The sequence below is a fragment of the Oceanimonas marisflavi genome, assembly GCF_003049725.1.
Taxonomy (GTDB): Bacteria; Pseudomonadota; Gammaproteobacteria; order Enterobacterales; family Aeromonadaceae; genus Oceanimonas; species Oceanimonas marisflavi.
Genome location: NZ_QAGM01000001.1, coordinates 149000 through 205956, shown reverse-complemented (window position 1 = coordinate 205956; position 56957 = coordinate 149000). Strand labels below are relative to the sequence as shown.

Sequence of the window (56957 nt, the reverse complement as noted above, 5' to 3'; positions counted from 1 at the left end):
CTGACACCGGGGCCGGCCAGGTTCTCCACCCGCAGCACTTCCTTGCCGGCGTCCTGCACCAGGCGGGGATATTGTTCGTCGAGGCGGCGGCCCACCATCATTTCAATCAGGCGATCTTCATCGATATCGGCCACCGCTTCCTCGCCAATCCACTTGCCGTCGCGCAGCACGGTAATGCGATCGCAGATCTCAAAGATTTCCGCCAGCCGGTGAGAGATATAGACAATGCCGCAGCCGGCCTGGCGCAGCTCTTCAATCACCCGGAACAGGGCCCGGGTTTCGGTGTCGGTCAGGGCGTCGGTGGGCTCGTCCATGATGATCACATCGGCGTTGAACGACAGTGCCTTGGCGATTTCCACCATCTGCTGGGCGCCAATGCTGAGATCACCCACCCGGGTTTTGGGAGAATGCTTTATCTGCAGCCGGTCGAGCAGGGCCTGCGCATTGGCATAGAGGGTGCGCCAGTCGATGTTGCCCAAGGCACCGGTGGGCTCGCGGCCCAGAAAGATGTTTTCGGCAATGGTCAGATCCGGCAGCAGGTTCAGCTCCTGATGAATAATGCCAATACCGGCTTCCTGGGACTCGCGCGGCCCTTTGAAGTGACATGTTTCACCCCGGTAGTGAATGGTGCCGGCGTCGGCCTGATAAATGCCGGTGAGCACCTTCATCATGGTGGACTTGCCGGCCCCGTTTTCGCCCATCAGAGCCATCACCTGGCCCGCATAGACATTGAGCCCGGCCTGATCCAGCGCCTTCACGCCGGGAAACGCCTTGTCGATGCCGGAAAGAGACAATATCGGATTCATGTTATTCCTCAGAAGGGGACGCCGGCACACAAAATGAGATTAGCGTAAGGCGTGCACTCACCGGTGCGCACCACGGCCCGGCTGTGGCCGTTGCGCCGCTTGAACTCGGCATGGCTGATATAACTGACGGCAATGTCGCCGCCCTGAGCATGGGCCGCTGCGGCAATTTGATCCAGCAGGCGCTGGTGCAGATCCGGACTGACCGTTTTGATTTCTTCCGCCAGTACCACGGCTTCCAGCTGCAGCTCACTGAGCAGGGCGCCAAGCGTGCCTTCCAGGCCTGGCAGACCGGGGCTCACCGCCAGATCGATACGCTCGACCCCGGCAGGCACCGGCAGTCCGGCATCGCCAAGGGTGATCTCGTCGGTATGGCCCAGGCGTGCCACCAGAGTGGACAGATGGCTGTTCAGCAGAGTGTTTTTTTTCACGGTGGCGCCTTGTTGATGTTGGCTAAACAATCTTGTTTTACCGGTAAATGATGCTGTCGAAACGGTTACGCAAACGATTCGATGGCCGAATTTTAGGTAAAAACCAAAATAATGTTAGGCGAAAATCCCCTTTGCCTTAAAAACTGTGATCCGGGTCAGGTTTTTGGCGGGGCTGGCGCTCAGGGTGATGTTCGTTCGGCTCCTTGTTGCGCCGGCCATGACAAGACCACAGCCTCGTTGCCCCGAAAAAGTGTCCAGCAAGGCTGCCTCGAAGAAAGCGAATTGGTACACTGCGGGCCGCCGTTTTTGCACCGAACAGGTAATGATTGTGAACGCCAGCGCTTTGACCACCGAATTTGACTCCCTGCTTGCCCCCATTCACGACTTTCTGCACTGCGCCACCCCCGACGAGTGGATAGCCGAGGCCAGAAAGCCGGAACGGCTGACGGTGCTGCTGGTGGATCATGCCAACTGCGAAATGAAAGCGGCCATGAGCGCCCACAGCCTGGTGCGTCGCTACTGCCTGCCCAGGGACAAACGCAAGCTGCTGCCCAACCTCGACTTTTACAAGTCCCTCGACGCCCTGCCGGAAAAGGGCCAGGTACTGGGCAAGCAGACCCTGATGGGGGATAACCGCCGGGTATTTGATGAACTGGCCAAGAACGATCTGCTGGTAAAAATGGTGCGGCTTATTCAGGAAGAGCTGCACCATTTTGAACAGGTGCTGGAAATCATGCAGGCCCGCAATGTGCCCTACAGCACACTGTCGGCGTCCCGTTATGCCAGGGGCCTGCTGGCCCATGTGCGCACCCATGAGCCGGCGGCCATTGTCGATCGCTTAATCATTGGCGCCTATATTGAAGCCCGCTCCTGCGAGCGCTTTGCCCGGCTGTCGCCGTTTCTGGATGACGAGCTGAGCCGGTTTTATGTGTCGCTGCTGCGCTCGGAAGCCCGCCACTATCAGGACTATCTGACTTTGGCGCGGGACTACGCCGGCGAGAATATCGATGAGCGGGTGGCGTTTTTTGGCGAGCAGGAGGCGGCGCTTATTCAGACACCCGACGACCTGTTCCGCTTTCACAGCGGCGTGCCGGTTTGAGCGATATCGTCACTCCCGCGAAGGCGGGAGTCCATTCCACCAACGGCACCACTTGTTCATTTCGGCATTAATGCAGCAGGCCCGGCATCGTCTGCCACTGGATGTCCGCCTGCGCGGACATGACGGGTTGTTGGGGCGGGGCCCTCAGTTCTTCGGTGGCTGCCAGCGGAATTCATTGTTGTAGTTCTGCAGCAGGCGCTCGGCCTGCTCACTTTGGGGGTTGTTGAGCACCTTGTGAGCGGGGCCGGCTTCCACCACATGGCCTTCGTGCATCAGGATCACCTGATCACTGATATGCCGCACCACCCCCAGATCGTTGGCCACCAGTACGTAAGACAGTCCCAGGCGCTCCTGCAGGCTGAGCAGCAGGTTGATGATCTGGGAGCGCACCGAAATATCCAGGTTGGAGATGGCTTCGTCGGCGACGATGATGCTGGGGGAGAGGATCAGCGCCCGGGCCAGGGCCACCCGCTGTTTCTGGCCGGTGGAAATCATCTGCGGGTAGAAATGATAGTGTTCCGCCAGCAATCCCACCATGCGCAGGGTGTCCATCACCAGCGCCTCGCGCTGTTCGGCATCCAGGTCCGTATTCAGCAGCAGGGGCGCGTCCAGGATCTGGCCAATGCGGCTGCGCGGGTTGAGCGAGGTGCTGGGATCCTGAAAAATCATGCGGATCAGCTGACAGCGTTTTTTATAATCGTCTGTTTCGATTTTTTCCCCGTCAATGTAAATGCTGCCCTGGGTGGGGGGTAACACGCCTGCCAGTACCTTGGCCAGGCTGCTTTTGCCCGAGCCGGCATCCCCCATCAGCGCCAGGGTCTGGCCCCGCTCCAGGGTGAACGACAAGGGGTAAAACGCGGTTTTCACGGTTTTGCGAAACAGCCCGGTGTGGTTGATATATACCTTGCTGAGGTTGTCCACCTTGAGCAACGGCGCGCGGGTCATTTTTTCTTGTTCTCCGGCATATTGAGGGGAAAGTGGCAGTAATAGCTCTGCCCCTTGTATTTGGCCAGCGGTGGCGCCACCACACACTGGCGCTGAGCCTTGGGACAGCGCGGCCCCAGCCGGCAGCCGATGGGCAGGCTCTGCAGCGGCGGAATGGCCCCGGGAAGGGTGTTGAGCCGGGACTTGTGGGGCAGGCTGCCGTCGAGATCCGGCATCATGCGCAGCAGGGCGTCGGTATAGGGGTGGTGAGGCCGGGACAGGATCTGCTCCCGGGTGCCGGATTCCACCGCCTGTCCACAATACATGACGGTAATGTTGTGGGTGAGACCGGCAAAGCTGGTGATGTCGTTGCCAATCAGCAAAATGGTGGTGCCGGAAAGCTTGTTGACCCGTTCCAGCAGCCGGAATATCTGGGCCTGGTTGGTGGCCTCCATGGCATTGGTGGGCTCATCGGCGACCAGCAGTTTGGGCTGGTTGGCAATGGCCATGGCGATCATCACCTTCTGGCATTCGCCGTCGGAGAGCTGAAAAGGGTAGGCATTCATCACCATTTTGTGGTCGCGAATGCCCACCCGGTGCAGCAGACCGATGGCCTGCTTGCGCCGCCACATCCAGCGCTGCCACCACTTGCCCTGAAAGCTGCGGGACGGAATGGCTTCCACCAGCTGGGCGCCGATCTTTTCCGACGGATCCAGGCTGGTGGAGGGCTCCTGAAAGACCATGGCCATGTCCCGGCCCATCAGCAGTCGCCGCTCTTTGGGCGACAGGCTCTGCAGATCGACGTTGTCCAGATACATGCGATCGGCGGTTACCCGCCAGGTATCCCGGGCAATGCCCACTATGGTCTGGGCCACCAGGCTCTTGCCCGAGCCCGACTCGCCCACCAGACCACGGATTTCTCCCTCGGCCAGGGTCAGGCTGAATTTGTCCACCGCCTTGACCATGCCCTGGGGGGTGTCGATTTCAATGGTGAGATTGCGAATGTCCAGCAGCGGCATCAGTCCATTACCTCGTTAATGGCCTGGCGCAGGCCTTCCCCCACCATGTTCACCACCAGCACGCTGAACAGAATGGCCAGCCCCGGCAGGGTCACGGTCCAGGGGGCCAGAAACACCAGATCCATGGCATCCGACAACATGGCGCCCCATTCCGGCCGGGGCGGCTGGGCGCCAAGGCCGAGAAAGCCCACGGCGGTAATGTCGAGCATGGCCGCCGACAGGGCCCGGGTGGTCTGGCTGACCAGGGTATCGCTCAGGTTGGGCACAATGCCAAAACGCAGAATGCGCCAGGCGTTGGCGCCGTCCAGGCGAATGGCGGTGATGTATTCCTTCTGCATTTCTTCCGACACCGCGTTGTAGGTGGCGCGAATGTACTGGGGAATAAGGGCCAGGGTGATGGCGATCAGGGTATTGAACAGACCCGGCCCCAGAATGGCCACAAAAATAATGGCCAGCAGCAACGACGGAATCGACAGCAGGGTATCGAGCAGGTGATTGAGAATGCTGGCTCTCAGCCCCTTGCTCATGCCACCGAGAATGCCGATGACGCTGCCGACAAACAGGGCCACCAGCACAATCAGCACGGCATTGCCAAAGGTGAGCCTGGCGCCACTAATCAGCCGGGAAAGCATGTCCCGGCCCAGATCGTCGGTACCGAGAAAAAAGTCCACGTTGCCCTTGTCGGCCCAGGACGGCGGCAGCAGCAGGGCCTCGCTGAACTGCTCATAGGGCGCGTAAGGAGCCAGCCAGGGACCGAGCAGGGTCAGGGCACACAGAATGCCCAGGCCCCAGAGACCGATCATGGCCAGGGTGTTTTTGCGAAACAGCTGCCAGGCCCGCTCCTGAGGGGAGCGCACGTGCAGCTCGGGATAGATGTTAGCCCTGGCTGGCATAGATCACCTTCCTTCTGCTGGGGTAGATCAGGGTGGAGAGTATGTCCATGCCCACACTGGCGACAATGGTAAAGGTGGCAATGGCCAGGGTGCCCCCCTTGATGGCCGCATAGTCCTGCAACGAGATGCTGGTTACCAGCCAGCGGCCCAGGCCCGGCCAGTCGAACACGATCTCGGTCATCATGGCCGAGGTCAGCACGGTGCCAAACTGCAGTCCCAGGGTGGGAATGGCCATGGGAAAGGCGTTGCGCAGGCCGTGACGCAGCACCACATGGGTGTCGCTGAAGCCCTTGGTCAGGGCCGCCCGAATGTAGTTCTGCTTGAGCACCTCGAGCAGGGCGCTGCGGACCTGGCGGATCACTTCCGTCGTGGGCACGATGGACAGCACCAGGGACGGCAGCACCAGATGACGCAGGGCGTCGAGAAAGGCCTCCCAGCGGTACGGATGATCGGTGAGCAGGGTATCTATGGTCATGATGCCGGTGATCGGCGTTATCTCGTAAAGCAGGCTGAGCTGTCCCGACACCGGCAGCCAGCCCAGATGCAGGGAAAACAGCATCACCAGCAGCAGTCCCAGCCAGAACACGGGGACCGAATAACCCAGCAGGGTGCCGGTGAGGATCAGGGTGTCCTGCCAGCGGCCCTGACGCACCGCCGCCAGGGTGCCGACCGGCACACCCACCACCAGGGATATCACAAAGGCCGCCAGACACAGCTCCAGGGTGGCGGGAAAATACTGGCTCAGGGCGCCCAGCACCGGCAGTCCGGTGGCGCTGGAAATGCCAAAGTCGCCGGCCAGCAGGGCCTGAAGAAACAGCCAGTAGCCATGCCAGAAGTCACCGTCACCCTGTTGCAGCAGCCGGTATTCCAGACTGTAGGCAATCAGGGTCAGCAGCATCAGGGTGCTGATCAGCAGGTTGAAGCGTCGCAGCAGGTAAATCAGCATGGTTACTCCTTCCAGGCCCGGTGCAATACCACACCACCATAGGGCTGCAGCTTCAGATTATGCACCGTACGCCGGTGAGCCTGAAGCTTGAGGGTATGATTAAGCGGTATGAGCGGCATGTCCAGCTGCACGATTTCCTGAGCTCTGTGGTAGTAGCCGATGCGCTCGCTCAGGGTGGGGGCGGTGAGTGCGGCGGCCAGCTGCTGCTCAAACAGCGGATGGCACCAGCGGCTGGCGTTGGTGCCGGCGGCAATGGCCTGACAGCTCAGCAGATTGTGCAGTATGTTATCGGGATCCGGATTGTCGGCGGACCAGCCGGTCAGTACCGCATCCTGCTCGCCGGCCGCCAGCTCCCGGCGCAATATCTGCTCCTCCAGACTCTGCAGTCGCACGCGAATGCCGAGCTCTCCCAGCCGGCGCTGAATGAGCTGACCGGTTTTAAGCCCGTCCGGGTTAAACCCCCGGGCGCCGGCCGGTACCAGCAGGGTCATATCAAAGCCATTTTCCTGCCCCGCCTGCCTCAGCAACCAGCGGGCTCGCTCCATATCGGGCAGGGGCATCAGCAGGTTGGGATCATAGCCCCAGGACACAGGGGGCAGTACCGACTCGGCCTCGGAGCCGATACCAAAATAGACCGCCTGCAGAATATCGCTGCGCGACAGCGCCAGCGCCAGGGCCTTGCGTACCCGCACATCATGGAAGGGGGCTTTCTGGGTGTTGAGCGCCAGCACAGAGACATTCATGCCGGTAGCCTGATCCAGCATCAGCTCGGGATGCTGTTTGATCACCGTCATCTGGCTGGCGCCGGGGTGAGCCATGACATCGCACTCACCGGTCAGCAGCTTGGCCAGCCGTTTCGATGATTTGGGGGTAATGTCAAACACCAGCTGGGCCAGGCCCACGTCTCCGCGCCAGTAGCCGGGGTGACGGTGATAGCGAATAAAGTCGTCAATGCGGTACTGGGCCAGGTAAAAAGGTCCCGTGCCTACCGGCTTTTGATCGATCAGCTCAGGCGTGCCCGCCGCCAGCAACTGGCTGGCATATTCCGCCGACAGCACCACACCATAGTCGGTGGCCAGACTGGTTATAAAGGAGGCGTTGGGGCGGCTCAGCACGAATTCCACTTCCCGTGGCCCCAGGGCCCTGATCTCGGTCACCAGCTCACTCAGGCCAATGCTGTCGAAAAAGGGATAATAGCCGCCGCTGACATGGTGAAAGGGATGATTTTTATCAATGACTCTTTGATAACTGAACACCACGTCCTCGGCGTTCAGTGGCCGGGTGGGGGTAAACCAGGCGGTATGGTGAAACTGCACCCCGGGGCGCAGGGTAAAGCGATAGCGCAAACCGTCATGGCTTCTCGTCCAGCTCAGCGCCAGTGCCGGCTCCGGCTGCAGGGTGTCGGGGTTGATGTCCAGCAGGCGGTCATAAAGCTGGTGGGCGGTGGCGTCCAGGGTCTGGGTAGAGGCAGCCAGCTGCGGATTAAAGGTAAAGGGAGCTCCTTCCGCACAGTAAAGCAGGCTTTCTTTGGCCAGTTGTCGGTCGCTGTTGTCGCACCCTGCCAGCAGCAGGGCGAGCAGCCAGCATAGCCAGAAACGCATGTTCAGTCCTTTTTGTCCGTGGCCGCGCTCGCAGACGTTGCCACGGCATGTTTGCGCAGCAGGCCACGCAGCTGATGGTAACTCAGTCCCAGCAGCCCGGCCGCCTGGCGCTGATTATAACGGGCCCGGATCAGTGCCGTCTGCACCAGTGTCCGTTCCTGTGATGCCAGGTGGCTTTTCAGATCCAGCGGCCAGCTTGTTGCCTCAGGCCGGGCCGGCCTTGCCGCTGGCTGCCAGGGAGAGGCAAAGGGATCCAGGCACAGGCTTTCAAGGGGCTGATCGGGCTCGCGCTGGCGGCACAGGCTGCGCTCCACCGCGCTTTTCAGCTCGCGCACATTGCCCGGCCAGTCATGGGCCAGCAATTGCCGGCGCGCACCGGGTGCAAAGCCGGCAAACAGCGGCCGGCCCAGCTCGGCACACCATTTTACCGCGAAATGCTCCGCCAGGTGCAGCACGTCCTGCTCCCGGGCCCGCAGGGGCGGCAATGTAATCACATCAAAGGCCAGTCTATCAAGCAGATCGGCCCGGAATTCCCCTTTTTTGACCAGCCCGGGCAGGTCCTGATTGGTGGCGCACAGCAGACGTACATTTACCCGTACCGGCTGGCTGCCACCGACCCGTTCAAACTCACCGTATTCAATGACTCTGAGCAGCTTTTCCTGCACCCGCTGACTGGTGGTGGCCAGTTCGTCAAGAAACAGGGTGCCGCCGTCGGCCCGCTCAAAACGACCCGCATGGCGTTTTTGCGCCCCGGTAAAGGCGCCGGCTTCGTGGCCGAACAGCTCGCTTTCCAGCAGGGTTTCGGCCAGGGTCGCGCAGTTGATGGACACAAAGGGCTGCTGCCAGCGGGACGATAAATAGTGCAGCCGGTGGGCCACCAGCTCCTTGCCGGTACCGCGCTCACCCACCACCAGCACCGGCCGGTTCAGTGGCGCCAGACGGGAGACTTCATCCAGTACCCCGAGCAGGGCATTGGACTGGCCAATGAGATCGCTGTCCATAAAGACTACACTCTGGTTAATTTCGCCAAATAGTAGTGTTTTTTACCAGGCTCGGCCACTTTTCACCGCTTGTTGCCTGCCCGAAACTCAGGTCTGGCAAGGGGCCGAGGGGGCTGGCACGATAGTTGTATTGATCATGGCCAAAAACGCGGGCAATCCGTCCGTGGTTTTATCAAGGAGACGCCTCATGAGCATATTTTCAAGAATGGCCGACATCATCAACGCCAACCTCAATTCCCTGCTGGACAAGGCCGAGGATCCGGAAAAAATGGTGCGGCTGATCATTCAGGAAATGGAAGACGAGCTGGTGCGCGAGCGCTCCAATCTGGCCCGTTTTCTGGCCGAGAAAAAGGATCTGCTGCGCCAGATTGAACGTCATCATGAACGGGTGGACGAATGGCAGGGAAAGGCCGAGCTGGCGCTGACCAAGCAGCGGGAAGACCTGGCCCGGGCCGCGCTGCTGGAAAAGAAAAAGCAAAGCGAACTGCTGGCGGCACTGGAGCAGGAATGCACGGTCGTGGAAGAAAGCATGGACAAGCTGGCCGATGCCATTGCCAAGCTGGAAGCCAAACTGGGTGATGCCCGTGCCCGGCAGCAGGCCATGCAGCTGCGCCAGCAAAGCGCCCAGAGCCGTATCAAGGTGCAGGAGCGGGTGCGCCGCAGTGAAAACTCGTCGGCCATCGACAAGTTTGACCGCATGGAACGCAAAATTGACGAGCTGGAAGCCCGGGCCGATCTCTACAGCCAGAGCAAGGGGCTGGATCAGGAATTTGCCGAGCTGGAGGTGGATGACGCCATCAGCAAGGAGCTGGAACGGCTCAAGGCGAAAATGCACGATAACAAGGAGCAATAATGAGTGATCTGGCCTGGGCCCTGGTGGCCCCGTTAAACATTTTTCTGTTTCTGGTGGTGCCCATCTGGCTGGTACTGCACTATCGCAGCAAGCGCCGGCTGGATGAAGGGCTGGATGAACATGCCCGTACTCGCCTGGAGCAGGCCCTGCAGCAGTCCGAGCAGCTGGCGGAGCGGGTGGAAACCCTGGAGCGGCTGCTGGATCAGGAGGTACCGGAATGGCGTCAACGCTGATCAACCTTTACCGTGACAAGCGCAACGGCAAGCTGGGCGGCGTTTGCGCCGGCATTGCTCACCGACTGGAGCTGGAGCCCTGGCTGGTGCGGGTGCTGGCCATCACCGCTCTGCTGTTTGCCAGCTTCCTGACCCTGGTGCTCTATATTGCCGCCTGGCTGCTGCTGGACGACCTGCCTCGTGAACAGGCGGAAGCACCTTATCAGGAGCATATTAAAGCCGCCGGCTGGCGTTCGGGGCTGGCGCCTCACGAAGCGCTGGAGCGGCTCGAAACCCGGCTGACCCGGCTCAACATCAGGGTGGCGGCCATGGAGCGGCTGATCACTTCCGGCGAATTTCGTCTGCGGCGTCAATTCAACGATTTGCGCGAGGATAAATGAGCAATACAGCCATGCGCCAGTGGCGCAACAAGGCGGAGTCCTGGGTGCAGCGGGGGCTGGACAGACGGCTGCGGCTGGCGGTCACGGGACTGAGCCGCAGCGGCAAGACCGCCTTTATTACCAGTCTGGTCAACCAGCTGGAGCACGCCGGGCTCGATGCCCGGCTGCCGCACTGGCCGCCGGCGGCACAAGGGCGGCTGCTCGGCTGCCAGCGGGTGCCCGGGCGTCATCATCATGTGCCCGCCTTTGGTTACGAGGCGGCGCTGAATCAGCTCTCGGCCAGCCCGCCGGTGTGGCCCGAGCCCACCCGGGGCATCAGTGAAATTACCCTGGCCATTCGTTACTGTCCCAAAAACCGGCTCAAGCGCCGGCTGCAGGACACCGCCACCCTTTACCTTGAGCTGGTGGACTATCCCGGTGAATGGCTGCTCGACCTGCCGTTGCTGTCCATGAACTACGCCCAGTGGAGTGCCCAGCAGCGGGAGCTGCTGCAAACCCCGGCGCTGGCGAGCCTGGCGCAATCCTGGCTGCAGGCCGGCGGCGCCATCGCCCCCGACAGCCCCGCCAGCGATGCCGTGCTGGCGCCCCTGGCGGCGGCCTATACCCGGTGGCTGCATGATATCAAGCGCGAATGCGGCGCCTATCTGGTGCAGCCGGGGCGTTTTATTTTGCCCGGGGAATATCAGGGCGCGCCCATGCTGCAGTTTGTGCCCTGGGTGTGGGGGAATGTGCCGGCAGGGCTGAACGAACAGCACCATTACGGCATGATGGAAACTCGCTTTGAGCACTATAAAAAGCACCTGGTGGCGGGCTTTTACCGGGATCACTTCGCCGGTTTTGATCGCCAGATCGTGCTGGTGGACTGCCTCAGCGCCCTGAACCGCGGCCCCGACAGCTTTACGGATCTGAGCCGGGCGGTAAATGCCATTGTGCAGAGCTTTGACTACGGCAAGAGCGGCTGGTGGCGGCGGCTGTTTGCGCCCCGCATCGACAAGCTGCTGTTTGCCGCCACCAAGGCGGATCACCTCACGCCCGATCAGCACGGCCGGCTGACCCGGTTATTGTCTGGTCTGGTGCGCAGCGGTCACCGCCATGCCCGGCTGTCGGGCATCGATATCGAGACCCTGGCGCTGGCGTCCATCAAGGCCACCTCCAGCGGCGAGGCCAGCCACCAGGGTGAGGCCATTCCCGCCCTGCAGGGCCGGCGTCTCAACAGTGGCGAGCCGGTCACTCTGTATCCCGGAGAAATTCCGGAAACCCTGCCCGATGCCGGTTTCTGGCAGCGGCAGGGTTTTGATTTTACCGACTTTGCGCCCCCTGTCTGGCAGCCGGAGCAGCCGTTACCTCATCTGCGCCTGGATCGGGCGCTGGCCTTTTTACTGGGAGACAAACTCGCGTGACCCTGAAAACCAAAGTCATTCTCGACCAGCCTCTGAATACGCCGAAAGACGCGCGGTTGCGGCCCGGGCAAACCCTTGACGACGAGGACTTTCTGCAGGCGGAACATGCTCCCGACGGTCCGGCGGCCGCGCTGCGGCCCAAACGCCGGCACCGGCTGTGGTGGAGTGCGGTCAGCCTGATGGTGCTGTTGCTGCTGGTGCAGTCCGGGCTGTCGTTGTGGCAGACCTGGCAGGACAACCAGTGGTTGGGCGCGGCCTGGAGCCTGGCGCTGGCCTTGCTGGCGCTGGCCGCCGGCGGCAGCCTGTGGCGGGAACTCAGGCAGCTGCGCCGGCTGGAACGGGTATCCCGCCAGCGGGCCCGGGCCGAGCAGTTGCTGGCCGACGCCGGCCATGGCCAGGCACAGGGCTTTTGCGAGCAGCTGGCGCAACGCAGTGGCTTGAATAACAGCGACGCCTTTGCCCAGTGGCAGTCCGGGCTGACCGGCGACGAGCAGGACGGTGAAGTACTCAGCCTGTACAGCCGGCAGGTGCTGGCCACTCAGGACCGGCAGGCCCGGGCCAGAGTGCTGAAATGGTCCGGCGAGGCGGCCGTCATGGTGGCGGCCAGCCCCCTGGCGGCGGTAGACATGCTGCTGGTGCTGTGGCGCAACCTGAAAATGATGGAAGACATTACCCAGTGCTACGGCATTCGCCTCGGCGCCCTGAGCCGGCTGCGGCTGCTGAAAGGGGTGCTGCACCACATGCTCTATGTGGGGGTGTCGGAAGCGGCCATTGACGCCGGCATGGACCTGCTCGGGCTGGAGCTGGCCGGGCGCTTGTCGGCCCGGGCCGGACAGGGCGTTGGCGCCGGCCTGCTGACCGCCCGGCTGGGCCTGCAGACCATGGATCTGTGCCGGCCCATTCCCTGGCAGGGCGACGAGAAAAAACAGCTGGGCGGCATTCGTCGCGCACTGGTGGATAGAGTGGCGAAGCTGCTGAGCCGCAGTGATAAAAACGGGGAATAGGGATCGGGGATTAGGGAATTGTAGCTGCCACTTTAGTTGGCAGGGCCTGTGCAACAGGCCTTAAATACACCTGGCCTGCAGGTTTGCGCCAGCTAAAGCGGCGCCTACAGCACGGATACGCAATGAGTATCAGCGCGTAGGTTGGGATGAGTTTTACGAATCCCAACATTCCAGCCGTCGGCTCTGTTGTTGGGATTCGCTTCGCTCATCGCCAACCTACAGAAAATGCAGGGGAATTTAACTATTTTTCGAGGGAAGTTCAGAGAAATGGGGTGACCGACGGGGCTCGAACCCGCGACAACCGGAATCACAATCCGGGACTCTACCAACTGAGCTACGGTCACCACTAATGGCGCGCCCTGCAAAAGGGTTAACCTGTGGCTGATGTTAAAACATCAGAAATATCAGTCACTTGAATAGGTAGTGTGGCTGATACGGGGGCGTATTGTAAGCAGCTATGTAACCTTCTGCAAGCACTTTTGATCCCTAACATCTTGGGATGAAATATTACTGAGTGGTGGGAGAGCTGTCAGGCAGGAGGACTTACAGTGAACGAGTGGTCCCGATATAACATAGATATATCCACAAGATGTTGATTTATAAATACTTTGTTCTTATTTGTTTTGCTTGGGTTTTGCCTTGTGTAATCGAGCACAACAGCTAAGCAATGGGGTAGGGTAGGTAAGGGCATTAGAATGCCTCTACGGGCCGCTCAGGAAGCGTTATGGCTATGTTTCGGGTTGTTTGGGCTGGTATTGCAAGGGGGTTGTTACAAGCTCACTACCTTCTTACAGCTCTCATAGTGTTTGATGGTGATTACATGCTGTTTGCTGGCGCTGCTCATGGAGTAAACACAATACTTCACCTGCTCAACCACATACTCACCCCGTAACAGCATCGTAGTGGCATAGGCTGATGGGGCAGCCAGTACCCCACATAGCAACAACATTAGATAAACAGATTTCATGCTTCTGTCTCCTTCATCTGTTTGGCTACTTTAGCAACTGTAGCTCTTGAGCAGCCGAGTAGTTCAATAACCTTGTTATAGCTTTTCCCGTCTGACAGTAATTCTTTGACCTTGCCATGCAGCACCATATCAACGGGGCGGCCCTTGTAGCCTCCTTCAGCCTTCTTCTTGGCAATGCCCTGGGCCTGTCTTCTACGCCTATCCTCGTAGTCCTTACGGGCAATGGCAGCCAGCATGTCCAACATCATGCCGTTCAGGGCTTCCAGCATTCGGCTGGTGAATTCATCTCCTGACTTGATAAGCTGATGGCTTGTCGGCAAGTCCAGGGCAACCACACGGATGCCTTTGCTCTCAATCGTGGATCTTAACGCCTTCCAGTCATTGGCATTCAACCGGCTCAGGCGGTCTACCTGTTCCACCAGCAATACATCACCAGCTTGGGCAACATCCAGCAACCGGAACAGCTCTGGCCGCTTCAGGCTGGCACCAGATTCATTCTCTATAAACCATGCTGACACGGTTAAGCTTTGAGCTTGTACGAACTCAATCAACTGCTCTTTGGCCCGGCTGGCATTTTGCTCATTAGTCGATGCTCTCAGGTAGGCATACACACGGTTCATTTGAATTACCATAGTCTGTTTTAACTGGTTCAATAATAAAGGTCTGTTTTGGGTTTGTAAAGGTGTATTAGTGAACCAACAAACAAGAGAGATTTTTCAGTCTGATTTGTGTATACCCAATGTAAACCAGCGCCAGCAGGCGATAGCCATAGCCAGGCATGGAAGCCTGAAACAGAGGGGATACCACACACGATCTGAATTGATTAATAGTAATTTTTATATCTTAAAAAATATTGATATCAAGAGGGCGGTTTGTTAAACACAACCAGATATTTATCATCCCCTTATGTCTTTCAATCCCTTACTATCACTGTATTTCCCTCCATTAGCATGTCAGTATTGTTTATGTTTTTAATGTAAAGTGTTGATTTATATGGTTTATTATTAATGTATTTAAACCTTGTTTATTATATTGTTGTTGACACTTTCGGCTGTGCGTAGTTGTGACACTTTTTATGTATAAAGCTATTACATATTTAGTGTCATTTTTCAATGGTTCATATAGAGGCTAAGCATTACTCACTAAAACACAGTTCGTAATACTACCCTCTAACATCACTACTATCAGACTACCTACAACAAACAGACGTTGTAGCTACCCTTGATAGAGTGCTGTATGAATAATATGGAGTAAGAGAGCGAAACAAAGCAACTCACTACACGTTCATTGCTATTGTCCGCTCCCTAACAACAATTAACGAAACACATATCACCTTCCTCATTATCATTCGTTGGTGCAATGGTTTCTATTGTTGTGTTGGTAGGGCTAAAGCCCCTCTATAAAAGAACAGTGGCGCATAGCCGCCGGTGTCAGGCTTGCAGGTGGCTGGTTGGGATGTTCCTTTTTTTCATCCAGTCGATACAGTCAGATAAATCGGTTTTGATGCCTTTCTTATTACGGTTTGTTTTCCAGCACTTGAAAGCATTCGTATGGGGTGTAGGAATCCCAAGTTCTTTAGGTGTTAGCTTAATTATTCCAAACTTCAGGTTCTGATCACGTAAATGCTGTTCTCTCTGTTCTTTTACCTTTTTCCCATCAATAGCAAAGTCATATACTATCTCAGCACCCTTGAAATGACCGTTAGCAAGGTAGTTTGCTGCCCGCTCATCCGGTACGATAACAACATAAGTGGTATCTGAGTCTTCATGATTACGGATAATTCCCCGTGTGGCAGCCTGAAAGATAGGCTCAAGGTAGGTTTGAGTCATAACAGCACCTACAAACGCATCTTCATCAAGATTGTGGTGTTTCGCTACTTTTTTACACTCGGCTTTCTGAGAGTTATCAAGATTAGCTTGATAGATGCATACTACGGCTTCGTAGTCTACCAAGTCATTCCTTCCATGAGGGTTATAGGGTACGAACTTAGCTTCACCATAGTCCCACTTTTCATCTTGCTGTTTTTTATTAACCGTATAAATGAACTGGTCCTTTCTGTAATGTTTTAGAGCTAATTTAGTGTTCTCACGAATTTTTTGATAGACGGTGAACCCATCATGCTTGTAGTTTCCATTAGCACATACCCTCAATACATTCTCACCACCTACACACTGATTCTTGCTGTAGTCCATGCCAGTGAGCAGGGGGACTATCTTGATACGTTCAGGGTTGACGTAACTATGGTATGCAGGTGTTATGTCGTTGGTTGGTACAAATACAGCGCCCTTTGCTTTCATTAGCTCAGTAGTCGCCAGCCCTTCCACCTGAGCCGCCAGCATGTAAATACTGTCTGCATGTTGCAGATGCTCCACCCAATTGAACACCACAGACCAACGGAACTCATTGTCACCCATCCGTGTTACAGTGCTACCCAGCTCTAAAGCCGTTAACATGCTTTCCATCTTCTCTGACCGTGTACCTTGTGCTTTGATTGCTTCAATACCGTCATTCCCGTGGTCAGGATGAAGAGTGTACTTGCAGCCGTCTATGTTGCAGCAGTTCCCCAAAATATTGAGAATGTCGGTTGTATCCTTCACGGGGATAGAACCCAAGTTAATTGTGCTCGGTACTTCATCAATGATGACCGTGTACCCGTGCAAGAGGGTAGGATCAATCTTCATAAACCCTTGATGGCAACAAACAATAACGCTAACTTTATTTCTTAGGTTTTGCTCAATCTGAGCGCCCACACGACCACCGCCAGTAGAGTTAGATACAGCAATAGCTTTAGAGCGAGTAATGCTGGTGTAAGTTTGATCTGCCAATGCTTGGCTGATGTTCACAACAACGAACTTATCCTCGCTGTTGTTGATCATCTCGATTACTTCATGGGTTTTGCCTCCAGCGGGAATAGCGGTTACGGTTTTGATTTCAGTCATATTTATAGTTTTCTCCTTTGCTGCTGAAAGCCACATACGCAAAAAAGCAAAAGAGGGCCGCCACCGTAAAGTGGTTGCCTCTAATGCTGAACAGGATTATGCGCATTGTGGAGGGGAGCGGAAGTGCACCCTTATTTTCATTATTGCCCGATTTCCTTATTGGGTCAAGTGATTATTAAGTTAAAGTTCTGCTATTGAGTAGCTATGTGTTACCACACTGTCGCTGAAGTCTTCATTGATAGTGACTGTTGTACCACTATTGTCGATGGAGTAAGTTATCACCGGGTCACCATATTCAACATGCTGTGTTCTCCATCTTCCTGAGCTGTCAGGGTTGGCTGATGCCCAGATAATTTTGTTTTTATCAAGGTAGCATTTTATCTGCCACTTGGTGTTGTCACTTGGCCTGATGTAACTCACGAAGTGTATTTTTCCACGAGAGGTTACATTCATGATTGACGGGCTTCTTCCGAACATCGCTGCTGTAGCTGCTTTACAAACTTTTGTGTCTGTTAGTGTAAGCTTCTTCTCTTGTAGCTCATCTTGCTCTTTTTCAGATATGTAGTTCTTGATTTTGATGAAGTCTGGCATCGCTGTTTCAAATGAAGATTGTGTGTTTTTTAGCTGTGCCAGGATCATATCCTCAAGTTTATTGTATTCATCAAACTGGAAGCAGGCATCATTGCTGTCTGAAGCTATCATAAGCTTGCTTTTATCGGGTACTCCTTTCAGCTTGCTCTGGTAGAGATGAGCAGCATAACGGTTTTTGCCAGAGCTTACAGCTTGCTTGAAATCATCAAGATCTGCTTTCCATTGAGTCATGATGTTTTGGTCATGTTCTCTCAAAATGGGAGCTTCGTTTACACACTGTTCCTTTAATGCTTCCTGCATTTTTTCTTGATGGTTTACCAATGCAGTTTGAGCAGCTTTCTTGGCCTCTATGTCTGCCATTCTTTCTTTAAGAGATGCTTCCTGTTGGGCTCTTTCCCTTTCCATTTTTTGTTGTTGTGCTTGTTCTAACGCTATCTTTTTAAAAGTGCTGGCTTCTTTTAATAGGTAATCAACCTCAAGAGTCTGCCTCTTTAGAAGCGCTGCCTTGAACTCGCAGGCCACGGGAGGGAAGTTCTTTAAGCATAATTCAACCTCTTTTTTCAATGTGTCAAGGTTCTTTGTTCTGCTTGTGCAGGCCTGAGCCAGGCTGAAAGTATGGGTGGAAGGGCGGATGCCTTTACCTGGTGGGTAAAGGAAGTTAAATATTTCCTTTTCTGACTCTGAGTTGGCATTTTTTAAGTAAGAGCAATCATTGATTTCGTGAATTTCATTTGCATGAGATAAGTTTTGACTCATGGATAAAATGAGAGCGGTGGTTATCAATGGTGTGAGTCGCTGCATTTGCTATGAACCATGAAAGTAATGTTGAGTGGAAAGTGTGGCCTAATTTTTGATTAAGCCACAATGTCATTATGTATATAGATAATAAACTGGTTTGTAATATGAAATTAAAGAGATTTTTGTAAGTGTAATGTCCTTATCCATTAAGGAGTACGCTCACTTTACTCTTACAATCCAGTTTCCCCCTTTATTCTCTATTTCATAATGGTATCTTGAGTTTTCGCAGAATACATTAAACCCTTCGGATAATGCGAAAGGGGTGACGTGATCTACAAAGTCACACGAGTAACCATAAGCATTTATTAGATTGGCTGCGGTTCTTTTCAAGTTTTCCTCATTTTCTTTCTGCTTTCTGCTCTCTATTTTTTGTGCTTGGCTCGTCGGCGATTTGTTGGTGATAGGTATGATAGTTATCATGAGTGTAACGTAAATCCAAGCGAAAGACATGAATCTTGCTTTTGCTGAATATCCTTTTCTTAAAGTGAACCAAGAAAAAATCAATGGAAGAAATAGGATTCCGCTGCCGAGTAGGAAACCCACCGTTCTACCTTCATGTTCTTCATGTTCTTCATCTTGCGAATTAGGTGCTCCGCAGTGTGGGCAAAATTTAACAGAGTCGGAAATTTTATTGTCGCATTCAGTGCATTTTATAGTTGCCATTTTTTATCCCTTTGTGTTTTTAGTTTTTAACTTGCCATGTCTTCTGGTGTTGCATATGGAAAGCATATGGTAAGGCACCATGTTGATCGATAGCAGGTTATGAACAAAAAAGAAACCACATGAGTCTGAAATTTATACGACAGTCACGCCTTTTTTCTGCTCGTGTCGGTGCATCCGCGCCAGTACATGGTGCAGGTATTCCAGGCTTCTGCCTTTGCCGTAGTGGTGGATCATGCCTTCACGGCTCCAGCCCATCAGGCTGACGATTTCCATTTCCGTTGCTCCCGACTCTATCAGCCGGCTATTCAGGCTGTGGCGAAAGCTGTGGCTGGTGCCCTGTTCAACCACGCCAGACAGGAACTTGTTTACCGCTTGAGAGCAGCCGTCACCCTTGAACTTGCCGTCCTTGATATAACGGGGGAAGGCGTGTTTCTGCTCTGGTTGTGCTGCTGTTTTTACGATGCTGGCAAATTCCAGGCTGATGCCGGTAAGGGGGATTAACCGTTCGCTGTTGTCGTTCTTCAGGCCTCGTTGTTTATGGGGTTTGATTACAAGGTGAGGAATGGGGGCGTCCAGTTTAATGTCGTCCAGCAGCAGGCCGCCTATCTCGGCGTTTCTGCAACCGGTGTCGTAGAGCAGGCCCACAATCTGGGCGGTGACCAGTGCCGATTTTCTTCTGATGGTCTCCCGTACCTTCAGCAACTCGTCTGCCTCGAAGGTGTGACGTTTTTCAGCGTCTTTCTTGATGTTGTCGAAGGGAACGCCGGCAAAGGGGTTGCTAATGTTCAGATCGTGCAGTTGCAGCGTTAACCGGACTTGTCGGCTGATAAACCCAACGGCTTTTTTGATGGTGGCGGTTTTGAGCTGCTGCTCTGTCTTGAGGCGTTCAACTACTCTCAGCACGTCACGCTTTTTGATATGGGCAAGGATAGGGGGGAGATCTGCAAAGTATCCAAAGCAGCGGGTGATCTCGGTCGTTTTCTTTTTGTTGCCTTGATGTGCTTTCAGGGCATGGTGCTTGATGTCGTTCAGGGTAATGGTGTGCTGCTCTGGTGCTGGCGCGGGAACCAGCTCGGCAGGCGGAGGGCTTGCCGGTGGCATGGTAAGCACGGGGGAGGGGGTGACGTTATGCTTTAACTGTTCAAATTCCTTGTTGTGCTGCAAGGCCAGCGCTTGGGCTTTTTGGGATGCCTGGCTCAGGTCTTTGGTTTTGAGGGAGAACACCAGTTCACGCTTGCCGTTGTAGTGGCGGCGTAATTGAGCGGGGATGGCCCGGCGGTAGTAGAACAGGCCGGTGGTGCTGCGTTGTTGCAGGTAGGATACGGAGACGGTAAAAGCCCCGATTTTGAATGTAGCTTGTGGCATCGTATACCTCACGAATCAACCACAAGTTACACAGGGCTTGTAACCTTTTTTGTAACCACAGCTCTTGGTGTTGGGGAATCACAATCCGGGAAATAACAGCGTTTTCAAGCTGTTACCACTCTACCAACTGAGCTACGGTCACCACTAATGGCGCGCCCTGCAGGACTCGAACCTGCGACCATCCGCTTAGAAGGCGGATGCTCTATCCAGCTGAGCTAAGGGCGCTTGTTATCCGGCCTGGCGGTCGGCAACGGGGCGGCATAATACCGGCTTGAGACCACAGGGTCAACGGCTTTATCGCTCCGGGCTTTGCTTATCAAACCCCTGAAAAAATGCGACAATTGCCACAGGTTTATAAAGGTGAGAAATAACGCAGATGTCAGCTCAATTAATCGATGGAAAAGCGATTGCACAGGCGGTGCGCAACCAGGTGGCCGAACGGGTTTCGGCCCGTAAAAGCGCCGGAAAACGGGCTCCGGGCCTGGCGGTGATACTGGTGGGAGCCAACCCGGCCTCTCAGGTGTATGTGGGCAGCAAGCGCCGGGCCTGTGAAGAAGTGGGCTTTGTATCCAAGTCTCACGATTTGCCCGAGCACACCACGCAGCAGCAGTTGCTGGAGCTGATCGATGAGCTGAACCAGGATGCCACCATAGACGGCATTCTGGTGCAGTTGCCGCTGCCGGCCCACATCGATACCACCCTGGTGATTGAACGTATTCATCCTCACAAGGATGTCGACGGATTTCACCCCTACAACCTCGGTCGTCTGGCCCAGCGTATTCCGGCCCTGCGTCCTTGTACGCCCAAGGGCATCATGACCCTGATTGAGCGCAGCCATATCAAGACCCATGGCCTCAATGCCGTGGTGGTGGGCGCTTCAAACATAGTGGGCCGTCCCATGACCCTGGAGCTGCTGCTGGCTGGCTGCACCACCACCACCTGTCACCGCTTTACCGAAGACCTGCGGGGCAAGGTGGAAAACGCCGATTTGCTGGTGGTGGCGGTGGGCAAGCCCCATTTTATTCCCGGTGACTGGATCAAACCCGGCGCCGTGGTGATCGATGTGGGCATCAACCGCCTCGACGACGGCCGTCTGGTGGGCGATGTGGAATACGCCGTGGCCGCCGAGCGCGCCGCCTACATTACACCGGTGCCCGGCGGCGTGGGCCCGATGACAGTGGCCACGCTGATCGAAAACACCTTGATTGCCTGCGAGCGCTATCACGACAACTAAACCACACAGGGGAATGGCATGAAGTGGCTCGACAAGGATGTCCTGTACACCGTCATTTTCGGCACCGAAACGCCGGCGGGCCGGCGCTTTGACATTGCCCTGATCATCGCCATTCTGCTGTCCATGGTGGTGCTGCTGCTGGACTCCATCGGCAGCATTCGGGCCCAGTACGGTCCCTGGCTTTACGGTCTGGAGTGGGGCTTTACCCTGCTGTTTACGGTGGAGTTCGGCCTGCGCATCTGGTGCGCCCAGAGCCGGTCGGGCTATTTGCGCAGTTTTTACGGCATTATCGATCTGCTGGCGGTGCTGCCCACCTACCTGGCCATTTTTATGCCCGGCGCCAGCTTTCTGCTGATGGTGCGTCTGCTGCGGGTGCTCAGAGTGTTCCGCGTACTCAAGCTGATCCGCTATATGGACGAGGCCAACACCCTGATGCGCTCACTCTATCAGAGCCGGCGCAAGATACTGGTGTTCTTCAGCAGTCTGTTTATTCTGGTTACCCTGTTCGGCTCACTGCTCTATGTGGTGGAAGGGCCGGAAAACGGCTTTACCAGCATTCCCACTGGCATTTACTGGGCCATTGTCACCATCACCACGGTCGGCTTTGGTGATATCACACCGCAAACCTGGCTGGGCCGGGGCATCGCCGCCGTCACCATGCTGATGGGCTATGCCATTATCGCCGTGCCCACCGGTATCATCACCGCCGAGCTGGGCCGGGAAATGCGGCGGGAATATTCCCGCCGCCACTGCCCCCAGTGCGATCGCAGCGGCCACGAGCGGGATGCCAAATTCTGCAATCATTGCGGCGGCGAACTGGAGCCGCCGGATAATCAGTGAGGCGTGAGGCGTGAGGCGTGAGGCGTAAAAAAGGAGGGAGCATGGCTCCCCCCTTTTACGCTTGCCTTGTGGCGCTTACTGCTCGCTGTCTTCCAGTACTTCGTTGACCTTGCGCTCGGCCTCGGCGCTGATGTCATCCATGGTGTCACCCACGGCATCGGCGGCCTCTTCCGCGGCCTGCATGGTGTCATCCATCATGTCACCGGCGGCCTGCATGGTGTCTTCCACCATGTCCCCGGCAGTCTGTGTGGTCTCATCCATGGTTTCACCGGCGGCATCGGCCTGCTCGCTGGCGGCCTGGGCGGCTTCGTCCACGGTTTCATCAATGGACTCGCCCAGTTGCTCCATGGTGCCTTCTTCTTCCATGCCCAGGGCTTCCTGAGTCTCGTCCATGGTTTGCTCGGCCTGCTCCTGTACCTGCTCCACGGCGTTATCCACGTTCTCGCCGGCCTGCTCCGCCGGGCCCTTGTTGTCACAGGCTGCCAGGCCAAAGGTGGTGACGGAGGTAAACAACAGAATATTCAGCAGTGACTTGTTCATAGCTTCTCCCAGTTTTATCAAGCGGGGTTGCGGGATATTCCGCTTTTTGGTGACGACATACACAGTAATAGCCCAAATGGAGCATATGCAACAGCCATGACAATATTCTTTCAGATTGGTCGAATAAGATAAAATCCTTACTAATCAATAGTTAACCTGTTTTTTCGAAGCCGGCTGGCGCAGTAAAAGGACGTTGTGCCCGGTGTGGTATGACGAACCCTGACGGCATCGGGGTGATCAGAGTGCCTGCTCAGGGCTGACCCTGAGTGTTTTGCAGAATTTCGTCCAGCTTCTGCTCTGCTTCCCGGGAAGCCTGCTTCACCACCTGCTGGTGCTGTTTTTTCTGCTGTTCAATCACCCCGGGTTCGGGGCGGGCCTCGGGTGGCAGGGCCGGGGACGTCCCGGAGCTAAAGCCGGTTTCCACCACCTCATCTATATGATCTTCCACACCGGCGGCGGGACCCTGAGGCTCGCAGCCGGCGAGCAGGGTGAGTGAAAAGGCAAGGGCGATAAAGGTGGGTGTTTGCATATCAGGCTCCTGTTTATTGCACATCGGCCACTGTCTGTGGGCGTAAAAGCATCAAGGGCACCATATTGGTGCCCTTGATGCTGTTTTCAACCCTGAAGCTTATTTACGGCGCCAGCGGGTGCCTTCCGGACCGTCTTCCAGCACGATGCCCATGGCGGTGAGGCTGTCCCGGGCGGCGTCGGCGGCAGCCCAGTCCCTGGCCTTGCGCGCATCCAGACGGGCCTGGATCAGGCGCTCGATTTCGGCCACTTCGTCGTCGGCACCGGCGTCGCCGCGCAAAAAGGCTTCCGGATCCTGCTCCAGCAGTCCCAGCACCCCGGCCAGCTCCCGCAGGCGACCGCCCAGGCCGGCGGCCGCGGCGTCGTCCTTGCCCTTCTGGCGGTTGATTTCCCGGGCCAGGTCAAACAGCACCGAGTAGGCCTCGGGTGTGTTGAAGTCGTCGTCCATGGCGGCGTTGAAACGGGTCACGAAGTCGTCGCCGCCGGTGGCGGGCGCTTCGGGCAGATCCCGCAGCGCGGTGTAGAGCCGCTCCAGGGCGGTGCGCGCCTGTTTCAGGTTCTCGTCCGAATAGTTGAGCTGGCTGCGGTAGTGGCCCGACAGCAAAAAGTAGCGGATGGTCTCGCCGTCGTAATGGTCCAGCACGTCGCGAATGGTAAAGAAGTTGCCCAGGGACTTGGACATTTTCTCCTGATCCACCATCACCATGCCGGAGTGCATCCAGGTGTTCACATAGGGGCTGTGGTTGGCGCAGCAGCTCTGGGCGATTTCGTTCTCGTGGTGGGGGAACTGCAGATCCGAGCCGCCGCCGTGAATGTCGAAATGCTTGCCCAGGTGTTTGCCGTTCATGGCCGAGCATTCGATATGCCAGCCCGGGCGGCCCGGTCCCCAGGGCGATTCCCAGCTCGGCTCGCCGGGCTTGGACTGCTTCCACAGCACAAAGTCGAGGGGGTTGCGCTTGGCCTGCTCCACTTCCACCCGGGCGCCCGCCTGCAGCTGCTCCAGATTCTGGCCCGACAGCTTGCCGTAGTCGGCAAAGCTGTTTACCTCAAACAGCACGTCGCCATTGTCGGCCACATAGGCATGGCCGTCGGTGATCAGGGTTTCCACCATGGCAATGATTTCGGCAATATGGCCGGTGGCCTTGGGCTCGATATCGGGGCGGGCGATGTTGAGGGCGTCAAAGTCGCGATACATTTCGCCGGTCAGCCGCTCGGTCAGGGCCTGCCAGTCTTCGCCGTTTTCGGCAGCGCGCTTGATGATCTTGTCGTCAATGTCGGTGATGTTGCGTACAAAGGTCAGGTCATAACCGGCGTAGCGCAGGTAGCGGGTGACCACATCAAAGGCCACAAAGGTACGACCGTGGCCGATATGACAGAGATCATAGATGGTGACACCACACACATACATGCCGACCTTGCCGGGCACCAGGGGTTTGAATTCTTCTTTTTGACGGGTCAGGGAATTGTATATTTTCAGCATGTTTCAGTGTCTTGTGGTGGTGAGTGGTCATTGAGAATAGCGCTTATTGAACCGTTAAAGGCCACTCGGTGCAAGCCCGGGCTACATTCGGCGCAAAGACGATGATTTAATAAAAAGCGCGGCAACAGCCGAGTGCTACAAGCGAGGAACGGGCATGCGCATACTGGTGGTGGAAGACAACCCCGACATACTGGTCAACATTGTTGATTACCTCTCTCTCAAGGGGTGCACCGTCGATGCCCTGCACAATGGTGCGGCGGCGGAAGCGCTGCTGGCCCGGCAAGAATTCGATCTGCTGGTGCTGGATCTCGGTCTGCCGGGGCTCGACGGCCTGGAGCTGTGCCGGCGGCTGCGGACCGGGCTCAATCCGCTGCCGGTACTCATGCTCACCGCCCGGGATACCCTGGACGACAAGCTGGCCGGGTTTGAAGTGGGGGCCGACGACTACCTGGTCAAGCCCTTTGCCCTGTCGGAGTTGTGGTCGCGCATACAGGCGGTGCTCAAGCGCAGCCAGCAGCAGCTGGTGCGCCGGCTGACGGTGGCCGATCTCACCCTGGATCTGAACACGCTCAGGGTCAGCCGTCAGGGCCGGGACATCAACCTGAATCCCAAGTGCCTGAAATTACTGGAAGTACTGATGAAGCACTCCCCCAACCTGGTCAGCCGGGCAACCCTGGCCAGTCAGCTGTGGGCCGACGAGCCACCCGACAGCGACGGCCTCAAGTCCCATATTTACCTGTTGCGCAGCGCCATCGACAAGCCCTTTGACCGGTCTCTGCTGCACACAGTGCACGGCCGGGGATACCGGCTGGCGGCCGAAGATCATGCATCTGAGCATTAACGCCCGCCTGCAGTGGGTGCTTAACCTGCTGATCGTGACCCTGAGTCTGGTGGCGGCGGTGGCCATGGTGCTGCTGGTGTTCTGGTTTGAGCGCAGCCTGTTTTACAACCACCTGCAAAGTGATCTGCTCGATCAGGTGCGGGCCCATTCCAGCCAGACGCAATCGCTGGTGCTGTCCATGACCGACACCACCTATTACAAGCTGCCCGCCGAGCAGCAGGGGCTGCTGCCAGAAGCCTTTCGCGGCTACCCGGAAGGGGGCCACGAGGTGCTGCTGGCGGACGGTGCCTACAACCTGTTTGTGCATTACGAGCCCGGCTGGGAGCATGTGCTGGTGCAGGATCAGAGCGAGTTTGAACGCTACGAACTGCGGGTGTTCGGCGGGGCCGCCCTGGCGGTGCTGGGGGTGTGGATACTGGGGTTCTGGCTGTCGCGCCGGCTCAGCCGGCAGATTTTGCAGCCGGTGTCCCGGCTGGCGACGGAGGTGGCGCAGCTGCGCCACCAGCCCGATGCCCGGCTGCGGGGCCCTTATCCGAATGATGAGGTGGGCCTGCTGGCGCATACCTTTGAGGACTACGCCCGGCAGGTGCAGGCGTTGCTCACGCGGGAGCAGCAGTTTTCCGCCAACGCCAGCTACGAGCTGCGCACCCCCATGATGGTGATCCGCGGTGCCCTCGACATGCTGCGGGAAACCGGCAGCGGCACGGCGGCAGAACGCCGCCAGCTGGATCGTATGGAAGGGGCGCTGAACGACATGCAACAACAGGTGGAGCTGTTTTTGCAGTTGTCGCGCTCGCCCGAGTCGGCGGCCCGGCATGACAAGCCCGTTGCCCTGAGCCTGCTGGCGGCTCGCTGCATCGAGTCCTGGCAGGCCAGGGCACAGGCCCGGGGGCTGACCCTGGCGCTGAAGGAAGTCCCGGGAGAGGGCATTCGGGTGCCCGCCACCCTCACCGGGGCGGTGATCAATAACCTGCTGCGCAATGCCCTGGATCATACCCCTGAGGGCCACATCGAGCTGTGTCTGGGGCCGGACTGGCTGGAGGTGCGCGACAGCGGCGAGGGCATCGCGCCCGGCGTGCTGGCGCGGGTGTGGGAGCGGGGCATCAGTGGCGGCACCGGTTTTGGTCTGGGCCTGGCCATTGTGGAGCGAATATGTGAACACTAGGGCTGGCGCCTGAGCCTGGCACCCAACCGGCCAGGAGGGACCCGGGTACGTATCGGCTTTTGACCTTTTTTCGACCCCCTGTTCATTACCCTGCTCTGACTGGAACCGGGGTTGAAGGGGAATATCACCATGCTTAAGCAACGACTGGGCCCATTGTGGCCCTTTTTCTGTTTCTTTGTACTGAACCTGGGGTTGCTGAGTGGCAGCCGGATGGGGCTGGCGCTGTGGCAGGCAGGCAGAGTGACCGGGGCCGACGGCTGGGGGCCGGTGCTGCTGCAGGGGCTGCGGGTGGATGTGTCCACCCTGTGCTGGCTGTTTGGCGTGCCGGCGGTACTCACCCTGCTGCTGGCGGGCAAACAGGGTCCGGGCCGGGCCTGGCTGTGGCTGATGCGGGTATGGCTGACTGCGGGCACCGGTCTGCTGTTGTTGCTGGAGTTGGCCACCCCGGCCTTTATCAATACCTATGATCTGCGCCCCAACCGGCTGTTTATTGAATACCTGATCTACCCGAAGGAAGTGTTCGGCATGCTGTGGCAGGGCCACCTGCCGGCGGTGTTGCTGGCGGCCGTGCTGGTGCCGGCGGCGGTATGGGGGTTGTGGCGCTGGTCGGGCCGGCTGTGCCGTGAGCTGACCATGCCGGTCTGGTACTGGCGACCGGTGCTGGCGCTGCTGGTGCTGGCCCTGGGTCTGCTCGGCGGCCGCTCTACCCTGGGGCACAGGGGGCTGAACCCGGCACTGGTGGCCTTTTCCACCGATCCGCTGGTGAACGGACTGGCGCTCAACTCCGCCTATTCGGTGGGCTTTGCGCTCAAACAACTGGGCAAGGAAGAAAGTGCCGCCTCATTGTATGGCCGTATGGAGCAACAGGAATTGCTCGACACCCTGCATCAGGCTCAGGGACGGCCGGCGCAGGATTATGTCTCCGCCGCGCTGCCGAGTCTGACCCATAACACCGCCAGCTACCGGAGCAAGCCGAAAAACCTGGTGATTATTCTGGAAGAAAGTCTGGGCGCTCAGTTTGTGGGATCCCTGGGCGGCCTGCCGCTGACCCCGGAATTTGACCAGCTGGCGCGGCAGGGCTGGTTGTTTGAGCAGCTCTATGCCACCGGCACCCGTTCGGTGCGCGGCATAGAGGCGGTGATCAGCGGTTATACCCCCACGCCGTCCCGGGCCGTGGTCAAGCTCGACAAGAGCCAGACCGGTTTTTTCACCCTGGCGCAGCTGCTGCATGAGCGGGGCTACCACACTCAGTTTATCTATGGCGGCGAAAGTCATTTCGACAACATGGCCAGCTTTTTTCTGGGCAATGGCTTTGAGCACATAGTGGATCAGCGGGACTTTGAATCACCGGCCTTTGAGGGCTCCTGGGGCGTGAGTGACGAGGATCTGTTTGCCCGGGCGCATCAGGAATTTGAACGGCTGCACGACGACGGCAAACCCTTTTTCAGCCTGGTGTTCAGCTCCAGCAATCACGATCCCTTTGAATTTCCCGATGATCGTATCGAGCTGTATGAACAGCCCAGGGCCACCCGCAACAACGCCGCCAAATACGCCGACTACGCCCTGGGCCGCTTCTTTGAGCAGGCACAGCACTCGGACTACTGGAGTGATACCCTGTTTCTGGTGGTGGCGGATCACGACTCGCGCACCTATGGCCCCGAGCTGGTGCCGGTGCCGCACTTTCGAATACCGGCCCTGCTGCTGGGCGAGGGCATTGCGCCCCGGCGCGACCACCGGCTGGTGAGCCAGATAGATCTGCCGCCCACCCTGCTGTCCCTGGCCGGCATCGACAGCGACAACCCCATGCTGGGGCGGGATCTGACCCAGGCCTCTCCCAACCGGGCGCTGATGCAGTTTGATCAGAACTTTGCCCTGCTGAAGGGAGACGACATGGTGGTGCTGCAGCCGGAAAAGCACGCCCTGGGTTTTCATTATGATGCCGGCGCACAACAACTGACCCCGGCACCGGTGAACGCCACCCTGGCGCAACAGGCCCGGGCCTATGCCCTGTGGGGCAGTCTGGCCTATCAGCAGGGGCTGTATCATTTGCCTGAAGCCGGGGGCTCCACAGCCAAAGGCACGGATACGACAGTGGCAGGGGTTCGCTAACGCCGCCGCTTGCGCTAAACTCGGCATTTGAACATTAACACTCGGAAACATGAACATGGTTACACTGCATACCACCTACGGCGATATCACTCTTCAGCTGTTTGCCGACAAGGCCCCGGAAACCGTTGCCAACTTTCTGCAATACTGCCGCGACGGTCATTACGACAACACCCTGTTCCACCGGGTGATCGACGGTTTCATGATCCAGGGCGGCGGCTACGGCCCCGGTTTTGAAGAAAAGGAAACCCGCGCCGCCATCAAGAACGAAGCCGACAACGGTCTGACCAACAAGGTGGGCGCCATTGCCATGGCCCGCACCATGGAGCCCCACTCCGCCACTGCCCAGTTCTTTATCAACGTCAACGACAACGACTTCCTGAACTTCAAGTCCGCCACCACCCAGGGCTACGGCTACTGTGTGTTCGGTGAAGTGAGCGAAGGCATGGATGTGGTCAACAAGATCAAGGGTGTGGCCACCGGCACCCGCGGTTACATGCATCAGGATGTACCGGTAGACGACGTGCTGATCACCGGCGTGACCGTCAGCGAATAAGCTGCTGCGCCGTGTGTTGCAATGCCCGCTACGGCGGGCATTGTTGTGTTTGGAAGCGGATACTCCTTAATGCCCCATACCCTGTTTATTGCCGATCTGCATCTGAGTGCCGGTCGGCCCGATATTACTCATGCCTTTCTGGGCTTTATGGAAACGGAAGCGCCTCAGGCCGATGCGCTTTATGTGCTGGGTGATCTGTTTGAATTCTGGATCGGCGACGACGAGCCGGGCGAGCTCAACCGGCAAGTGGCGGCGGCATTCCGGGCCTGCAGCCGAGCCGGCACGCCCGTGTATTACATACACGGCAACCGGGATTTCATGATTGGCCGGCGCTTTGCCGCGGAGGCGGGCATGATCCTGCTGCCCGAACATCAGGTGATCGACCTGTATGGCACGCCAACGCTTATTATGCACGGCGATACCCTGTGCACCGACGATGCCGGTTATCAGCGCTACCGCCGCATTACCCGCTGGCGCTGGCTGCAATGGCTGTTTCTGCGCCTGCCGCTGAAAAAGCGCCTTGGCATTGCCGAGGGCATTCGCGGCAAGAGCGCCGAGTCCAAGCAGGACAAAAGCATCACCATCATGGATGTGAATCAGGGGGAGGTGGCCCGGCAAATGCGTGAGGCAGGGGTGCAGCGACTTGTTCACGGCCACACGCACAGGCCCGCCATTCATGACTTTGAGCTCGACGGCCGGCCGGCGCAGCGGCTGGTGCTGGGGGACTGGTACACCCAGGGCAGCGTGCTGCGTATCGGCCCCGATAAGGCCGAATTGCAACGTCGCGAACTGGAGAAAAGCAAATGACAGCCCCGTTCCAACCTTTTGAACAGGATATTATCGCCTTAATCAGCCAGGCCAAGCAGCGCGCTGTTGTTGCAGTGAACAGCGAGCTTACCTTGTTGTATTGGCATGTTGGGCTGCGTATTAACCAGGAGATCCTGGATGGCGAGCGAGCTGAATATGGTAAGCAGGTGATCAGCCAACTGGCCAAACGGCTTACCGCACAATTTGGCAAGGGGTGGAGCAAACAACAACTTCGCCACTGCATGAAGTTTGCCGAAAGTATCAACGATGCTGAGATTGTCTCTGCACTGCGGAGACAATTGAGCTGGACGCATATTAAAGCATTGATTTATATAGATGATCCGTTGAAGCGTGACTTTTACGCCCAAATGGCCATTACCGAGGGTTGGTCTACCCGTACTTTGGATCAGCGTATTGGCTCCATGTTGTTTGAGCGTACCGCCATTTCAAAGCAGCCAGATGAAACCATCAGGGCTGAGCTAAGCACGCTACGTGGCCAAGGCAAGCTCAACGAAAGCCTGCTATTGAAAGATCCTTATTTGCTTGATTTTCTTGACCTGAATGATCGCTATCTGGAGAAAGATCTTGAAGATGCGATTTTAAGAGACATCGAGAACTTTCTTCTGGAAATGGGCGCCGGTTTCACTTTTGTCGCAAGGCAAAAGCGTATTCAGATTGATGAAGATGATTTTTACATTGATCTGCTTTTTTATAACCGCAAGTTGAAGCGGCTGGTTGCCATCGACTTGAAAACAGAAAAGTTCAAACATGCCCACAAAAGCCAAATGGAGCTTTACCTGCGTTGGCTGCAGAAATACGAGCAGGAAGAAGGAGAACTGCCTCCACTTGGGATTATCTTGTGCAGCAGCAAGAAAAAGGAACAAATCGAACTGTTGGAACTCGATAAGTCGGGCATTCATGTGGCTGAATATCTCACCGTATTACCGCCGCTTGAAGTACTGAAGCAGAAGCTGCATCAGGCTACCGAAGTGGCAAGGCTAAGACTGGCACAAGACACCTGAGGAGTCTTTATGAAACCGGGCAAAACCGGACTGAAACGGGTGATTGCGGCCCTGGGTTATTCCCGCCAGGGGCTGGTGAGTGCCTGGCGCTTTGAAGCCGCCTTTCGCCAGGAGTGTGTGCTGGCATTGCTGCTGGTGCCGTTTGCTTTCTGGCTTGATCTGGACCTGAGTGAAACCCTGTGGCTGGTGGCCAGCCTGATGATGGTGCTGGTGGTGGAATTGCTCAATTCCGCCATTGAAGCGGTGGTGGACCGTATCGGCCCCGAGCATCACGAACTGGCGGGCCGGGCCAAGGACACCGCCTCGGCGGCGGTGCTGCTGACCCTGTTGCTGGCCACATTGATCTGGGCACTGGTGTTGGGCAAGCATTTTTTTGCGGGCTGAGCCTGCTGCAGGCAGAGCCGTACGGGAAGGATTGAACACCGAATTGTGTCCATAAATGGTTACGAAGTGGTCCCCATGGTTAAAACTTTGTGATCACTCTCGCCTTTTGAGCAGCATGTACTGGCGCTTTTGCTATCATCAATAACAAGGCATTAACAACCCTTATGTGCTGATTTGAAGTATTCATTTCTGTTATGGGAAGGCAGGCTCTAGCATCAGGGACATGCGCTAATCAGCCATTACATGGGGCGCAGTTAACAACCCTGTTACCAGTTAGAAGGAAGGAGCCTTACCATGCAGATGCCCAACACCCTGACCATCCCCAACGGTGAAAAAGTTCGCGGTATGTTTTCCGAGGCGGAAATGCGCTCTCGTCAGCAGAAGCTGCGTCAGTACATGGCTGCCAATGATGTAGATGCTGTACTGTTCACCTCTTATCACAACATCAACTACTTCAGTGATTTTGTGTATTGCCGTTTCGGCCGGGACTATGGTCTGGCGGTGACTCAGGACATTCACACCACCATTACCGCCAACATCGACGGTGGCCAGCCCTACCGCCGCAATGCCCTGGGCGACAACCTGGTATACACCGACTGGCAGAAAGACAACTTCTTCCGCGCTGTGCAGCAGCTGATTGGCGGCGCCAAGCGCGTGGGTGTGGAATTTGACCACCTGAGCCTGCAGAACCTCGACAAGCTGAAGGCGGCCCTGCCGGAAGCCGAGTTCGTGGACATTGGCGTGCCCACCATGAAAATGCGCATGGTCAAGTCTGCCGAAGAAATCGCGCTGATCAAGCAGGGTGCCCGTGTGGCCGATGTGGGCGGCGCCGCCATCCGTGACGCCATTGGCGTGGGTGTGCCCGAGTATGAAGTGGCCCTGGCCGGTACTCAGGCCATGGTGCGCGAAATTGCCCGCACCTTCCCCCATGCCGAGCTGATGGACACCTGGGTATGGTTCCAGTCCGGTATCAACACCGACGGCGCCCACAACCCGGTGACCAGCCGCAAGATCGAAGCCGGCGACATTCTCAGCCTGAACACCTTCCCGATGATCGGTGGTTACTACACCGCCCTGGAGCGTACCCTGTTCAGCGAGCACGTGTCCGACCGTCACCTGGAGCTGTGGGAAATCAACTGCAAGGTACACCGCCGCGGTCTGGAACTGATCAAGGCCGGCAACCGCTGCAGTGACATCGCCGCCGAGCTCAACGAAATCTTTGCCGAGCACGACGTGCTGCAGTACCGCACCTTTGGCTACGGCCACTCCTTCGGTACCCTGAGCCACTACTACGGTCGTGAAGCCGGCCTGGAGCTGCGTGAAGACATCGACACCGTACTGGAGCCGGGTCACGTGGTTTCCATGGAGCCGATGATCATGCTGCCGGAAGGCCTGCCCGGTGCCGGCGGCTATCGCGAGCACGACATTCTGGTCATCAGCGAAAGCGGTGTGGAAAACATCACCCGCTTCCCCTTCGGCCCCGAGCACAACATTATCAAGGGCTGATAAAGAGCAGGCCTGCCCGCGAGGGCGGGCCTGATTTGTTTTAACCATCTGCAACGGCAATAGAGGGAATATTATTGCCGCCCTACTTCTGGTGAGGCCGGCTCCGGCCGGTGGAATCAGTGATATTAAACCAGCTTCGCAAGAAGCCGCTCAAAGAGGTAGAAGTCATGTTAATCGAATCCTGGACCATGGAATGGTTTGCTTATCTGAACGCCATCATTCTTGCCTGGGCCGGCCTGGCCTATGTCTACCGGGAATACGTTCGCAAGTCCGACGACTAACAAGCGAAACGACCAAACGACCAAAGGGAAATTGTGATGGAAAACTATTCATTTCTAAACTGGGCCCTGTTGCTGGGCTCTTTCGGCGTGCTGATCTTTATCGGCTATCTGTCCAGCCGGGTGGTAAAAGACAGTGACGAAGCCGGCTTTCTGGTGGCCGGCCGCAGCCTGGGTCCGTTCGTGGGCGCCGGTACCATAGTGGCCACCGGCTTCAGTGGCTGGGGCTTTATGGGTTCGCCCGGCGTGGCCTACGAGTTCGGCTCGGTGGAAGTGCTGGGCAACTTTTTCTTTGCCCCGGCCATGGTGATTGCCGTGCTCTATTTCGCCCACTTTCTGCGCCGTCGCGCCGATGAGCTGGGCAGCTGCACCATTCCCGAGTACGTGTCCCAGGTGCACGGTGGCGGCCAGCTGCTGGAGCGCTGGGTCAAGGGTGTGGCGGCACTGATCACCATAGTGCTGCTGCTGGTGTTCCTCACCAGCCAGATCAAGGCGGTGGGCCTGCTGGGTGCGTCCTGGCTGGGTATCAGCCTGACTGAAAGCGCGCTGCTGATGATCTCGGTGATCATTCTCTACACCATGCTGGGTGGTCTGGCCGCCGTGGCCTGGACCGACACCCTGATGGTGGCGGGCATGGGCATCGGCGCCGTGGTGATGATGGTGCAGATCTTTACCGACGTCAGCCTGACCGAAATGGTCGATCGCCTGAACGCCATCGATCCGGAGCTGCTCAATCCGAGCTCCTCGGCACCTTACGGCGAGAGCAAGGGCTCGGTATTCCTGGTACTGCCTTATGCCTTCCTGTTTACCGCTGTGCTGCCCTATATGGCGGTGCGCTTCCTGGCCTTCAAACCGACCGTGAAGATGCACCAGGTGGCCATCTGGGTAGCTCCCATGGGCTGTCTGCTGAGCCTGGTGCCAATTGTGGGCATGTATGTACGGGTAGCGCATCCCGAGCTGGCGGAAGCGGATCAGGCCATGCCGGTATACCTGGCCACGTTCCTGCACCCGGCGCTGGCGGGTATCATTACCCTGTTCATCCTGTTTGCGATGAAGTCCACCGCCAACTCGCTGCTGCACACCGTATCGAGCGCCGCATCCCACGATCTGCGCACCGCCCTGTTCCCCAAGAGCAAGGCGTCCGGCGCCCGTATTCTGTGGGTGAACCGCATCTGGGTTGCTCTGCTGGGTATCATTGGCTTCCTGATGATGCTGTATGCGCCGCCCTTTATGCTGTCCTGGCTGGGTATTCTCGGCTCCGGCACCCTGCTGGCGGTGATGATCGGTCCGGTATTCATCTCCTCCTTCTGGCAGGGTAACGGCTACGGCGCTCTGGCCGCCATGCTCACCGGCTTTGTGACCAGCGGCAGCTTCCTGCTGTTCACCAATGTAGGCTGGGTGGAAGGTCCGCTCTACGGTTGTCTGGCGTCCTCCATCATTTATGTGGCGGTAAGCAAGCTGACCCGGACTGCACCTGCAGCCTCTGTGGCCCGCAGCTACTGAGCCGGTTGTCACCAACTGTGTAACCAAAAGCCCGGCCATGCCGGGCTTTTTCTGTGATGCGCCATTCACTCACCGGTAGTTCCAGGTCCGGGATCACGTTTTGACCTTTGTCGAATACGCCAGCCCAGGCGCTTTCTGCTAAGCTCCCGCGCCTTATCTGGAACCCGTGGTGGATGAAAATATGGTTAACAATGCCCTTAAGCAAGATAATGGCTCTGGCATCAAGGGGTGGATATTGCTGGCCGATATCGCCCTTTTTGTTGTTTTGTTGCTCTTCCTGCCCTTTGAGCCTGGTGTCACCAAGGGCCTCAGTCTGCTGATTTTCATTGCCGTGCTCTGGCTGACCGAGGCCGTGCATATCACCATTACCGCGCTGATGGTGCCGCTGCTGGCGGCGGTGATGGGCGTATTGTCCACCGGAGCGGCGCTGGGCAATTTCGCCAACCCCATTATCTTCCTGTTTCTGGGGGGCTTTGCCCTGGCGGCGGCCATGCACAGCCAGGGGCTGGACAAGCTGATCGCCAGCCGTATTCTGCGCCTGGCCAATGGCCGGCTGAGCCTGGCGGTGCTGTTGATGTTTCTCACCGCCGCCTTTCTGTCGATGTGGATCAGCAACACCGCCACCGCCGCCATGATGCTGCCGCTGGCGCTGGGCCTGCTCAGCTGTCTGGATCAACAGCAGCACAGGGCTACCTATGTGTTTGTGCTGCTGGGCATCGCCTACAGCGCCAGCATTGGCGGTATCGCCACCCTGGTGGGCAGCCCGCCCAATGCCATTGCCGCCGCCGAGGTGGGGCTGAGCTTCAGTGACTGGATGGCCCTTGGCCTGCCCATTACCCTGATGCTGCTGCCGCTGACCATTGTCATTTTGTACCTCTTGTTCCGCCCGCAGCTCGGCCAGCGTATCGAGCTGCCCGAGGAAACGGTCAGCTGGACCGGTAAACGCAAAATCACCCTGGCCATCTTTGCCGTCACGGTGGCGCTGTGGATTTTCTCTGGCCCCGTCTCCGCCGCCCTGGGCGGACTGGCCGGTTTTGATACCCTGGTGGCCCTGCTGGCCATTGCCCTGATTGGCCTGACCCGGGTGGCGGAATGGCAGCATATTTCCAGGCATACCGACTGGGGCGTGCTGCTGCTGTTTGGCGGTGGTCTGACCCTGAGCAGCGTATTGCGTGACACCGGCACCAGCCTGTTTCTGGCCAATGTGCTGGCGGATCTGCTGGAAAACGCCAGCCCCTTTGTGATCCTGCTGACCATTACCGCCTTTGTGGTGTTCCTGACCGAGCTGGCCTCCAACACCGCCAGCGCCGCCCTGCTGGTGCCGGTGTTTGCGGCGGTGGCCGAAAGCCTGGGGCTGACCCCGGTGATGGTGGCCTCGGTGATTGCGGTGGCGGCTTCCTGCGCCTTTATGCTGCCGGTGGCCACGCCGCCCAATGCCATTGTGTTCGGCAGCGGCCTGATCCGTCAGGGGCAGATGATGAAGGCCGGTTTTGTGCTTAACCTGGCCTGTATCGGTGTGCTGGCCTGCTACTTCTATCTGTTTGGCTGATGATGGGCACCCGAGTGCCCGGGCCGTGGCTCAAAGGGTGTTGAGATCGTTTTTGAGGTAGTCGAGCAGCATGCGCCCGGCCGGGCTCAGCTTGTTGGAATCGTAACGAAAACCGATGGACACGCTGCCCAGATCCGGGCAGTGGGCAAAGACAGGAGAAGCCTCCATGCCGTCCGGGGCCGTGCTTTTCGACAGGGCGCTGATACCCAGACCGGCCTTGATGGCGGAATGAATGCCCAGCAGGCTGGAGGTGCTGTACACAATACGCCAGGGCAGATTGGCACGGTTCAGGGCATTGATGATCGACTTGCGGTACAGACAGCCCTTGGGGTAGAGAATAAGGGGCAGGGGCTCGTCCGGTGACAGCATGATGTTGCTTTTGCGCACCCACACCAGGGGCTCTGTGATGTAGTCGGTCAGTTGTGAGTGGTCCTGGCGGCTTTCTTCAATGGCCATCACCAGGTCATAGGCGCCCTTGTTGTAATCATCCAGCAGGTTGACGCTGATATCGCTGCTCACATCCAGCGTGATATTGGGGTAGGCCTGGGAAAAGCGCCCAAGAGTGGCGGCCAGAAACGACACCTCAAAGTCATTGGGAATGCCCAGGCGCACCGAGCCACTGACCCTGGGAGACCCCAGACGGGAGAGCAGGCTGTCGTTGAGATCCAGCATGCGCTGAGCGCAATTCAGCACCAGCTGGCCTTCTTCGGTCAGTTGCAGGCCCTGGCCGCGGTTGAACAGCTTGGCGTCGAGCAGTTCTTCCAGCCGCTTCATCTGCAGGCTGACGGCGGGCTGGGAGCGACCCAGCCGTTCTCCGGCCTGGGTAAAGCCCCCCAGCTGATTAATGGTGACAAAGGTACGCAGCAGATCCGTGGGCAGGTTTTTCATTCTTGAAGCGTTCGCTATTTACAAGTTTAATGCTTCTATTATTAGCATTGATTCAGTAAATATGAAATCCCCGGCGCCCTCGGGCGCCGTTTGCTTACTCCTGCTCCGGTTTTGGCTTTTTGCGCTTCATGGGCGCCATGCCGTCGTCGACGATGCCAGCCGGCGTCTGCCCCTGGCCGGTAAAGCCGGCAGGCCGCTTGGGCGCGGGTTTGCGGGCCGGCTTTTTGCCGGCGGCCGGCTCCTTGGTCCGAAGGGCGGCAGTCTTGCCGGCCGGTTTACCCTTGAAGCCGTGCTTGCGGGCAGGGGGGCGAATGCCCTTGAACTTGCCCTGCAGGCCTTCTATCTCGGCAAAGGTGACGGCGCGCTGCAAAAATTTCTCCACCCGCTTGAAGGCATCCCAGTCCCGGGGGCCCACCAGAGAAACGGCGGTGCCGCTGGCGCCGGCCCGGCCGGTACGGCCAATGCGGTGCACGTATTCTTCCGGCTGTTTGGGCATGTCGAAGTTGATCACCAGCGATACCTGCAGCAGATCCAGTCCGCGTGAGGCCACGTCCGTGGTGATCAGCAGCTTGTACTGGCCCCGGGCAAAGGCATCCATAATGCGGTTGCGCTCGGCCTGACTCATGTCGCCGTGCAGCGCCGCCGTGGTCAGCCCCTGTTGCTGCAGGCGTTCGGCCAGCCGTTCGGTATCGGCCCGGGTGGCGGTGAAGATAATGGCCTGCTGATAGGACTCGTTGGCCAGCAGGTGATCCAGCAGCGCCTGCTTGTGATCCAGGTGATCCCCCAGCAAAAAGCGCTGTTCAATGTCCGTGTGCTCGGCATGGGCCTCGCCCACCGCTACCCGTTTGGGCGACTTGAGCAGCTCGGCGGCCATGGAGTCGGCCTCAGCGTGATCCAGAGTGGCGGAAAACATCAGGGTCTGGCGGCGGCGGTGATCGGCGGCCTGGTGAATACGGGTCAGCTGAGGGGCAAAGCCCAGATCCAGCATGCGGTCGGCCTCGTCCAGGATCAGCAGCTCCAGGCCGTTCAGCATCAGTGAGCGGGCATCCAGGTGGTTGGCCAGCCGGCCCGGGGTGGCCACGATCACATCCGGCTGGCGGCGCAGTGACTTGAGCTGATCGTTGAAGTTCTCGCCCCCCAGCAGCAGGGCAATATTGAAGTTGCTGCCGGCCAGCGCGCGCAGCTGCACATATACCTGGCGGGCCAGCTCGCGGGTGGGCGCCAGAATCAGTGCGCGCGGGTCGCGCTTGCTCAGGGCCCGGGACTTCATCAGCCGTTGCAGGGCCGGCAGCAGGTAGGCCAGGGTCTTGCCGGAGCCGGTTTTGGAGGACGCCAGCAGATCGTGACCGGCCAGCACCACGGGCATGGCTCTTTGCTGGATGTCGGTGGGGGTCTCCAGACCCTGGTGATCCAATGCTCGAACAAGACGGACATCCAGTCCAAAATCACGAAAAGTGTCGTTATGTTGCGCCAAGTCGCTGCTCCGGGAATATCGGGAAAATGAGGGGCCATAAACCGGCCTGAAAATGTTGCCGGTTATTGTATAAGAAAGCAGGGCGCTTGTAATGACCGGCAGGCACGGGGTTACCGACGTAACCGAAAAAGCAATGGTTTACAAAAAGCAATAGTTCGCAATACCATTACTGCTTCCTGATTTCTGCAACCCGGAAAATAACAATGATTAAAAAGTGCTTGCTATTACTCTGCGCCTGTCTGATGTCGGTGCCGGCCCTGGCCGGTGAACGCCATATCACCGATCTGCTGGGGCGAGAGGTGACCCTGCCCGAGCAGGTTGATCGCATTATTCTTTCCGAAGCCCGCCTGATGTACATGCTGATGCCGCTGCAAAAGGATGATCCCTTTGCCCATGTGGTGGCCTGGTCGGACGACATGGAGCGGGCCGACCCCGATACCTATTTCAAGCTGGCCGAGACCTTTCCGGATACCGTAAAAACGCTGCCGCGCTTTGGTCACCCGGGCAAGGTGACCTTTGATGTGGAGCAGGCTCTGACCCTGGATGCCCAGCTGGTGGTGGTGAACCAGGCCTATTATCAGCTGTGGCAGGAAAACGGCACCATCGACAAACTGAACAAGGCCGGCATCGCCACCCTGTTTGTGGACTTTCGTGATGAGCCGGTGGCCAATACCGCGCCCAGCATTCGCATTCTCGGCGAGGTACTGCACAAGGAAAAAGAAGCCGAGGCGGTTAACGACTTTACCGCACAGAAAATGGCCCGGGTGAACGAACACCTGCAGGGGCTGGCCGATGAAGAGCGGCCGCTGGTACTGATGGAGCGGGCGTCCGGCATGGGGGATTGCTGCCGGGTGTTTGGTCCCAACAACTTTGGTCGCTATGTGGAACTGGCCGGTGGCCGCAACTGGGGCAGCGACAAAACCCAGGCGCTGTCGCTGGATATTAACCCCGAGTCCCTGGTGACCGAGCCCTTTGATCTGATCATCGGTACCGGTGCCAACTGGCAGCTGGCCTATCCCGAAGCCACCAGCATCAACCTGGGCTATGCCGCCGACAGCGACAACCTGCAGCAGGGGCTGGCCGCCCTCAGCCAGCGTCCGGGCTGGCCGGCCATCGATGCCGTGGCCAACAGGCAGTTTTACGGCATCTGGCATCAGTTCTACAATCACCCGGCCTGGTTTGCCGCGGTGGAAGCCATGGCCGGCTGGATGCATCCTGAACGCATGCAGGGCATTGATGCCGAAGCCGATCTGCGGGAATACCATGAGCGCTTTATGCCCTTTGCCTATGAAGGTCACTTCTGGGTAAAAATGCAATGAGTGAGCACGCCGGAGTGACGGCGCCGGATGCGCCCTTTCACTATCAGCGACATCAGGGAAAACGCACACAATGGGTGGCCTTCGGGGCCGCCCTGCTGCTGGGTATTTTTCTGCTCGACATGACCATAGGGCCGGGGCAGCTGGGACTGGGGCAGGTGCTGAATACCCTGTTAAGTCCCGATGAGGCCGGCATCAAGTCCCGCTTTATTGTGTGGGACATTCGTCTGCCGGTGGCGCTGATGGCCATACTGGTGGGGGCGGCCCTGGGCGGGGCCGGCGCCCTGATGCAGACCATTCTCAACAACCCCCTGGCCGAGCCCTTTACGCTGGGAGTGTCTCACGCCGCCGCCTTTGGCGCGGCCCTGGCCATTGCCTTTGGCACTTCATTGCTGCCCTGGGAATGGGCTCAGGGCTATATCATCACCCTTAATGCCTTTGTGTTTGCCTGCCTGAGTGCCCTGGTGATTTTTCTGGTCAGCCGCATGCGCGGTGCCACTCAGGAAACCATGATCCTCACCGGCATTGCCATTCTGTTTGTGTTTTCGGCCCTGAACGCCATGCTGCAGTTTGCCGCCAGTGCCGAAACCCTGCAGCAGATCGTGTTCTGGGCCATGGGCTCCCTGGGCCGGGCCACCTGGCCCAAGGTGGGGGTGGCAGCGGCCTTGCTGGCGCTGGCCTGCGCCCTGCTGTGGCGCAGCGCCTGGCGGCTGACCGCCCTGCGCATGGGCGACGAGGCCGCCGAGGCCATGGGGGTGAACGTCACCCGCATTCGTCTGGTGGTGCTGATGCTGTCGTCGCTGCTGGCGGCGGTGGCGGTGGCCTTTGTGGGCATTATCGGTTTTGTCGGACTGGTGGGCCCGCACATGGCGCGCATGCTGCTGGGGGAAGATCAGCGCTTTTTCCTGCCCGGTTCCATGCTGTTTGGTGCCATTTTGCTTACCGTGGCCGAAATCCTGTCCAAGACCATCATTCCCGGCGTGCTGCTGCCCATCGGCATTACCACCTCGCTGATCGGCGTGCCGTTTTTCGTGTTTTTGCTGGTGGTGGTCCGCAGAAGGAGCGCAGCATGAGTCTGGTACTGGAACAACTGAGCCTGGGCTATCGCCGGGAGCTTATCGTCAACCAGCTGAGTCTTGCCGCCGGCGCCGGCCGGCTCTGCGTGCTGCTGGGCCCCAATGGCACCGGCAAGTCGACCCTGCTCAAGGGCATTGCCGGTTTGCTGGCCCCGAAACAGGGCAGGGTATTGCTCAAGGGTGAGGATCTGGCTGGCATGAGCCGGGCCCGCCGGGCGGGCAAGGTGGTGTATCTGCCCCAGATCACGCCGACCGGGGCCCGGATTACCGTGTTTGAGGCGGTGCTGATGGCGCTCAAGGTGCACGGTGCGGTGCGGGTGACCGAGGCGGATCTGGCGGCGGTGCGCGATGTGCTAGACGAGCTGGGCATTGAGCCGTTGTCGGCCCGTTACCTCGAGCAGCTCTCCGGTGGCCAGCGGCAGCTGGTGGCCATTGCCCAAGCGCTGATCCGCAAGCCCGAGGTGTTGCTGCTGGACGAGCCCACCAGCGCCCTGGATCTGTACCATTCGCTGCATATCATGGCGGTGCTGCGGCGGCTGACCAGAGCGCAGAACATGGTGACCCTGGTGGCCATTCACGATCTCAACCTGGCGGCGCGTACCGCCGATGACGTGCTGGCGGTCAAGGGCGGCAGCCTGCAGGCCTTTGGTCCGCTGCACCAGTGTCTGACCCCCGAACTGGTGCACACCCTCTACGGGGTGGAGGCGGATCTGCTGACCGGCCCAGACGGCAGCCTGCTGGTGCACCCCCGGCTGGCGGGCTGACACCCGAGCAGGATCACTCGAACTGACGCCGGCTTTTGGCTACCATCGAAGCCTACCTTCGCCAGGGAGTGCGTCTTGTGTCCATGCCGTTTAATGCACGGTCAGGCAGTGGCCTGACCCGCGAGCTGATAGAAGTGTTGTTTCCCATGTTTGAGCAGGCCAGTGCCGGCGCCATTGCGGTGGACCGGCACAGCCGCATCAGCTGGATCAACGCCCGTTACGCGCGACTGCTGGGGCTGGCAGACCCCCATTCGGTGATCGGCCGGCCGGTGCGCTCGGTGATTCCCCACAGCCGTATGCCGGAAGTGGTGGAAAGCGGCCAGCCGCTGCTGGTCGATATCATGGAATACCACACCCAGCAGCTGGTGGTGACCCGGCTGCCGCTGTTTGACGAGCTGGGGCGAGTGAGTGGTGCCGTGGCCTTTGTGCTGTATGACGATCTGCAGCCGCTCACGCCCCTGGTCAGCAAATACCGCCGCCTGCATCAGGATCTGCAGGCCGCCAAACGCGCCCTGGCCAGCCACGGACGGCGCACTCGCTATCAGCTCGGCGATTTTGCCGGCGCCACCCCGGCGGCGCTGGAGGTCAAGCGCCGGGCCCGGCTGGCGGCAGGGCGGGACATGCCGGTGCTGCTGCTGGGAGAAACCGGTACCGGCAAGGAAGTGCTGGCCCAGTCCATTCATGCTCTGTCTTCCCGGGCCGAGGGACCCTTTGTGGGAGTGAACCTGGCGGCTATTCCCGACAGCCTGCTGGAAGCCGAGTTTTTCGGCGTGGCCCCCGGTGCCTATACCGGTGCCGACAAGCGCAGCCGTGAGGGCAAATTTCAGCTTGCCAACGGCGGCACCCTGTTTCTGGACGAGGTGGGCGACATGCCCCTGGCACTGCAGGCCAAGCTGCTGCGGGTGCTGCAGGAGCAGGAAGTCGAGCCCCTGGGCTCCAATCGGGTGGTGCCGGTGAACGTGCGGGTCATGGCGGCCACCAGCCGGGATCTGGGTGCCATGGTGGCCGACGGCAGTTTTCGCTCCGATCTCTATTACCGGCTCAATGTGCTGGAGATCGCCATACCGCCGTTGCGCCAGCGGCTGGGAGACCTGGGCATATTGTGCGAGGTGCTGCTGGAGGAGATCTGCGCTGGCGGAAGCCGGGTGGAGATCACCGATGCCGGCATTGCCGCCCTCGGCCGGTATCACTGGCCGGGCAATATTCGCGAGCTGCGCAATGTGCTGGAGCGGGCCTGGACCATGAGCGAAGAAGCCGAGCTGCTCGACGCCGGGCTGATTGACCGGGTATTGCCGCTGGCCGGGCCTGAGCCGGCCGGCGAGCCGGTATTGCCGGAGCCATCCGCCACTCCCGGTGTGCGCCCCCTGGCCGAGGTGCTGGCCCGCGCTGAGGCTGAGGCCATTCACGCCGCTCTTGAGCAGGCCGGTGGCAACCGCACTCAGGCCGCCCGCCTGCTGGGCATTTCCCGCTCGGTTTTTTACGACAAGCTCGCCCGCCATTCCTGAAAACCGGACGTCTGTCCGGTTTTTGCTACACCTTTTTAAAGACCCATACGATAACCGTCCTGAAAGCCGGACGATGGTCTCCGCAGCCTTTGTGTAAGCCCTTGATTAACATATTGTTAACAGGTTTGGCATGGTTTCTGTATTGATAACGGCGAGCAGTTGGTGCGGGGCCGGTGAGCACCGTTACCAGGGACGTAACCAAACAGAAGGATGAACCCATGTCGATAAACCGCAAAGTATCTGCACTGAGTATGGCCGCCCTGTTCTGCGCCGGCCTGGCCGCTACCCCCGCCATGGCGGAAAAGGTGCGCTGGCAAGTGCCGCTGGCCTTTCCGTCCCACCTGGTGGGTCTGACCACCCCGGTCAAGCACCTGTCCGAGTCGCTGGCGGCCATTTCCGGCGGCGATGTGCAACTGCGCTATTACGAGCCCGGCGAGCTGGTACCGCCCTTTGAAATCATGGACGCGGTGGGCTCGGGCAAGTATCCGGCCGGCTACACCTGGGTGGGTTACGATCAGGGCACCATTCCGGCCCTGCCACTCTATTCCGGCGCCCCCTTCAATATGGAGCCGCCCGCCTACCTGGCCTGGTATTACGAGGGCGACGGCAAGGCGCTGCTGGAAGAGATTTACGCCGAGCGCAATATCCACCCCATGCTGTGCAGCATTATCGGTCCGGAAGGGGCGGGCTGGTTCAAGCAGCAGATTTCCAGCCTGGACGATTTTCAGGGCCTGCGCATTCGCTTTGCCGGCATCGGCGGCAAGGTGCTTGAAGAGCTGGGCTCTTCGGTGACCATGGTGCCCGGCGCCGAGATCTTTCAGTCGCTGGAGCGCAACACCATAGACGCCACCGAGTTTTCCCAGCCCGCCATCGACAAGATGCTGGGGCTGGATCAGATCGTGAAAAACTACATCATGCCCGGCTGGCACCAGACCCTGACCACCTCTCACCTGCTGGTGAACAAGGACGTGTGGAACAAGCTTGAGCCCGAAACCCGCGCCCTGGTGGAAATGGGCTGTGAGTCCGCCACCCTCAAGGGCTTTGCCCAGAGCGAATGGGCCCAGCCCACGGCGCTCAGGGACTATGAAAAGGAAGGGGTCACCGCCCAGGTGCTGCCCGAGCCGGTGCTGCGTGAGCTGGAAAAGGTCACCAACCGGGTGATGGACGACATCGCCGCCGAAGACGAGATGTTCAAGCGGGTGCTGACCAGCCAGCGCGAGTTTATGAAGCACCATGCCATCTGGCACGGCAAGGGCTACCTGCCCCGCGACTTCTATCAGTACAACTAATCACGCCGGGGCGGGCACGGTCGTGTCCGCCTTTTATTGATTGAACTGACGAGGTCGCCATGTCAAAACCAAACGACTCAACCCAAGTGTTGCCCCATAACCGGCTGTCGGTCCGGCTGGACGCCCTGGTAGCGGGCACCGGCCGGCTCAGTGCCTGGCTGTGGCTGGCGGTGCTGGTGGTGGTGCTCACCAATGTGTTCAGCCGCTTTGTGCTGTCGGCGGGCTCCATCGCCCTTGAAGAGCTGTCCTGGCACCTGTTTGGCATCGCCACCATGCTCTCCCTGGGATATGCGGTGGTGGAAGACGATCATGTGCGGGTGGATGTGCTGCGGGAGCGGTTTTCCCTGCCCACCCAGGCCTGCATCGAGCTGGCGGGCATCCTGCTGCTGGCGCTGCCGATCATGGCGTTGATGGTGGATACCCTTATTCCCTACGCCTGGAAGGCCTGGGTCTATAGCGAGCGCTCCCAGGCCCCCAGCGGCTTGCCCTATCGTTTTATTTTCAAGAGCGTGCTGCCCCTTGGGCTGATGCTGGTGGCCCTGGCGCTGTTTTCCCGCGCCCTGCGCTGCGCCACCCTGTTGTTTGCATTTCCCCGCCGCCTGGGGGATCCCCCTCGGGCCAAATCCGGCGCCTGGCTGGCCAACACGGAGAAATAACCATGGAGCTGGAAACACTGATGGTGGTGGCCATGTTTGCCACCTTTATGGGGCTGTTGCTGCTGGGCTTTCCCGTGGCCTGGGTGCTGGCCGGCACCGGACTGTTGTTTGCCCTGGCCGGCCATGTGATGGTGGAGCAGTTTGACGCCAATCTCTGGTTTACCTGGAACGGCACTATCGGGGTGCTGGACGCCCGCCTGTTCGGCATTGTCGCCAACGAGCTGATGGTGGCGCTGCCGCTGTTTATTTTCATGGGCATTATGCTGGATCGCTCCGGCATTGCCGAACGGCTGATGCACAGCCTGGTGCGGGCGCTGGGGCCGCTGCGGGGCGGCTATGCGCTCACCGTGGTGATCGTGGGCATGCTGCTGGCGGCGTCCACCGGCATTGTGGGGGCATCCGTGGTGCTGCTGGGCATGCTGTCCATCGGTCCCATGCTGCAGGCCAATTACAACCGCAGCCTGGCGGTGGGCACTGCCTGCTCGGTGGGCACCCTGGGCATTCTGGTGCCCCCCAGCATCATGCTGGTGTTGATGGCCGACCGGCTGGGCACGCCCTCGGCCTCGGTGGGCAAGTTGTTTATGGGCGCCCTGGTACCCGGACTGATGCTGGGGGCCATGTATGTGCTCTATATCGTGCTGCTGGCCTGGTGGAAAAAGGACGCGGCGCCGGCCCCCGAGCACAAGCAGGCCATGGACGCCCGGGCCTGGGGCGAGGTGGCCCTGGCGGTGTTGCCGCCGCTGGTGCTGATCGGCGCCGTACTGGGCTCCATCTTTCACGGCATTGCCACCACCACCGAGGCCTCGGCGGTGGGCGCGGTGGGGGCGCTGCTGATGGCGCTGTGCAGCCGCCGGCTTGACTGGCAAGTGCTGCGTGATTCCCTCTACCAGACCAGTCGCACCACCGCCTTTATCTTCGGTATCTTTATCGGCGCCACCGTGTTTGCCGCCGTATTGCGGGGCCTGGGTGGCGACGACGTGATCCGTCAGGCCATTACCGGTCTGCCCTTTGGCACCACGGGTGTCATGCTCACCATTTTGTTTATTACCTTTCTGCTGGGGTTCTTTCTCGACTGGGTGGAGATCACCCTGATCATTCTGCCGCTGGTGGCCCCCGTGGTGTTTTCCCTCGGGGTGGAGCCGGTGTGGTTCGCGGTGCTGTTTGCCCTGTGTCTGCAAACCTCCTTTCTCACGCCGCCGGTGGGTTTTGCCCTGTTTTACATCAAGGGCGTGTGCCCGCCTGAGATCACCACCAAGGACATTTACCGGGGGGTGGCGCCCTTTATCTGCCTGCAGTTGCTGGGTCTGGGACTGGTGTTTGCATTTGAACCCCTGGCGACCTGGTTGCCCGCCCATGTCTATGGCGGCCAGTAATCCGACTTTCACAAGGAGAGACAGTTATGCGTCTTGAACACAAGGTGGCGTTGATCACCGGCGCCGGCCAGGGCATTGGCCGGGCCATTGCCCGGCACTACGCCCGGGAAGGTGCCCGCGTGGCGGTGGCGGATTTAAGCCTGGCCGGGGCCGAGCAGACGGTGCTGGGCATCGTCGCCGAGGGCGGCGAAGCCATTGCCCTGCAGATGGACGTGACCGATGAACAGGCGGTGAACGCCGGCGTGCAGCGGGTGGTGCAGCACTGGGGCCGGCTCGATATCGCCCTGGCCAACGCCGGCATTCAGCATATTGAGCCGGTGCACAAGCTGGACTACGCCGACTGGCGCCGGGTCATGAACGTGCACCTCGACGGCGCCTTTCTGCTGACCCGCGCCGCGCTGGCGGCCATGTATGAACACGGCGGCGGTGTCATGCTCTACATGGGCTCGGTGCACTCGCTGGAGGCGTCGCCGCTGAAGGCGCCCTACGTGGCGGCCAAGCACGGCATGCTGGGGCTGTGCCGCACCGTGGCCCGGGAAGGGGCGGCCAGGGGCGTGCGCAGCAACATCATCTGCCCGGGCTTTGTTCGCACCCCCCTGGTGGAGAAACAAATACCCGAGCAGGCGCGGGAGCTGGGCCTGAGTGAACAGGAAGTGGTGCAGAACGTCATGCTTAAACACACGGTGGACGGCGAGTTTACCACCCTGGAGGACGTGTCCGAGCTGGCGGTACACCTGGCGGCGTTTCCGTCGGCGGCGCTCACCGGTCAGTCGGTGGTGGTCAGCCACGGCTGGCACATGCAATAGGAGGTCATGATGACGAACAATGAAGTGCTATGGACGCCCACGCCGGCGCTGCGGGAGCACAGCCACATGGCGCGCTATATCAACTGGCTGGAAAGCCGGGGACTGGGTGGTTTTGCCGGCTATGACGCCCTGCATGCCTGGTCGGTGCGCGAGCCCGAGGCATTCTGGCAGTCGGTATGGGACTTCTGCGGCCTGCACTGCCACACCCCGGCCAGTCGGGTGCTGGGCCGGCGCGACATGCCGGGGGCCGAGTGGTTTCCCGGCATGCGCATGAACTTTGCCGCCAATCTGCTGCGCCACGGCACCGGCCCCCTGGCCGACCACGATGCCGTGGTATGCCATGGCGAGAGCGGTGCTCCTGCCCGTTACAGTTTTGCCCGGCTGTACCGGGACGTGGGCGCGCTGGAGGCCTGGCTGCGGGCGCAGGGTGTGCAGAGTGGCGACCGGGTGGCGGGCGTGGTCACCCACGGTTACGAGGCGCTGGTGGCCATGCTGGCGGCCACCAGCATGGGCGCGGTGTGGAGCTCGGCGTCGCCGGACTTTGGTGCCGAGGCCATCATCGACCGCTTTGGCCAGATAAGCCCGAGCGTGCTGGTGCTGGTCAATGGTTACCGTTACGGCGGCCGGGACTACGACCGGCGCGAGGAATTTGCCAGGGTGGTGCAGGGGCTGCCGGGGCTGCGCGCGGTGCTGAGCGTGCCCGTGCTGCCGGGGCTGGGAGAGCAGAGCGGGCCGGCCGTGACCTGCTGGTCCCGGGCCCTGGCCGAGGGCCGGGGCCAGGCGCCTTCCTTTACGCCGCTGCCCGCCGATCATCCGGTATACATACTGTTTTCCTCCGGCACCACGGGCAAGCCCAAGTGCATTGTGCACGGCGCCGCTGGCACCCTGGTCAATCACGCCAAGGAGCTGGTGCTGCACGGCGATCTGGGGACGGGTGACCGGCTGATGTATTACACCACCTGCGGCTGGATGATGTGGAACTGGCAGGCCTCGGCGCTGCTGGCCGGAGTGACCCTGATCACCGTGGACGGCGCCGTGGCGCAGCCGGATCTCAACCGGCTGTGGGCGCTGGCGGAGCAGGAAAAGGTGACCCATTTCGGCACCAGTGCGCGGTTTCTGGCCGAGTGCCGCAAAACCGGCCTACAACCGGGGCAGCGTTTTGATTTAACGGCGCTGCGGGTGGTGTTTTCCACTGGCTCGCCGCTGCTGCCGGAAGACTACGACTGGGTCTATGGCACCCTGCCAAAGCAAGTGCTGCTGGGCTCCATTGCCGGCGGCACCGACATTTGCGGCTGCTTTGTGGGCTGCTGCCCGCTGCTGCCGGTGCGTCGGGGCGAAATTCAGTGCCGCTTGCTGGGGGTGGACGCGGTGGCCATGGATGAGCAGGGCCGGGAAACCACCGGCCGGGGCGAGCTGGTATGCCGCCAGCCGCTGCCGTGCATGCCTGTGGGTTTCTGGCAGGATGGCGACAATAAGCGCTACCATGACGCCTATTTCGATACCTTTCCCGGGATCTGGGCCCACGGTGACTATGTGGCCTTTACCGGGCACGGCGGCGCCATCATCTATGGCCGTTCCGACGCCACCCTCAACCCGGGGGGCGTGCGCATCGGTACCGCGGAGATCTACCGCCAGGTGGAGCTGGACCCCAATATCAAGGACAGTCTGGTGGTGGGCCGGCAGACAGACGGCGACGTGGAAGTGGTGTTGCTGGTGGTGGCGGATGAGCGCCTGAGCGAGGATCAGTGCAAGCGGCTGCGCCAGCGCATTCGCACCGGCGCCAGCCCCCGGCACATGCCCCGCCATATAGTGCAGGTGCCGGAAATTCCCTACACCCGCAGCGGCAAAAAGGTGGAGCTGGCGGTGGCCCGGCTGCTCAATGGCGGGGGCCGAAGCGACAACCGCGATGCCCTGGCCAACCCTCAGGCGCTGGATGCCATTGCCGATTGCCTGCGAAAAGCCAGCCTGCTTGAGCCCTGAGATAACCGCCGCGCCGGCTACCTCAGCTGACTGTCTTTACTGGCGCGGCGGTTAATGCCGCTGTTGCTGCGCTGTTTTTCTTCCTTGCCCTGGCACTCAATGCACAGCCTTACCCCGGGCACCGCCTTGCGGCGGGCCTCGGGTATGGGGGCATCGCATTCCTCGCAGTGGCTCAGGCTGTCGCCGGCGCCCAGCCGGCGGCGGGCATCCTGCACCGCGTCTTCCACACTGGCGTCTATCTGATCCTGCACGGCGCCGTCCCGTGACCATCCTCCTGCCATGGTGTTCTCCCGTGGTGTATTTATGCTCACCATAATGGCACCGAACATGAAATCGCGCTGTGCGCCCGGCGGCACAATCGTCACTCGGCGGTGTTGCCCTGCCAGCAGAAAAAGCCCGATTCCTTGCCCAGTATATTGACGGACTGGTGCTGATCGCAGGCCCGGCCGGCGAGGCCGGCACACACCTGCAGGGGCAGCAGGTGTTCTTCCCGCGGGTGACAGAAACGGGCATGAGGCGCCTGCTCCCAGTGTTGCAGGCGGTGCCGGCGCTCGGCTTCGCTTAAGCTGGCATCGCAGCAGGTTTGTGTCAGCCAGCGTTCAAAGGCGTGGTTTTTGTCGTTGGCCTCGGGGGAGCTTGTGAAAAACTCACGCATATTGTGAAACGAAAAGCCGGAGCCAATCACCAGCAGGCGCTGACCTTCCAGGGCGCGCAGGGCCTCGCCCATGGCCAGGTGAAAGCCGGCGTCGAGGTGGCCGGCCAGGGACAGTTGCACACAGGGAATGCCGGCCCCGGGATACATGATCTTCAGGGGCACAAACATGCCGTGATCAAAGCCCCGCCGGGCGTCCTGCCGGCAGGGCAGGCCGGCGTTCTGCAGCGCCTGCTGAATCTGCTTAGCCAGAGCGGGTTCGCCGGGGCAGGGATATTCGATGGCATAGGACTCAGGGGGAAAGCCGTAATAGTCGTAAATCAGCCCGGGTGTGGTGCCGGCGGTAACGGTGGGCTCGGCTTCTTCCCAGTGGGCGCTTATCAGCACAATGGCCTCGGGCCGGCGCAGTTGCCCGGCCAGTTTGCCAAGCCCGGCCACCATATCGGCATGGCCCGGGTCACCCAGCAGCGGCAGGGGGCCGCCGCCATGGGAAATAAACACAATATCAAGGGATGAGTTCATGAAAAGCTCCGAAATGACGCCTTCTTGCCGTCATGCCCGTGTCTCCTTGGTCATGCCCGCGCTTCCGTCACACCCGCGAAGGCGAGAGTCCAGAGACAGACGATACCAGGCCTGCATATGAAGGGTAATGGCAGGCCGCAGTGTGGTTTGCAGAGTAGGGTGCGAATGAGCCTTGGCGAATTCCGCCATGCCGCAGTTGGCCTGATGTTGCGATTCGCTGCGCTCATCGGCAACCTACCCGTGCTTAACGCTCTCAGGCAACGGCTGGCTTCACCGCCCCCAGCCGTGCCAGCAGCCAGTTGTCCAGCGCCAGGCGGCCGCCACCCTGAATGGCCAGGGCCAGGCTTACCGCAAACAGGGTCAGGGCATATTCATAACCGTTGTTGGCCATAAACAGACCGTTGCCGGCATGCACGCTGAACAGGGCCACCAGCATGGTAAAAGCCGTTACTACCGCCGCCGGCCGGGTCAGCAGTCCCAGCAGCAGGGCCAGGCCGCCAAAGAACTCGGCGCTGCCGGCGAGCAGGGCCATCAGGTAACCGGGGGCCAGGCCAATGCTGGCCATCCACTGGCCGGTGCCTTCCAGGCCGTATCCGCCAAACCAGCCAAACAGCTTCTGGGCGCCGTGGGCGGCCAGAATGATGCCGGTGGGCACGCGCAGGGCCAGGGCCGCCAGGCCGGCACGGGATTCAAGCAGGGAATGAGTAAAGCGGGTCATGGGTAAGTCTCCTCCAAGTGATGATGCGCTCACTTTACTTTCATTAATTCATTGGTTAAACGTGCGCCATATTGTTTAATTATAAACATATTGTTGTTAATTGGGTTGTTGGATGACTGACTGTCAGCCCAGTACCTGGATGAGGAGGTCAAAGGGTGTCTGCTTCGCCGTGCCCTCTGCGCCATGGAAGGCGCAGCGGAGCCCCCATGGATGGGTTTACGGCGTGCCGGAGAAGCAGTGCGCTTTGGCCGACGATGATACCCGGCACAGCAAACATTTCTGGTGAATATCATGCTTCAGGGAGGTCCAGTGGATCGAATTGATATTATGCGCGCCTTTGTCACCGTGGTGGCGGAAGGCAGTTTTACTCAGGCCGCCGACCGGCTGGGATTATCACCCCAGCTGGTCAGCAAATACGTGGCCCGGCTGGAAGCACGGCTGGGCACCCGGCTGCTGAACCGTACCACCCGCAAGGTGCATGCCACCGAAGAGGGCTTGCGCTACGCCGAGCGGGCCCGGCAGTTGCTGAACGACATCGACGAGCTGGAGCAGGGCCTGGGCGACGCCCACCATCAGCCTCAGGGGCGGCTCAGGGTGAGTGCCCCCGTATCCTTTGCCACCCGCCATCTGGCACCGCTGTTGTGTGATTTTCAGCGCTCTTACCCGCAGGTCAGCGTCGATTTGCAGCTTAATGACCGCAAGGTGGATATTGTGGAAGAAGGCTTTGACCTGGCCCTGCGCATCGGCCACCTCAAAAGCTCATCACTCATCGCCCGGCGCATTGCGCCCATACGCCTGGTGATCTGCGCCGCTCCCGATTACCTGAAACGTCACGGCACACCAGCCAGCCCCGAGGAGCTTAAACAGCATCGCTGCCTGCACTACAGCTATATGGAGCAGGATCCAGGTCTGCCCGGTGACGGTGCGCTCAGCTGCAACAACGGCGATGTGCTGGTGGACGCCGCCATTCGGGGCTCCGGCATCATTATTCAGCCCACCTTTATCACCGGCCCCGCCATTGCCGACGGCCGGCTGCAAGTGATCCTGCCCGAGCATGCCCCGGCCCCCATGGCGCTCTATGCGGTCTATGCCCACCGCACCCTGCTGCCGGGCAAGATCCGCAGCTTTGTCGACTTTATGGATGGCTACTTCGGCGATCCACCCGTGTGGGATCACTTCGGCCCCTGTTGAAGCCGGAAATTCGGATTGTTGCGTTTGTGTTATCAATCGCTGCAAAAAGTGAATTGGATGTTAATTGTGAGGGTTGTTAACTTGAAATCACCCAAGGGGGAAAGCGCCGGAGAAGGTGCCGGAGCTCAACCATTTTTACAGTGAAATCAGGAGAATAACCATGTCCCACGACTCTCAGGATCTGATGACCATGCTCAACCAGGCTTTCGACGAAGCCACCTCCCTGTATCAGCAAAACGGCTTTCAGCGCCGTGTCGGTTTCGGCAAAAAGCCGGCGCTGATCAGCGTGGATCTGGCCAACGCCTGGACCCGGCCCGGCAACCCCTTTACCTGCGACAAGATTGACGACGAGATCATTCCAGGCATGCAGCGTCTGCTGGAAGCGTTCCGCGCCAAGAACCTGCCCGTTGTGCACGTCACCACCTGCTATCAGGTGAACGATCGCAACAACCCCAACACCGACATGGGCCTGTGGCACAACAAGATCCCGGTGGACTTCTGCGCTCAGGACAACGAAGAGTTGTGGGCCATTGACGACCGTATTGCCCCCATTGAAGGCGAACAGGTGCTCATCAAGAAGCACGCCAGCTCCTTCCAGGGTACCTATCTGGCCGGCTTCCTGCGCGCCGCCGGGGTCGACACCGTGCTGGTGACCGGCGTGACCGCCTCCGCCTGTGTGCGCACCACCATCTGTGACGCCATGGCCGAGGGTTTCCGCCCCATCGCGGTGAAGGAGTGCATCGGTGACCGCATTCCCGGCGCCGTGGCCTGGAACCTGTTTGATATCGACGCCAAGTTCGGCGATGTGGAAACCGTCGACACCTGTGTGGACTATCTGAACAAGCTGGAACGTCAGTAACCATGTACTGATGGCTGAAGTCAGGACCGGCGCCGGCCGCTGTCCGGAGCCGGTCCCCACTATAGGGACATATGATGAAAGCGCTCACACCAAGCAAACTTACCCTGGCGCTGACCGCCGCTCTGACGGTCACGCCCTTTCTTTCCACCATGGCGCAGGCCGCGCCTACCGTACTCAAGTTTCACAGCGGCTATGCCGAATCCCGGCCGGAAGCCGGTTACCTCAATGAATTTGCCAAAGACGTGGAGCAGCTGTCGGGCGGTGATCTGAAAGTGGATGTGTTCCACGCCGCCTCGCTGGGGCTGCATGAGCCGGATCTGCTGCGCATATTGCAGCGGGGCTCGGTGGATATGGCCCTGCTCTATGGTGAGTATTACACCCGTGACGCCCCCGAGCTGGCCGCCGTCTACGCCCAGGGCGCCATTACCCAACCCGAACAACATCTCGACATTCTTCCTACCATTCGCGACATTTACGAGCAGGGTTACGCCAAATGGAATATCAAGACCATTGGCGGCATCGTCTCGCCGGTGTTCAGTGTGGGCCTGCACTGCAAGGAGCCGGTCAACAGCCTGGCCGGACTCAAGGACAAGAAGGTGCGGGTCTGGTCGGCCCAGCTGGTCGACGCCTTTGGCAAACTCGATATCTCCGCTCAGGTCATTCCCCAGAACGACATGTATATGGCGTTGCAGACCGGGGTGGTGGACTGCGCCTATTACCTCTCTACCGTGGCGGAAACCGTTTCCCTGCATGAGGTCACCGATTACGAAGCCTATCTGCATCCTTGGGCGGCGGTGCCGGCCCTGTTTGGCATCAGTGAGCGCAGCTGGAAGAAGCTGAGCGAGGAGCAGCAGCAAGTGCTGCAGCAGGCCGGTGAAAAACTGTGGCAGAAAACCCGTGACGCCGCCGTGGACCCGGAGCGGGAAGCTACCGCCCGGGCCAGGCGTGAGGCGCTGGGGGTCACCATGCTGGAGGACTTTTCGGCTCAGGATGTGGCCAGCTTCCAGCAGGCGGCACTGTCGGCCTGGCACACCATTGCCAGGCGGGCCGGCCCGGATGGCGAAACCATTTACAACACAGTGACTGGCAAGCTCAGCGCGCTGGCCAAACAGTAATTACCACGCCGGGGCCTTCCCGTGCGCCCCGGCCGTGGCTCACCAGGAGGGTGAATCACCATGTCCCTGTTAACCAAAATTGTCGACAGGCTGTGTTACGGCCTGTTTCTCGCCGGGGTCGGCGGCGGCATACTGATGACCATTACCGTGTTCGCCAGTACCCTGCTGCGCTACCTCTTTGGCAGTCCGGTGCATTTTTCCAATGAGCTCGCCGGTTTATTGTTTTTTTCCCTGACCTTTCTCACCATTCCCCATGTGCTCAACAGCGGCCGTCATATTCGCATCGACCTGATTACCCGTGCCCTGTCTGCAAGAGCGGCGCGCCTGTCCGAGACCTTTGCCGGCCTGGTGCTGATATTGTTTTCCACCATCGTTATTTATGAATCCTGGGATTTCATGGTGTTTTCCCGGGAGATCGAAGCCCGATCCGATATCAGTGGTCTGCTGCTGTGGCCCTGGATGGCACTGATGCCGTTGTCCTTCGTGCTGTGCATTCTGGTGCAGCTGCGCCATGGTCTGCGTCACCCGGAAGTGGGCGAGCAGTCCGATAATGAGCAATCCGTGGAGGTGGCGTAATGAGCTGGCTTATTCTGAGTTCCGGGCTGCTGGTGCTGCTCGGCAGCGGCGCCCTGCTGGGGGCTGCCCTGGGCCTGGTAGGCATGATTTTGCTGCACTTTCAGGGGGGCGGTGCCACGGCGCTGGCGATCAACTCGGTGTGGAACCTGCTGACCGGGTTTTCCCTGACGGCGGTGCCGCTGTTTATCTTTCTCGGTGACATATTGCTGGCGAGCGGCGTGTCGACCCGGGTCTACAATGGCCTGACGCCGCTGTTCCGGCGTATTCCGGGCCAGCTGCTGCACACCAACATTGCGGTCTGCACCCTGTTCAGTGCGGTCAGCGGCTCCAGCTCGGCCACGGCGGCGGCCATCGGCTCCATCGGCTATCCGGAGCTGAAGCGGCGGGGCTATTCTCCCAGCATGGTGGTGGGCACCCTGGCGGCGGGGGGCACCCTTGGCCTGCTGATCCCGCCCAGCCTGGCACTGATCATCTATGGCGCCACCCAGCACGTGTCCATTGGCAAGCTGTTTCTGGCGGGCATTCTGCCCGGGCTGATGATCTCCGCGGCCTTTTTTGCCTGGATCATCATTCGCTCGCGCATCGGCAGCCGGGTAGTGCCGGAAGGCCGTGAGGCCATGGACTGGGCCGAGGTGCGCCGGGGTCTGACTCAGATCTGGCCGCTGCCCATTCTGATCTTTTTTGTGCTGGGCACCATTTATCTGGGCATTGCCACCCCCACGGAAGCGGCATCTCTCGGGGTGATGGCCAGCATAGTGCTGGGTTTCAGCTGGGGGGATCTGACCCTTGGCAAACTGTGGCAGGCGTTCAAGCGTTCCACCGTCATGTTCAGTGCCATCGCCTTTATCATGCTGGGCACGGCCATATTGTCCCAGGCGGTGAGCATGCTGGCGCTGCCTCGTGAGGCGGTGGCGGCCATCTCGGAAATCGGCTTTGGCCCCTACGGCATTCTGCTGATGATAGTGCTGGTGTATATCGTGCTCGGCTGTTTCTTTGACGGCATCTCCCTGTTGCTGATGACCCTGCCCATTACCTTTCCCATGGTGATGAGTCTGGGGTTCGATCCCATCTGGTTCGGGGTGATTGTGACCCTGCTGATGGAAATCGGCATGATCACGCCGCCGGTGGGGCTAAACCTGTTTGTATTGACCTCGATCACCCGCAACGAGGTCAACCTCACGGAAGCGGCCTGGGCGTCCTTGCCCTACTGGCTGATCCTGCTGGGGGCGGTGGGGCTCTACACCCTGTTCCCGGGACTGGTGCTGTGGCTGCCAGGGTTTGGCTGATGTGATGAATATGTAGTTATTGGTAGTAAAAAGCCGGCATGTTGCCGGCTTTTTTCGTATTCAACGAACTATCCGGATTATTCCATTCAGGTTATTAATTCTTTAAAAAAGTGAATTGGATGTTAATTATCAGGCTGGGTACTCTGTATTTGCCAACGAAAGGAACGGCACTGAACGGGCCGGGAAATTCGACCTTTAATCAGCAAAAAACGGAGAAAAACCATGTCCAAAGAGTCCCAGGATCTGATGACCATGCTCAACCAGGCTTTCGACGAAGCCACCTCCCTGTATCAGCAAAACGGCTTTCAGCGCCGTGTCGGTTTCGGCAAAAAGCCGGCGCTGATCAGCGTGGATCTGGCCAACGCCTGGACCCGGCCCGGCAACCCCTTTACCTGCGACAAGATTGACGACGAGATCATTCCAGGCATGCAGCGTCTGCTGGAAGCGTTCCGCGCCAAGAACCTGCCCGTTGTGCACGTCACCACCTGCTATCAGGTGAACGATCGCAACAACCCCAACACCGACATGGGCCTGTGGCACAACAAGATCCCGGTGGACTTCTGCGCTCAGGACAACGAAGAGTTGTGGGCCATTGACGACCGTATTGCCCCCATTGAAGGCGAACAGGTGCTCATCAAGAAGCACGCCAGCTCCTTCCAGGG

55 protein-coding genes and 2 tRNA genes (1 of these 57 cut by a window edge) are annotated in these 56957 nt (G+C 59.1%); 33 read left to right on the top strand and 24 right to left on the bottom strand.

The genetic code is table 11. From position 1 onward, the window contains the following. From rbsA to DA373_RS16360, 3 genes are all read right to left on the bottom strand, one after another. Positions 1-806 carry the 5' portion of a ribose ABC transporter ATP-binding protein RbsA gene (rbsA, locus tag DA373_RS00925; protein ID WP_107850477.1) on the bottom strand. Its footprint begins 697 nt before the window's first position, so the window shows 806 of its 1503 coding nt (coding positions 1-806); its start codon is at positions 804-806; its stop codon lies beyond the left edge, outside the window. 8 nt (positions 807-814) lie between these two features. Next, positions 815-1234 carry a D-ribose pyranase gene (gene rbsD, locus DA373_RS00920; RefSeq protein WP_107850476.1) on the bottom strand — a complete coding sequence of 140 codons (420 nt, stop codon included), beginning with the start codon at positions 1232-1234 and terminating at the stop codon, positions 815-817. 114 nt (positions 1235-1348) lie between these two features. Next, positions 1349-1585 (bottom strand): hypothetical protein, encoded by a 237-nt coding sequence (locus DA373_RS16360; RefSeq protein WP_198650203.1) that lies wholly within the window; start codon positions 1583-1585, stop codon positions 1349-1351. Here DA373_RS16360 and miaE point away from each other — a divergent pair. Continuing rightward, a complete protein-coding gene (gene miaE, locus DA373_RS00915) occupies positions 1557-2333 on the top strand; it encodes a tRNA isopentenyl-2-thiomethyl-A-37 hydroxylase MiaE (RefSeq protein ID WP_107850475.1) in 777 nt (258 codons plus the stop codon). The genes DA373_RS16360 and miaE overlap by 29 nt on opposite strands. Positions 2334-2477: 144 nt before the next feature. On the opposite strand, the gene DA373_RS00910 is transcribed toward miaE, so the two are convergent. From DA373_RS00910 to pspF, 6 genes are read right to left on the bottom strand one after another with little or no spacing between them, the layout of a single operon-like run. Further along, the gene (locus DA373_RS00910) at positions 2478-3278 is read right to left on the bottom strand and encodes a peptide ABC transporter ATP-binding protein (RefSeq protein ID WP_107850474.1); all 801 of its coding nucleotides are present in this window, start codon (positions 3276-3278) and stop codon (positions 2478-2480) included. Beyond that, positions 3275-4276, bottom strand: coding sequence for a peptide ABC transporter ATP-binding protein (locus DA373_RS00905; protein WP_107850473.1), 1002 nt, complete (start codon positions 4274-4276; stop codon positions 3275-3277). Before DA373_RS00905 ends, DA373_RS00910 begins: the two co-directional genes overlap by 4 nt. Continuing rightward, entirely contained in the window at positions 4276-5169 is an 894-nt protein-coding gene (gene sapC, locus DA373_RS00900; protein ID WP_107850472.1) for a putrescine export ABC transporter permease SapC, read from the bottom strand. The genes DA373_RS00905 and sapC overlap by 1 nt, the downstream gene beginning before the upstream one ends. Beyond that, a complete protein-coding gene (locus DA373_RS00895; protein ID WP_107850471.1) occupies positions 5153-6115 on the bottom strand; it encodes an ABC transporter permease in 963 nt (320 codons plus the stop codon). Before DA373_RS00895 ends, sapC begins: the two co-directional genes overlap by 17 nt. A 2-nt stretch (positions 6116-6117) precedes the next feature. Further along, entirely contained in the window at positions 6118-7716 is a 1599-nt protein-coding gene (locus DA373_RS00890; protein WP_107850470.1) for an ABC transporter substrate-binding protein, read from the bottom strand. A 2-nt stretch (positions 7717-7718) separates the two neighbouring features. Further along, positions 7719-8717: a phage shock protein operon transcriptional activator gene (pspF, locus tag DA373_RS00885; RefSeq protein WP_107850469.1), complete on the bottom strand. Its 999-nt coding sequence runs from the start codon at positions 8715-8717 to the stop codon at positions 7719-7721. Positions 8718-8904: 187 nt separating this feature from the next. Between pspF and pspA the strand changes: the two genes are divergently transcribed. From pspA to DA373_RS00860, 5 genes are read left to right on the top strand one after another with little or no spacing between them, the layout of a single operon-like run. Next, complete coding sequence (pspA, locus tag DA373_RS00880; RefSeq protein ID WP_107850468.1) at positions 8905-9570, top strand: phage shock protein PspA; 666 nt, start codon at positions 8905-8907, stop codon at positions 9568-9570. Then, the gene (pspB, locus tag DA373_RS00875) at positions 9570-9803 is read left to right on the top strand and encodes an envelope stress response membrane protein PspB (RefSeq protein WP_107850467.1); all 234 of its coding nucleotides are present in this window, start codon (positions 9570-9572) and stop codon (positions 9801-9803) included. Before pspA ends, pspB begins: the two co-directional genes overlap by 1 nt. Continuing rightward, positions 9788-10183, top strand: coding sequence for an envelope stress response membrane protein PspC (pspC, locus tag DA373_RS00870; protein WP_107850466.1), 396 nt, complete (start codon positions 9788-9790; stop codon positions 10181-10183). Before pspB ends, pspC begins: the two co-directional genes overlap by 16 nt. Then, on the top strand, positions 10180-11583 hold the full coding sequence (locus DA373_RS00865) for a YcjX family GTP-binding protein (RefSeq protein WP_107850465.1): 1404 nt from the start codon (positions 10180-10182) through the stop codon (positions 11581-11583). The genes pspC and DA373_RS00865 overlap by 4 nt, the downstream gene beginning before the upstream one ends. Then, the gene (locus DA373_RS00860; protein ID WP_107850464.1) at positions 11580-12587 is read left to right on the top strand and encodes a YcjF family protein; all 1008 of its coding nucleotides are present in this window, start codon (positions 11580-11582) and stop codon (positions 12585-12587) included. Before DA373_RS00865 ends, DA373_RS00860 begins: the two co-directional genes overlap by 4 nt. A 268-nt stretch (positions 12588-12855) precedes the next feature. Here the strand turns inward: DA373_RS00860 and DA373_RS00855 are convergent. From DA373_RS00855 to DA373_RS00820, 7 genes are all read right to left on the bottom strand, one after another. After that, a tRNA-His gene (locus DA373_RS00855) sits at positions 12856-12931 on the bottom strand. Positions 12932-13550: 619 nt separating this feature from the next. Further along, a complete protein-coding gene (locus tag DA373_RS00845; protein ID WP_107850462.1) occupies positions 13551-14174 on the bottom strand; it encodes a recombinase family protein in 624 nt (207 codons plus the stop codon). Positions 14175-14984: 810 nt separating this feature from the next. Further along, positions 14985-16493: a hypothetical protein gene (locus DA373_RS00840; RefSeq protein ID WP_107850461.1), complete on the bottom strand. Its 1509-nt coding sequence runs from the start codon at positions 16491-16493 to the stop codon at positions 14985-14987. 180 nt (positions 16494-16673) lie between these two features. Beyond that, positions 16674-17885, bottom strand: a complete 1212-nt coding sequence (locus tag DA373_RS00835) for a hypothetical protein (RefSeq protein ID WP_157953662.1) — start codon at positions 17883-17885, stop codon at positions 16674-16676. A gap of 156 nt (positions 17886-18041) precedes the next feature. Continuing rightward, positions 18042-18545, bottom strand: coding sequence for a zinc ribbon domain-containing protein (locus DA373_RS00830; RefSeq protein WP_107850459.1), 504 nt, complete (start codon positions 18543-18545; stop codon positions 18042-18044). Positions 18546-18677: 132 nt separating this feature from the next. Beyond that, positions 18678-19910 (bottom strand): DUF6538 domain-containing protein, encoded by a 1233-nt coding sequence (locus tag DA373_RS00825; RefSeq protein WP_107850458.1) that lies wholly within the window; start codon positions 19908-19910, stop codon positions 18678-18680. Between the two features lie 148 nt (positions 19911-20058). Continuing rightward, positions 20059-20135, bottom strand: a tRNA-Arg gene (locus tag DA373_RS00820). 151 nt (positions 20136-20286) lie between these two features. Between DA373_RS00820 and folD the strand changes: the two genes are divergently transcribed. Together folD and DA373_RS00810 are read left to right on the top strand one after the other, a co-directional pair. Then, the gene (gene folD, locus DA373_RS00815; RefSeq protein WP_107850457.1) at positions 20287-21144 is read left to right on the top strand and encodes a bifunctional methylenetetrahydrofolate dehydrogenase/methenyltetrahydrofolate cyclohydrolase FolD; all 858 of its coding nucleotides are present in this window, start codon (positions 20287-20289) and stop codon (positions 21142-21144) included. A gap of 18 nt (positions 21145-21162) precedes the next feature. Further along, positions 21163-21984, top strand: a complete 822-nt coding sequence (locus tag DA373_RS00810) for an ion transporter (RefSeq protein ID WP_107850456.1) — start codon at positions 21163-21165, stop codon at positions 21982-21984. Between the two features lie 75 nt (positions 21985-22059). On the opposite strand, the gene DA373_RS00805 is transcribed toward DA373_RS00810, so the two are convergent. The 3 genes from DA373_RS00805 to cysS form a co-directional block, all read right to left on the bottom strand. Next, positions 22060-22524, bottom strand: coding sequence for a hypothetical protein (locus DA373_RS00805; protein ID WP_107850455.1), 465 nt, complete (start codon positions 22522-22524; stop codon positions 22060-22062). A gap of 250 nt (positions 22525-22774) precedes the next feature. Further along, positions 22775-23053, bottom strand: coding sequence for a hypothetical protein (locus DA373_RS00800; protein ID WP_107850454.1), 279 nt, complete (start codon positions 23051-23053; stop codon positions 22775-22777). Between the two features lie 99 nt (positions 23054-23152). Further along, complete coding sequence (gene cysS, locus DA373_RS00795; RefSeq protein WP_107850453.1) at positions 23153-24532, bottom strand: cysteine--tRNA ligase; 1380 nt, start codon at positions 24530-24532, stop codon at positions 23153-23155. 154 nt (positions 24533-24686) lie between these two features. On the opposite strand from cysS, the gene DA373_RS00790 reads away from it, so the two are divergent. The 10 genes from DA373_RS00790 to DA373_RS00745 all read left to right on the top strand — a co-directional run bounded on the left by DA373_RS00790 (position 24687) and on the right by DA373_RS00745 (position 36249). After that, positions 24687-25373 carry a response regulator transcription factor gene (locus DA373_RS00790; protein ID WP_107850452.1) on the top strand — a complete coding sequence of 229 codons (687 nt, stop codon included), beginning with the start codon at positions 24687-24689 and terminating at the stop codon, positions 25371-25373. After that, a complete protein-coding gene (locus tag DA373_RS00785; protein ID WP_107850451.1) occupies positions 25357-26538 on the top strand; it encodes a sensor histidine kinase in 1182 nt (393 codons plus the stop codon). The genes DA373_RS00790 and DA373_RS00785 overlap by 17 nt, the downstream gene beginning before the upstream one ends. A gap of 123 nt (positions 26539-26661) precedes the next feature. Next, on the top strand, positions 26662-28647 hold the full coding sequence (locus tag DA373_RS00780) for an LTA synthase family protein (RefSeq protein WP_107850614.1): 1986 nt from the start codon (positions 26662-26664) through the stop codon (positions 28645-28647). A 55-nt stretch (positions 28648-28702) separates the two neighbouring features. Continuing rightward, complete coding sequence (locus DA373_RS00775) at positions 28703-29200, top strand: peptidylprolyl isomerase (RefSeq protein WP_107850450.1); 498 nt, start codon at positions 28703-28705, stop codon at positions 29198-29200. A 69-nt stretch (positions 29201-29269) separates the two neighbouring features. After that, entirely contained in the window at positions 29270-30007 is a 738-nt protein-coding gene (gene lpxH / locus DA373_RS00770; RefSeq protein WP_107850449.1) for a UDP-2,3-diacylglucosamine diphosphatase, read from the top strand. Beyond that, positions 30004-31029: a PDDEXK nuclease domain-containing protein gene (locus DA373_RS00765; RefSeq protein ID WP_107850448.1), complete on the top strand. Its 1026-nt coding sequence runs from the start codon at positions 30004-30006 to the stop codon at positions 31027-31029. Before lpxH ends, DA373_RS00765 begins: the two co-directional genes overlap by 4 nt. A gap of 9 nt (positions 31030-31038) precedes the next feature. Then, on the top strand, positions 31039-31413 hold the full coding sequence (locus DA373_RS00760) for a diacylglycerol kinase (RefSeq protein WP_107850447.1): 375 nt from the start codon (positions 31039-31041) through the stop codon (positions 31411-31413). Between the two features lie 294 nt (positions 31414-31707). Further along, complete coding sequence (locus DA373_RS00755; protein ID WP_107850446.1) at positions 31708-32919, top strand: M24 family metallopeptidase; 1212 nt, start codon at positions 31708-31710, stop codon at positions 32917-32919. 317 nt (positions 32920-33236) lie between these two features. Continuing rightward, the gene (locus DA373_RS00750; RefSeq protein ID WP_107850445.1) at positions 33237-34700 is read left to right on the top strand and encodes a sodium:solute symporter family protein; all 1464 of its coding nucleotides are present in this window, start codon (positions 33237-33239) and stop codon (positions 34698-34700) included. Between the two features lie 181 nt (positions 34701-34881). Next, positions 34882-36249: an SLC13 family permease gene (locus tag DA373_RS00745; protein ID WP_107850613.1), complete on the top strand. Its 1368-nt coding sequence runs from the start codon at positions 34882-34884 to the stop codon at positions 36247-36249. 30 nt (positions 36250-36279) lie between these two features. Here the strand turns inward: DA373_RS00745 and DA373_RS00740 are convergent, their stop codons facing one another. Both DA373_RS00740 and DA373_RS00735 read right to left on the bottom strand, forming a co-directional pair. Beyond that, complete coding sequence (locus DA373_RS00740) at positions 36280-37137, bottom strand: LysR substrate-binding domain-containing protein (RefSeq protein WP_107850444.1); 858 nt, start codon at positions 37135-37137, stop codon at positions 36280-36282. A 94-nt stretch (positions 37138-37231) separates the two neighbouring features. Beyond that, entirely contained in the window at positions 37232-38611 is a 1380-nt protein-coding gene (locus DA373_RS00735) for a DEAD/DEAH box helicase (protein ID WP_107850443.1), read from the bottom strand. A gap of 218 nt (positions 38612-38829) precedes the next feature. Between DA373_RS00735 and DA373_RS00730 the strand changes: the two genes are divergently transcribed. The 9 genes from DA373_RS00730 (at position 38830) to DA373_RS00690 (ending at position 49376) form a co-directional block, all read left to right on the top strand. Continuing rightward, on the top strand, positions 38830-39930 hold the full coding sequence (locus tag DA373_RS00730; protein ID WP_198650193.1) for an ABC transporter substrate-binding protein: 1101 nt from the start codon (positions 38830-38832) through the stop codon (positions 39928-39930). Beyond that, positions 39927-41000, top strand: coding sequence for a FecCD family ABC transporter permease (locus DA373_RS00725; RefSeq protein ID WP_107850441.1), 1074 nt, complete (start codon positions 39927-39929; stop codon positions 40998-41000). Before DA373_RS00730 ends, DA373_RS00725 begins: the two co-directional genes overlap by 4 nt. After that, positions 40997-41767 carry an ABC transporter ATP-binding protein gene (locus DA373_RS00720; protein WP_107850440.1) on the top strand — a complete coding sequence of 257 codons (771 nt, stop codon included), beginning with the start codon at positions 40997-40999 and terminating at the stop codon, positions 41765-41767. Before DA373_RS00725 ends, DA373_RS00720 begins: the two co-directional genes overlap by 4 nt. Positions 41768-41850: 83 nt before the next feature. Then, a complete protein-coding gene (locus DA373_RS00715; protein ID WP_198650192.1) occupies positions 41851-43272 on the top strand; it encodes a sigma-54 interaction domain-containing protein in 1422 nt (473 codons plus the stop codon). Positions 43273-43490: 218 nt separating this feature from the next. Beyond that, positions 43491-44561: a TRAP transporter substrate-binding protein gene (locus DA373_RS00710; protein ID WP_107850439.1), complete on the top strand. Its 1071-nt coding sequence runs from the start codon at positions 43491-43493 to the stop codon at positions 44559-44561. A 59-nt stretch (positions 44562-44620) separates the two neighbouring features. Beyond that, on the top strand, positions 44621-45217 hold the full coding sequence (locus DA373_RS00705; RefSeq protein WP_107850438.1) for a TRAP transporter small permease subunit: 597 nt from the start codon (positions 44621-44623) through the stop codon (positions 45215-45217). A gap of 2 nt (positions 45218-45219) precedes the next feature. Beyond that, entirely contained in the window at positions 45220-46590 is a 1371-nt protein-coding gene (locus DA373_RS00700) for a TRAP transporter large permease (RefSeq protein ID WP_107850437.1), read from the top strand. Between the two features lie 26 nt (positions 46591-46616). Further along, positions 46617-47396: a 3-hydroxybutyrate dehydrogenase gene (locus tag DA373_RS00695; protein ID WP_107850436.1), complete on the top strand. Its 780-nt coding sequence runs from the start codon at positions 46617-46619 to the stop codon at positions 47394-47396. A 6-nt stretch (positions 47397-47402) separates the two neighbouring features. Continuing rightward, complete coding sequence (locus DA373_RS00690; RefSeq protein WP_232821157.1) at positions 47403-49376, top strand: acetoacetate--CoA ligase; 1974 nt, start codon at positions 47403-47405, stop codon at positions 49374-49376. A 17-nt stretch (positions 49377-49393) separates the two neighbouring features. Here DA373_RS00690 and DA373_RS00685 read toward each other — a convergent pair whose 3' ends face one another. From DA373_RS00685 to DA373_RS00675, 3 genes are all read right to left on the bottom strand, one after another. After that, positions 49394-49657, bottom strand: coding sequence for a DksA/TraR family C4-type zinc finger protein (locus tag DA373_RS00685; RefSeq protein ID WP_107850611.1), 264 nt, complete (start codon positions 49655-49657; stop codon positions 49394-49396). Between the two features lie 80 nt (positions 49658-49737). Then, positions 49738-50550: a DODA-type extradiol aromatic ring-opening family dioxygenase gene (locus DA373_RS00680; protein WP_107850434.1), complete on the bottom strand. Its 813-nt coding sequence runs from the start codon at positions 50548-50550 to the stop codon at positions 49738-49740. A 253-nt stretch (positions 50551-50803) separates the two neighbouring features. Continuing rightward, positions 50804-51268: a DoxX family protein gene (locus DA373_RS00675; RefSeq protein ID WP_107850433.1), complete on the bottom strand. Its 465-nt coding sequence runs from the start codon at positions 51266-51268 to the stop codon at positions 50804-50806. A 309-nt stretch (positions 51269-51577) separates the two neighbouring features. On the opposite strand from DA373_RS00675, the gene DA373_RS00670 reads away from it, so the two are divergent. The 6 genes from DA373_RS00670 to DA373_RS00645 form a co-directional block, all read left to right on the top strand. Further along, a complete protein-coding gene (locus DA373_RS00670; RefSeq protein WP_107850432.1) occupies positions 51578-52459 on the top strand; it encodes a LysR family transcriptional regulator in 882 nt (293 codons plus the stop codon). Positions 52460-52619: 160 nt separating this feature from the next. Beyond that, positions 52620-53318: an isochorismatase family protein gene (locus DA373_RS00665; RefSeq protein ID WP_107850431.1), complete on the top strand. Its 699-nt coding sequence runs from the start codon at positions 52620-52622 to the stop codon at positions 53316-53318. A 74-nt stretch (positions 53319-53392) separates the two neighbouring features. Continuing rightward, on the top strand, positions 53393-54433 hold the full coding sequence (gene dctP / locus DA373_RS00660; protein WP_107850610.1) for a TRAP transporter substrate-binding protein DctP: 1041 nt from the start codon (positions 53393-53395) through the stop codon (positions 54431-54433). 60 nt (positions 54434-54493) lie between these two features. Continuing rightward, a complete protein-coding gene (locus tag DA373_RS00655; protein WP_107850430.1) occupies positions 54494-55009 on the top strand; it encodes a TRAP transporter small permease in 516 nt (171 codons plus the stop codon). Further along, the gene (locus DA373_RS00650) at positions 55009-56295 is read left to right on the top strand and encodes a TRAP transporter large permease (protein ID WP_107850429.1); all 1287 of its coding nucleotides are present in this window, start codon (positions 55009-55011) and stop codon (positions 56293-56295) included. The genes DA373_RS00655 and DA373_RS00650 overlap by 1 nt, the downstream gene beginning before the upstream one ends. 222 nt (positions 56296-56517) lie before the next feature. Further along, the coding region (locus DA373_RS00645) for an isochorismatase family protein (RefSeq protein WP_114692577.1) at positions 56518-56957 on the top strand (440 nt) is incomplete at its 3' end.

Bases quoted from the DNA above. Each gene is read 5' to 3' on its own strand.
- miaE (WP_107850475.1), top strand. From the start codon at position 1,557: ATGATTGTGAACGCCAGCGCTTTGACCACCGAATTTGACTCCCTGCTT.
- DA373_RS00910 (WP_107850474.1), bottom strand. From the start codon at position 3,278: ATGACCCGCGCGCCGTTGCTCAAGGTGGACAACCTCAGCAAGGTATAT.
- DA373_RS00905 (WP_107850473.1), bottom strand. From the start codon at position 4,276: ATGCCGCTGCTGGACATTCGCAATCTCACCATTGAAATCGACACCCCC.
- sapC (WP_107850472.1), bottom strand. From the start codon at position 5,169: ATGCCAGCCAGGGCTAACATCTATCCCGAGCTGCACGTGCGCTCCCCT.
- DA373_RS00895 (WP_107850471.1), bottom strand. From the start codon at position 6,115: ATGCTGATTTACCTGCTGCGACGCTTCAACCTGCTGATCAGCACCCTG.
- DA373_RS00890 (WP_107850470.1), bottom strand. From the start codon at position 7,716: ATGCGTTTCTGGCTATGCTGGCTGCTCGCCCTGCTGCTGGCAGGGTGC.
- pspF (WP_107850469.1), bottom strand. From the start codon at position 8,717: ATGGACAGCGATCTCATTGGCCAGTCCAATGCCCTGCTCGGGGTACTG.
- pspA (WP_107850468.1), top strand. From the start codon at position 8,905: ATGAGCATATTTTCAAGAATGGCCGACATCATCAACGCCAACCTCAAT.
- pspB (WP_107850467.1), top strand. From the start codon at position 9,570: ATGAGTGATCTGGCCTGGGCCCTGGTGGCCCCGTTAAACATTTTTCTG.
- pspC (WP_107850466.1), top strand. From the start codon at position 9,788: ATGGCGTCAACGCTGATCAACCTTTACCGTGACAAGCGCAACGGCAAG.
- DA373_RS00865 (WP_107850465.1), top strand. From the start codon at position 10,180: ATGAGCAATACAGCCATGCGCCAGTGGCGCAACAAGGCGGAGTCCTGG.
- DA373_RS00845 (WP_107850462.1), bottom strand. From the start codon at position 14,174: ATGAACCGTGTGTATGCCTACCTGAGAGCATCGACTAATGAGCAAAAT.
- DA373_RS00840 (WP_107850461.1), bottom strand. From the start codon at position 16,493: ATGACTGAAATCAAAACCGTAACCGCTATTCCCGCTGGAGGCAAAACC.
- DA373_RS00835 (WP_157953662.1), bottom strand. From the start codon at position 17,885: ATGCAGCGACTCACACCATTGATAACCACCGCTCTCATTTTATCCATG.
- DA373_RS00830 (WP_107850459.1), bottom strand. From the start codon at position 18,545: ATGGCAACTATAAAATGCACTGAATGCGACAATAAAATTTCCGACTCT.
- DA373_RS00825 (WP_107850458.1), bottom strand. From the start codon at position 19,910: ATGCCACAAGCTACATTCAAAATCGGGGCTTTTACCGTCTCCGTATCC.
- folD (WP_107850457.1), top strand. From the start codon at position 20,287: ATGTCAGCTCAATTAATCGATGGAAAAGCGATTGCACAGGCGGTGCGC.
- DA373_RS00810 (WP_107850456.1), top strand. From the start codon at position 21,163: ATGAAGTGGCTCGACAAGGATGTCCTGTACACCGTCATTTTCGGCACC.
- DA373_RS00805 (WP_107850455.1), bottom strand. From the start codon at position 22,524: ATGAACAAGTCACTGCTGAATATTCTGTTGTTTACCTCCGTCACCACC.
- DA373_RS00800 (WP_107850454.1), bottom strand. From the start codon at position 23,053: ATGCAAACACCCACCTTTATCGCCCTTGCCTTTTCACTCACCCTGCTC.
- cysS (WP_107850453.1), bottom strand. From the start codon at position 24,532: ATGCTGAAAATATACAATTCCCTGACCCGTCAAAAAGAAGAATTCAAA.
- DA373_RS00790 (WP_107850452.1), top strand. From the start codon at position 24,687: ATGCGCATACTGGTGGTGGAAGACAACCCCGACATACTGGTCAACATT.
- DA373_RS00785 (WP_107850451.1), top strand. From the start codon at position 25,357: ATGCATCTGAGCATTAACGCCCGCCTGCAGTGGGTGCTTAACCTGCTG.
- DA373_RS00775 (WP_107850450.1), top strand. From the start codon at position 28,703: ATGGTTACACTGCATACCACCTACGGCGATATCACTCTTCAGCTGTTT.
- lpxH (WP_107850449.1), top strand. From the start codon at position 29,270: ATGCCCCATACCCTGTTTATTGCCGATCTGCATCTGAGTGCCGGTCGG.
- DA373_RS00765 (WP_107850448.1), top strand. From the start codon at position 30,004: ATGACAGCCCCGTTCCAACCTTTTGAACAGGATATTATCGCCTTAATC.
- DA373_RS00760 (WP_107850447.1), top strand. From the start codon at position 31,039: ATGAAACCGGGCAAAACCGGACTGAAACGGGTGATTGCGGCCCTGGGT.
- DA373_RS00755 (WP_107850446.1), top strand. From the start codon at position 31,708: ATGCAGATGCCCAACACCCTGACCATCCCCAACGGTGAAAAAGTTCGC.
- DA373_RS00750 (WP_107850445.1), top strand. From the start codon at position 33,237: ATGGAAAACTATTCATTTCTAAACTGGGCCCTGTTGCTGGGCTCTTTC.
- DA373_RS00745 (WP_107850613.1), top strand. From the start codon at position 34,882: ATGGTTAACAATGCCCTTAAGCAAGATAATGGCTCTGGCATCAAGGGG.
- DA373_RS00740 (WP_107850444.1), bottom strand. From the start codon at position 37,137: ATGAAAAACCTGCCCACGGATCTGCTGCGTACCTTTGTCACCATTAAT.
- DA373_RS00725 (WP_107850441.1), top strand. From the start codon at position 39,927: ATGAGTGAGCACGCCGGAGTGACGGCGCCGGATGCGCCCTTTCACTAT.
- DA373_RS00720 (WP_107850440.1), top strand. From the start codon at position 40,997: ATGAGTCTGGTACTGGAACAACTGAGCCTGGGCTATCGCCGGGAGCTT.
- DA373_RS00715 (WP_198650192.1), top strand. From the start codon at position 41,851: ATGCCGTTTAATGCACGGTCAGGCAGTGGCCTGACCCGCGAGCTGATA.
- DA373_RS00710 (WP_107850439.1), top strand. From the start codon at position 43,491: ATGTCGATAAACCGCAAAGTATCTGCACTGAGTATGGCCGCCCTGTTC.
- DA373_RS00705 (WP_107850438.1), top strand. From the start codon at position 44,621: ATGTCAAAACCAAACGACTCAACCCAAGTGTTGCCCCATAACCGGCTG.
- DA373_RS00700 (WP_107850437.1), top strand. From the start codon at position 45,220: ATGGAGCTGGAAACACTGATGGTGGTGGCCATGTTTGCCACCTTTATG.
- DA373_RS00695 (WP_107850436.1), top strand. From the start codon at position 46,617: ATGCGTCTTGAACACAAGGTGGCGTTGATCACCGGCGCCGGCCAGGGC.
- DA373_RS00690 (WP_232821157.1), top strand. From the start codon at position 47,403: ATGATGACGAACAATGAAGTGCTATGGACGCCCACGCCGGCGCTGCGG.
- DA373_RS00685 (WP_107850611.1), bottom strand. From the start codon at position 49,657: ATGGCAGGAGGATGGTCACGGGACGGCGCCGTGCAGGATCAGATAGAC.
- DA373_RS00680 (WP_107850434.1), bottom strand. From the start codon at position 50,550: ATGAACTCATCCCTTGATATTGTGTTTATTTCCCATGGCGGCGGCCCC.
- DA373_RS00675 (WP_107850433.1), bottom strand. From the start codon at position 51,268: ATGACCCGCTTTACTCATTCCCTGCTTGAATCCCGTGCCGGCCTGGCG.
- DA373_RS00665 (WP_107850431.1), top strand. From the start codon at position 52,620: ATGTCCCACGACTCTCAGGATCTGATGACCATGCTCAACCAGGCTTTC.
- dctP (WP_107850610.1), top strand. From the start codon at position 53,393: ATGAAAGCGCTCACACCAAGCAAACTTACCCTGGCGCTGACCGCCGCT.
- DA373_RS00655 (WP_107850430.1), top strand. From the start codon at position 54,494: ATGTCCCTGTTAACCAAAATTGTCGACAGGCTGTGTTACGGCCTGTTT.
- DA373_RS00650 (WP_107850429.1), top strand. From the start codon at position 55,009: ATGAGCTGGCTTATTCTGAGTTCCGGGCTGCTGGTGCTGCTCGGCAGC.